Genomic DNA, 57,671 nt, shown 5'->3' with positions numbered 1-57,671 from the left:
TCTTACATTAAAAGACCGCAAAAAGATTGGTTTTTTGGTCGGCCATACCAAAGTACCACCCCCACGTTTCTCTGATTTATTAGCAACACTCCAGCAAAACTATGATTTATATTTCGATGCCCAGAATCCTGATTCTTGGGATAAAGGAGATCTCTTAATCATTCCAAAACCTGACTCACCTTTTAGCGAAGAAGAAAAATACAAATTGGATCAGTTTGTGATGCGAGGTGGTAAATTACTGATTTTTGCTGATGGTGCTCAGGTCGATAGCGTAAGTTTAGAGGGGACTTTTGCCCAGCCACTTTCACTCAACTTAGATGATTTACTTTTTAAGTATGGGTGCCGCATCAATCCAAATCTAATAAAAGACCTGAGTTGTGCGATGATTCCGCTCAATGTAGGGAATATGGGAGATAAACCACAAATCCAACCTATGCCTTGGCGATTCTTCCCGTTGATCAACAACTTTGGAGCAAATCCTATCGTACGAAACTTAGACGCAGTATATAGCCGTTTTCCTAGTACTATTGATACGGTTATGGCTCCCAATGTGGTTAAAACTCCTCTTTTACTTACATCGCAATATACCAAAACTTTGAAAGTACCCGCCTTAATTGCCTACAACGAAGCCCGTCAACAACCCGACCCTAGAGAATATAACAATGGCGTAAAAACCATCGGCTTATTGCTAGAAGGCACCTTTTCTTCTCTTTACAACAATCGTTTACTTCCTACCGACCCTCGTATGAGTTCGTTTGTGGGTCAAAGCAAACCTAGTAAAATTATCGTTGTGTCAGACGGCGACATGATTGTCAATGACATTGACTACACCCGCAACGCCCCTCTACCTATGGGCTATGATCGCCTCACTAGGTATACTTATGCCAACAAGGATTTTGTACTGTATGCCATAGACTATCTCGTAGATCCTAAAGGACTGATTACGGCTCGTAACAAACAAGTAATGCTGAGGCCATTAGACAAAATTAGACTAAAAGAAGAACGAACCCAGTGGCAATTAATCAATTTAATCGCCCCTCTGGCTTTGATTGGTCTACTAGGATTAGGATTTCAATGGTGGCGCAAAAGTCAATTTGCGAAATAAACAAAAAAGGGGGAAGCCCCCCTTTAGATTAAGATGCTATAGCAGCTTCCTCTTCCAACACATCTCTTTCTACCCGCAGATTTTCGATGATAAATCGCTGACGTTCAGGCGTATTTTTGCCCATGTAATAAGTCAACAACTTTTGAATGGTGACCTCTTTCTTCAAAATCACTGGCTCCAAGCGCATATTCTCGCCGATAAATTTACCAAACTCATCAGGAGAGATTTCACCTAGTCCTTTAAACCGCGTAATTTCTACTTTTTTGTTACCACCCAGTTTTTTAATTGCTTTTACTCTTTCTTCTTCACTATAGCAGTAAATCGTCTCTTTGTGATTACGTGGATTGCGCACCCTAAAAAGGGGCGTTTGGAGAATGTAAACGTGCCCATTTCGAACCAAATCTGGAAAAAACTGCAAGAAAAAAGTAAGCATCAGCAAACGAATGTGCATTCCATCCACGTCGGCATCGGTCGCAATTACGATGCGATTGAATCGCAAATTTTCTAATCCTTCTTCAATATCAAGGGCATGTTGCAAGAGATTAAATTCTTCGTTTTCGTATACTACTTTTTTGGTAAGTCCAAAACAGTTGAGAGGTTTGCCTCGCAAGCTAAATACGGCTTGGGTTTGTACATTACGGGCTTTTGTAATGGACCCACTTGCCGAATCTCCTTCTGTGATAAACAAAGTGGTTTCGTAACGATCCTCAGATTTTACATCTGGTAAATGATTCCGGCAATCTCTTAATTTTTTGTTGTGCAAACTAGCTTTTTTAGCTCTTTCGTTGGCCAGTTTTTTTATACCTGCCAGTTCTTTTCTTTCCCTTTCCGACTGCTCAATGCGTTTCTTTAGAGCTTCTTTTACCGCCGGATTCATATGGAGGTAATTGTCAAGTTTGGCTTTCAAAAAATCATTTATAAAAGTCCTTACCGTAGGGCTATTGGGATCGGGAGAAATATTGTTAGAACCTAATTTAGTCTTGGTTTGGGATTCAAAAACAGGCTCTTGTACCCGAATGCTAACCGCTGCAATGATAGAAGCACGCACATCTTCAAAGGCATAATCTTTACCATAATGCTCCCTCACTGTATCTACCAAAGATTGCCGAAATGCCATTAGGTGTGTTCCACCCTGCGTGGTATATTGTCCATTCACAAAAGAGTAATATTCTTCGCCGTATTGGTTGCCATGAGTAAGCGCAATCTCAATATCTTGTCCTTTGAGGTGTATAATAGGGTACCTAATGGCATCTTCGTCGGTTTTATTGCTCAACAAATCTAGAAGGCCATTTTGGGAAACAAACTTTTGTCCGTTGAAATTAATACTAAGCCCTGCATTGAGATAGCAGTAATTCCAAATCATATTGGTCAAAAACTGCGGGATATAATGGTAATTTTTGAAAATAGTATTATCTGGCTCAAAAATCATCATCGTACCATTGCGCTGATTTGTATCTTCTTCCCCAGATTCTGCTATGACTTCCCCTTTTTTGAATTCGACCCATTTTGTTTTTCCTTCCCTAAACGATTGAACTTTAAAGTAAGTAGAGAGAGCATTGACCGCCTTAGTACCTACCCCATTCAATCCTACTGATTTTTGGAAAGCTCCTGAATCATACTTTCCTCCTGTATTGATTTTAGACACACAATCTACCACTTTTCCAAGCGGAATCCCCCTCCCATAATCTCTTACTTCTACCCTATGCTCCGTAACTTTGATATCTACTGTTTTACCATATCCCATGGTATGTTCGTCGATAGAATTGTCAATGATTTCCTTAACCAACACATAGATACCGTCATCAGCAGCGGAACCATCTCCCAATTTACCAATGTACATTCCAGGACGCAATCGAATATGCTCTTTCCAATCTAACGAACGAATGCTGCTTTCGTCGTACTTTACTTCTTCTGCCATTTTTTATCTTAATAAGGGTTACCTTTTTACAAATTTCGTTTTAATCTACGCTAAATACAACGTTTTAAAAGCCAAAAAGAATTTTATAAAAATTTTTATCAACAAAAGTTTGGTTAGTTGATACAATTTAAAGTTACTTTGTAAAACAAAGTTCTTTTTGTAGATTCACATTGGCTTATTTATTTAACGGTATGCGATTTGTTTCACAAGTGCGTTTTTTTATAGAATATGGGAATATCGGAAAAATTATACAATAAGCCCCGAAAATGGCCGTAAAAAAGAAAAAAGTTTAAAAAAATGAAAAAGTTGCGTTACTTTGTCGGCCAATTTGATTCTATAAATAGATTGGCTTTGTTGATGTGTTAATTTATTGTTAATCAGAAACTAAGAATTTTGCTTTTGAACATTATTTCATGAAGAAGTTTTTTGGAAGTTTTTCTGCCATGCACGCCACACGTGCTTTTTTACATGTTTTTTCTGTCAGTCTATTTACTCTTACTGCTGTATACGCTCAAACTCCTACGGGTGGAGCGCCCAGCGGCAGCTCTGGAACAGCCACTCAAGGACAGCCCTCTGCTCCTAGTAGTACAGGGCAGCCAAGCACTACGGCGCCCTCTACCAATACCACTCCTTCTACCACAACAGCTACTGAAAAAGGCAGTGATCCTAAAGCCGATCCTAAAACGGCAATAGACCAAGTCGAGAAAGCTACTGATCAAAAAGATCAAGCAACAACCGCAGATGCAGACGAGGCCTTACGAGAAGCGGAATTGACAAAGCTGCGCCGTAAAATCTTTGGTTATCAACTATTTAACAATTCAAAAGTCAGTTTTGCACCCTCTGAAAACATGGCCACCCCCCGTGATTATACTATCGGCCCGGGCGATGAACTAAGCGCGTATATTTATGGATACTCACAGTCATTGATTGAATTGCCTGTCAACTCAGATGGTTTTGCCTTTGTAAAACCCATCGGGGCAGTACAATTAAGCGGACGCACAATTGAGCAAGCTCAAAAGGAATTAATCACTCGATTATCTCCTTACTACAATAACCTTGGAGCTCCAGGTAGCAATGCTAGTACTTTTCTTTTGTTGAGTTTAGGCAGAATACGCACCATTCGGGTTACGGTACTTGGGGAAGTAATTACGCCAGGCACTTACAGTGTTTCATCTCTTTCTACGGCTCTTAATGCTCTACAACTTACCGGAGGTCCTAACGAGTTAGGGTCGTTTCGCCAAATAAAAGTAGTAAGACGAAATAAAACCGTGGCAACCCTCGACTTGTATGAACTTCTCATGAGTGGTGCTTTGAATACCGATATTCGTTTGCAAGACAATGACGTAATCCAAGTAGGTGTTTATAATAAGAGAGTAGAAATAAAAGGAAACGTAAAGCGTCCAGGCCTTTATGAATTGCTACCTAATGAAACCATTACAAAGGTATTAGAGTATGCGGGTGGATTTACAGAAAATGCTTATACCGACCGCCTCAAAGTCCTAGGTCTTACTACCAAAGAGCGTAAAATCGTGGATATACGTTCGTCTGAGTATGACAAGTTTGTCCCTAGAAATGGTGATGAAATCTCCGCAGATATGCTACTTGACCGTTTCGAGAATATGGTAACGATTTCGGGTCCAGTATTCAGACCTGGTCAATATTCTTTAGACCAAAACAAAACCCTACTCGAACTCATCAAAAATGCCGAAGGACTTACGGGAGAGGCATTTACAGGACGTATCAACGTCATTCGTACTCGCGATGACCTATCGGTCGAAAATATTTCTATCAACCTAGCTGATATGATGAATGGCAAAGTTGATGACTTATTATTAAGACGAGAAGACCAAATCATCATTCCTTCAAAATTCCAACTCAGAGAAGGGGCTTATATTAGAATTACTGGCGAAGTAAACCTAGGTCCAGAGGTAAATCTTAACTATACTTCTAATCTGACGCTAGAAGATGCGATTATCCAATCAGGAGGTTTCAAAGAATCAGCCGCAACTTCTCAAATAGAAGTCGTACGCCGCAAACGTGACGTCAATGTTCAATCCATTTCGGCACAAGTGGCAGATATTTTCCTTTTTGATATCAATCGTGACCTTACCATGGACGCCAACGATAGCCGATTTGTATTGGAGCCTTATGATGAAGTATTGGTACGACCTTCTACCAATTACCAACCTCAAACTTTCGTTACGATGAAAGGGGAAATTGTAAGTCCTGGGCTATACGGTATCAAAGCTAAAGACGAAAAACTTTCGGACATGCTTAAAAGAGCCGGTGGACTCACGGCACAAGCCTATATCAACGGGGCTACGTTGTTGAGAAAAATAGCATTGACTGACGAAGAAATCGAACAAAGAAACAAAGCCGTAGCAGTGATTTCGGATGATGCAAAAAAAGGACAATTTGTGGGCGAAAATGTGTCAAAAGACAAGCAAGAAGCAATTGGGATTGATTTAGCGCGTATCTTACGTAATCCAGGAGGCCGCGAGGATATTATCCTTCAAGATGGCGATGTAATCGACATTCCTAAACGCCTCGAAACAGTACGTGTTCAGGGAGAATTGTTGTTTCCAACAACGGTCAAGTATCGCAGTGGTAGTTCTTTCATGGATTTTATCTCACAAGCAGGTGGCTTTACGAGAATGTCATTGAAACGTAAGTCGTACGTTATTTATCCTAATGGCTCAATCGACCGTACTCGTAAGTTTCTATTCTTCAACATATACCCTAAAGTAGAACCTGGTTCCGAAATCCGTGTACCTCAGCGTACTCAATCAGACTTGGCCGAAGCTCAACGCGCCCTCCAATCTGTTATTGGAATTTCATCAACAGTAATGACATTGATTACCACAGTACTTGCATTTAGAGTATTGGGAAGTCAATAGCCAAATTGCGATTAGTAGACAACATTTTCAAAGACTTTAGGTTAGTGATCATTATATCATGGAACAACAAGAACAAGCAACACTTACTCCCAAGCTGATATTCCAAAAAATAATTGAAACCAAAGATTTGGTTCTCAAAAATTGGTGGATTCTTCTAATCATGGTCGGCATTGGTACAGCCATAGGGTATTATGTTGACTCCGAAAACAACAAACGGATACAGTATATTTCTAGGATTGTTTTTAGTATTAGTGGCTCTAAATCAGGAAGTGAAATGGGCAACTTTGGAAGTCTACTAGGCATGGGGGCACCCCAAGGCGATGCTGGATTATTTTCAGGTGAAAATCTCTTTTATGTCATTAAGACCCGCCCTGTACTCGAACGCGCCCTGCTAACACCTATCAAATTAGCCAATGGCAAAACGGAGCTATTTGCAAACTACTATCTTGATTCTACTTACTTAAGAGAGGATGAATGGGCAAGTTTCCTTCCAGAATGGACCAAAGTTAGAATTACTCATACTAGTCGCGATAGCATGTCGAAACTTGAACGTCAAGTTTTTGATGGGGTTTTATATAAAGTTCGCGATAGAGAAATTAGCATCTCACAACCTAATATGAAAACAGCCTTTAATGAATTGGCTGTTTCGATGGAAAATGAAATAGTAGCCCGAACATTTTCTTATCTATTATTGGAAACAATAGAACGCGTTTATCAAGAAAATCAGACAAGAAAATCGCGTGAAATGATGGGAATCATGAAAAAGAGAGTTGATTCGTTAGGGGCGGTCTTAAATAGAACTGAGAGTCGTTTAGCCCAAACCACAGTCATCAATACCGAAGCAGTAGCACCTACTGCAAAAGTTGAGGAGGGTCGTCTCACTCGAAGTACAACTTTCGTTTCCTCGCTTTACTTAGAAGCCTCTCGCAGTCTCGAAAGTCTAAAGATGTCAATTGTGAAAGAAGCGCCTCTATTTACTATCATAGAGCCTCCAGTACTACCTCTTGAGACCAAACTTTTTACTCGTCAAAATATGAAGTTTGGGGCGATTATTGGCTTTTTTGTAGCAATTATTTTTATACTTGCGAAGCAGACTTATGTAGAAGCCCTTAGAGATTTAAAGAAAAAAACTGTAAAAAGTTAAACGATATACTCATAAAAGACGTCTAACTTTAGAGGGACGTCTTTTTGTTTTCTAATCTACTTGAACATTAATGAAATATTCGGAAGAAGTAGTTATTGAAGCCGGACACGGAGCCAAGAATTATTGGAAAGATTTATGGAAAAACAGAGAATTACTATGGATTCTTTCTAAACGCGACTTATCGGTTCGTTATAAACAAACTGCCATCGGAGCAGCTTGGGCCGTTTTACGGCCTTTTGCCACCACGGTGGTGATGGTATTCGTATTTAGCAAAATCGCTAGGCTCAAAGGAGATGTGGGTATCCCATATCCTTTGATGGTGTTGGCAGGTATTACTATCTGGAATTTATTTGCTAATACTTTTACCCAAATCAGCCATAGTATTCTTATTAACTCTAACTTAGTAACGAAGACCTATTTTCCACGGCTTATCATGCCTTTGAGCTCAGTTATAGTTGGCTTTATTGACTTCCTGATTTCGCTGTTTCTTTATGCAGTGATTGCGATTTGGTATCAACACCCTCCCAATTGGCAAATTATACTCTTACCTGTATTTGTTTTGTTGAGTTTGCTCGCGGCACTTTCCTTCGGCTTGATTTTTGCTGTAATGAATGTACGGTTTCGGGATATAGGGCAACTTATCCCTTTTTTAGTACAAATAGGCTTTTACGTTTGCCCTATTGCCTATAGTGGTAAATTGGTAGAAGCCAATCATGATGTTTGGTGGTATGATATTTATTATCTTAACCCTTTGGTGAGTATCATTGACGGCTTTAAGTGGTGTCTTTTGGGAGATGGCGCTTTCTTTAATATTGAGCATTTATACAGTGCAATGGGCATCATCGCACTTACGTTAGGGATTTCCATTTACTATTTTCGTAAAGAGGAAAATTCTTTTGTTGATTACATTTGATTACTTTTGGATTTAGATAAACTTTTAAGCGCTCGATGCAGGTTATTGTAGCAGAAGATATAAGCAAAAAATATATCATCGATCACCAAAAGGCGATGCGCAAAAGCTCTACTTTGCGCGATACTTTTTCCGAAAAATTTAAGCACTTTTTTGGGAAAGGCGAACAAGATGAAATTGAGAAAGAAGAGTTTTGGGCACTGCGTGATGTAAACTTTACAGTAGAACAGGGCGATAGAGTGGGGATTGTGGGGCATAATGGCGCTGGGAAATCTACTTTATTAAAAATCCTGAGCAAAATTACCGAACCCTCTGCTGGAAAAGTGACTATCAAAGGTCGGGTGGCGAGTTTGCTTGAAGTAGGAACTGGGTTTCACCCAGAGCTTACTGGCCGCGAAAATATCTACCTCAATGGAGCTATTTTGGGAATGAAGAAACACGAAATCAAAGCTGCTTTTGATAGCATCATTGATTTTGCTGGTGTAGAAAAATTCTTAGATACTCCCGTAAAACGATACTCTTCGGGAATGTACGTAAGGCTAGGGTTTGCGATTTCGGCGCATTTGAGTCCCGAAATTCTTATCATTGATGAAGTCTTGGCCGTAGGGGATGCCGATTTTCAGAAAAAATGCCTTGGCAAAATGAGAGACGTCTCCGAAAGTGGGCGTACTATTTTGTTTGTAAGTCATAATCTGGCGGCGGTTCAGTCTCTTTGTAATCGCGCTTTTTACTTCGAACATGGTCAGCTCAAAATGCAAGGTGATACGACTCATGTAGTCAACAATTACTTGAGCCACGTAGCTAAAACCAATTTGGAGCATTATTGGGAAACTCCCGAACAAGGTCCAGGCAACGACCAAGTGCGCTTCCGTACGGTACGAATTGATCCCGATTTTCAAGAAGGTAAAAACTATATCGATGTCCGTACATCTGTAAAAGTCCACATTGAGTTTTGGAACATGTTGGAGCGTGCTGATCTAAATCTCAGCCTTCATCTATATGCTTTTACGGGCGAATGTATTTTTAATGTAGGTACCACTTCCCAATCTTTCGAAAAAGGATTGGTGACCGCTACCCTCGAAATCCCGGGTAATTTCCTCAATGATGGCTCCTATGTGATCTCTATCATGGTAGTAAAAGACACTTCAACTGTTTTGTTCCAACTACCCGAAGCTCTCTCTTTTGAAGTAGAAGACCACCGTGAAGGAGTAACTTGGTATGGCAAATGGCCTGGCTATGTCCGCCCCCAATTAAATTTTCAAATTAATCAATCAGAAGTACTGGTCTAAAGGGAATGATTAACGTTACCAAAACCTACCTTCCCGATTTTGACCAATATGTCGACTATTTAAGAAAAATCTGGGAAAGTGCATATCTTACCAACAATGGGCCTCTTGCCCAACAACTCGAAGAGGGCCTCAAAGAATTTTTGGGTGTATCATACCTAAATTTTTGTGGAAATGGTACGATCGTTTTACAGATGGCGCTCAAGTTATTGAGCGAGCCAGGGGAAATTATCACAACTCCTTTCTCTTACGTAGCCACGACCAATGTCATTTTATGGGAAAACTATCAGCCCGTTTTTGTTGATATTGACCCAAAAACATACTGCATCAATCCCGCCCTCATTGAGACTGCAATTACCGAAAATACGCGGGCTATCATGGCAACACACGTCTATGGCAACGCCTGTGACGTAGAAGCAATTGAAAAAATTGCAAAAAAATACAATTTGGTAGTGATTTATGATGGTGCCCATGCTTTTGGGGCCAATTATCTTGGTAAATCATTACTCTCGTATGGCGATTTTGCCACGTGTAGTTTTCATGCTACCAAGTTATTTCACACCATCGAAGGAGGTGCTATCATTACAAACAAAAAAGAATGGCACGAAAAACTTCATCTCATGCGTGCTTTTGGACACCGTGGCGATGATTACTTTTTCATGGGGATCAATGGTAAAAATTCTGAGGTTCATGCAGCGATGGGGCTGTGTAATTTACCACTCGTATCAAAATTGATAGCTGCTCGTAAAGCCGTCTGTGATTTGTACACTGAACTTCTTGATTGGACTCATCTTTCAGCTCCCGAATGGGCCGGGGGACTAGAGCGAAATTATGCCTACTATCCTGTAGTATTCGAATCGGAAACAAAAATGTTGGCGATCAAAGAAGTACTAGGTCAACATGACATCGTCCCACGTAGATACTTTTATCCTTCCCTCAACAAACTGCCATTTCTTTCAAATCCTGAGCCATGTCCTGTCTCAGAAGATATATCATTGAAGGTACTTTGTTTACCTCTTCATGCTGAACTTGCTCACGAAGATGTAGAGCGTATAGCTACCCTGATTAATCAACATTTGTAGCTTATTGGGCAGTTGGCCTGCCGTATTTGGGCGCTTTATGCGCCATAGTCTTATTTGCTCCTTTTCTCTAAAGAGCAGATTATTGGATAATTTATTCGTATTTTCGCCCCTCCAATCAGTCATTTGTAGGTGACATAGCTTTTTAGCATTCATGATATTCATACAAAATTCTATTACACTGATTTGTTTTGCCCTGTTTATATACTATGTTGGACGTACAGCTGCAAAAATCTGCCGTCCATCATTGATTGAATGGCTCATTAGCTCTTTTATTCTATTTGCTAGTAGCATTATTGTGACAGGTTATTGTTTATCACCTCTCCATCTTACTGCGAATGTATGGGCATGGGCACTCTCCGTTTTTATACCGCCTACTATTATCCAGTTGATATTTGGTCTACTTTCTCCGCAAACCACTCCATTTTCGCCTCGACAGATGGCCATCAAGCGATGGCATGCTGCCCAACGATGGTATGCAAGTGCGGGGGTTTACTTGCAATTTTTGTTTGGAGTAATGATTGTATCGGTAGTAGTCATAGGGCTCATCAATTTAGTGTTAGTGCTTTTTACAGTACCCAATGAATGGGATAGCATGACTGGTCACCTCAATCGTGTTATTCAATATATACAGCGGGGTAGCATGGCCCATTTTGGTGGTACCAATTGGAATATAGACACTTATCCAAAGAGCGTGTGTACGATTCAAATTTATTCGTATTTAATAACCGGTAAATTTGAAAATGCTTTTAAACTCATTCATCACGCTTCCTACTGGATTACGTTGGTATGTATTTTTGGTATTACGCAGCGCATTACTAAAAATCGGCTCAATGCTAGCTTTTTTTGTGCGCTAGCCTTTGCGATGTTTCTGGATTTTTTGATGCAAGCCATCACTACCGAAACCGACATTGTACTTGCAGCATACCTAAGCTGCCTACTTTATTTTTTGTTTACTTACCGCTTAACCAAAGAAAACCGCTATTTATACTTAGCTGCTTTGAGTTTTGGAGTAGTGTATGGTCATAAAGTCACATTTACCTTATTGCTGCCTTCTGTTTTTATCGTAATGCTTTATACGGTATTTCTTAAAAGCAAAAATCAAGATAGCGCTTCGGTAAGTCTTAACATCAACTGGCCCGCCATCTTCAAATTAGGAACAGCCATCGTGATTTGTTTTTGTATATGGACTTTGCCCACTGGATATGTAAAAAATATCCAAGTATTTGGGCATCCTATCGGGCCACCCACTTCACTCAAGCACCAATCTATTGAAAGAGCTACTTCCAACGGAGGCTTCCGCAATTTGTTTGAGCAAGGCTCTCGCAATGCGGTAAGGTATGGGTATGATTTTGTCAATCTCGATGGCTTGAGAAATATCAAAATAGGTCAAGACATCAACCGTGGCATGCGCAAACCCCTAGTATGGCTGGAAGATAAGCTCAAAATGCGTTTAGACGAAACTACGGAGTTTTCGATTGTTCCTTTTTCTTTCGAGCGCCGTTTTGAGTTTTTCAACGGAAACCCTTATTGGGGGATTTTTGGATTTGCATTGGTATTTCCTCTGGTGTTTTTGGTATTATTCGGAATCGTGCGTTCGCCGGCACATTGGTTTTTAGCGATTGCTTTACTATTACATTTTGCAGCGCTATCATATTCAGCTCCCTACGACCCTTGGAAAGGACGCTATTTTCAAGAAACGGGAGTATTTGGGGTGTTGTTTCTATCTCTTTTGTTTACGCATAAATATAGCCTCGCCAAATCTGGTTATTCGGTAGCGCTCAAAACATACGTCGGTATTGTGACAGTGGTAGCTTGTATCTCAGCATTACTTTCGGTCTTCCTCAATGTTCGTTGTCTTCCATTTCCAGCATTGGGCAAGCCTTCTGCCTTCAAAACTGAACGCATTGCAATGATGACTTTTGCTCGTCCTGATATTACGAAAGCTTATCAAAAATTCGATCAAATAGTTCCTGACTCCGCAACCGTAGCCTTGGGAACAATCAACGACGACTTCGAATATCCACTTTATGGAAAGCATCTTTCAAGAAGATTGATTACTATCAATCCTTTTGAGAAAGGGGTTCAGCCGATTCCTAAAGAAGCAGATTACCTTTTCTTTTCAAAGAATGTAATCCCACCTTTGCCAACAGACTTACGCTTAGGGACAGATACTACCATGAAGGGGCTTATTGTACCAGGCGAAGATTATTACCTCCGCAAACTGAAATAATTCTTTCGTTGGGTTCTTTATAAAATAAATCAGTCTAAACCAAAACCTTTGTTTTCATGCATCTAGGAATCATGCAGCCTTATTTTATGCCTTACATTGGGTATTTACAACTCATGAATGCCGTAGATAAGTTTGTGGTATATGATGACGTTAACTATATCAATAAAGGGTGGATTAATCGTAACAGGATTTTAGTAAATGGTCAAGCTTATTTGTTTACGATTCCCCTACAAGATGCTAGTCAAAATAAGCTCATCAATGAAATCGTGTTGAGTAAAGACCCTAAATGGCGAGGAAAATTTCTAAAAACCCTCGAACAAGCCTATAAAAAAGCCCCCTTTTATTTTTCGGCTTTTGCAGTCACCGAAAAAATCATCAATTTAGACGCCGAAAAAGTAAGTGACTGGATATGTAGTAGTTTGTGGGTATTGAGAGACTATTTGGGCATGCAAGTAAAGATAGTACCAAGTTCGAGTATTTATCAAAACACTCACTTAAAAGCTCAAGAAAGAATTCTTGATATTTGTAAACAAGAAAACGCTAGCCACTATATTAACCCCATCGGAGGAACGGAGCTATATGACAAAAATATTTTTGAGCAAGCTGATATCCAATTGAGTTTTATAAAATCTAAATCTATTGAATATCCACAGTTTAAGAATGAATTTGTTCCTTGGCTTTCTATCATAGACATCATGATGTTTAATGATGTAACCACCATCCAAGGTTTTTTAAACGAATACGAATTGGTTTAATCATTTTGAGGATAGAGTATCGAGTTGGATACTTCACACTTTTTACACTTAACATACATGGCGAAGGTTGTAATTTTTGGAGTACTAGATACCGCAGAATTAGCGCACTTTTACTTAACTCACGATTCCGAACACGATGTAGTGGCCTTCACGGTCAATCAAGAATATTTAAAAGAAACTACTTTTTGGGGACTCCCAGTAGTAGCATTTGAAGACGTAGAAAAGTTTTTCCCTCCTACTGAATTTAAGTTTTTTGCTCCTATGACCGGACGCAAAATGAACAAAAATCGGGAGAAAGTTTACTTAGAAGCCAAAGCAAAAGGATATGAATTTATTTCTTATATCAGCTCAAAAGCAACTTGGTTTGGCAATGAAATCGGGGAAAACTGCTTTATCTTAGAAGATAATACGATTCAACCTTTTACAAAAATTGGTAATAATTGTGTACTCTGGAGTGGCAACCACATCGGTCATCATGGTCTTATCAAAGATCATGTATTTTTCACTTCTCATGTGGTACTGTCGGGGCACTGCTTAGTAGAATCTTATTGTTTTTTTGGGGTAAACTCTACCATTCGCGACTACACTACTATCGCCGAAGGAACGCTCGTAGCGATGGGAGCCTCTATCACCAAAAACACCGAAGCTTGGGGTGTATATATGGGTAACCCAGCCGAAAAAAGACCTACTCCGAGTTATAAGGTTTATTAATTCATTATCTTTCAACACTCACCTTTTGGCACTGACTCTACCAATTGTCTGTGTTTAGGGAGTGTTTTTTCGATATAACTTTTGAATGGACGTTTCAATTATTATCATTCATTATAAAACTCTTAAACTGACGACCGATTGTATTCGCTCTATCTATGCGCATACAAAAGGGGTAAGTTTTGAGATAATCGTGGTCGACAACGACTCACAAGACGGAGCCAAGGGTATTATTCAACAAGAGTTTAACGAAATCCAGTGGCTTGATATGGGCTACAATGCTGGTTTTTCGAGAGCCAACAATAAAGGCATGAGAGCCGCAAAAGGTCGCTACTATTTGCTGCTCAACTCTGACACCGAGCTCCTCGACGATATCATCAGCCGCTGTGTCCAACGATTAGATACCCAACCTGATACTGCTGCTTGCGGAGGCATTCAATTGTTTTCGGACAAAACCCCCCGTCCTTTTTTTAGAAGTTTAGCGGTTTTTAAACGCTCCCTGTATGTACATCCTCCAGGGCGTATTTTTGAGAAGTTGCTAGAAAAGTTTATCCCCGAAACCCACTACAACGACCCTGACCAAGTCGATTGGATTCCGGCTGCCTTTTTACTCGTCAAACGTGAAGTAGTCGAAAAGGCAGGATATATGGATGAAGACTTCTTTTTGTACGGAGAAGATGTCGAATGGAACTGTCGTTTAGGGCGTGTTGGCAAACTCAAGGTTTTTGAAGATTGTGGCTATATACATCACGAATGGGGAAGCAACCCCAAACGAAAAGATGTACTCATTACGATTGTCAATAAGTTTTATCCGCAAATTCAGCTATCTAACCTTGTGTGGGTACGCAAAGAATTCGGCATTGGCCGATACTTAGGTTTAATGCTCAATTATTATTTGATGATACCGGTGTATTTTGGCTGGAAAATAGCACTCAATATCTCTAAATTCCGCAATCCTTTTGGCCAACTTGAACAACAAAAAGACTTTACACGTAAAGTTTGGTTGTTTTCTACCTATTTTTGGAAAATCATTCGCAACAAGCCTTACTTTTATAAGCTCGACCCAAAGAGCCATGTCTAACGCATGAAAATTTTGTTTTTTACCCCTACCGGAGCGCGGACAGGCTCGGAGATGGTGCTTTGGTATTTGATAAAACACTTAGCAGGAAGTGAGATAAAGACCGCCGTTTATTCGCGCCAAGCAGGAGAATTGTTTGCAAAAAACTCCCCCGCCGACGCGACTTACATCCATAAGTTTCATCGTGGGCTACCATACTATGCCGTCGAAGCTGTTTATCATCGCACATTTGGCCTTACTCCCGAAGAGAGCTACATCAAAAAAATTCATCAAGAATTTAAGCCCGATTTGTGGTACTTCAACACGATTACGATGCCTCAGTTTGCCCGACTGGCCCGTAAGCTAAATATCCCCTATGTAGTACACGTTCATGAACTTTTGGAAACTTTCGAAACATTACGCGCCGATTCTTTTGCCGAAATGTTGACGCATGCCCAAACCACCATTGGATGTTCGCAAATAGTAGTACAACAACTCCAAAGAATGGGCGCTCCCAATGTCAAGCTCTTACATTCTTTCATTGATACGGGCAAAATCCCCCTCCAACAAAACCCTGCCACTCTTAAAGAACAACTTGGTATCCCAAAAGATGCTTTTGTTTGGCTCATGTCAGGTACCATGGGCATGAGGAAAGGATATGATATGGTCCCCGACTTGCTATCACATCTTCCCAAAAACGCCTACATTGTATGGTTAGGAAGCTATAGCGAATACGGGGTTTCGTACTATTTACAAGAAAGGGTAAAGCGCGAAAACCTGAATTTCATCGCACTAGGGCCTAAAGGTGGGCAAGATTATTATGATTATCTCAATATTTGCGATGGGTTTGTACTCACTTCACGCGAAGACCCTTTTCCTCTTGTGATGATTGAATCAGCCTATCTCCAAAAACCTATCGTCGGTTTCAACTCCGGCGGAATCAGCGAGTTTGTACTGCCTGGTATGGGAGAAGTTGCACCAGCTTTTGATATTCCTAAACTCGCCCAAATCATGCAAAACGTAATGAACGGTACTATCAAAATTGACAAAAACATACTGAAAAACAGAGGTTTGGAGTTTGATATACATCAGCAGCTAGGAAACTGGCAGAATTTATTAGCGAATTTTTAATGAAGAAAATCCTTTTCATAAGCCATGACGCTAACCGCGCTGGAGGTCAAATCGTATTGTTGCAATTGCTACAGCATCTGAAACAACGGGGCGTCTCCATGCATTTATTGTTGTGCAGTGATGGTCCCCTTGAGGATGATTTCAGGGCGCTACTTCCCACCACTCGATTACCTCGCTTGGGCGATGTTTATCTGAATGGGTTTTTATCTCAGTTTCTAAAAATATTAGGTTTCGAAAACTATCTGAAACAAAGGATATTAGAAAGGCGGTGGCAGAAGTTTCGTGATTATATGATGGCTCAAGATTTTGGGCTTATTTTTGTAAACACCATCGGTTCGGCAGCGACTTACCATCAACTCACCTTCCTAACTGCGCCCACGGTTTTATTTGCCCACGAGCTAGAGATGTCCATTAAAAAATTCAGTGATCCCTCTGATATGGATTATTTGATGAGCCGAACCAACCACCTCATTGTGGTCTCCAAAGCGGTGGCAAATTATTTCCATAAAAACTATCAATACCCACATCACCAAACTAGCACCTTCCAAATTATAGACGCTCCCCAAATTCTTAAAAATATCGAAGAAGGTAAAAAAGTAGATATCCGAAAAAAAATGGGGCTTCCTAACAACGCTATCTTGGTAGGTGGATGCGGACATGCCGAGTGGCGCAAAGGCAACGACGTCTTTATGATGGTAGCTCAGCAAGTAATCAAAAGATGCCAAACTAAGCCTATTTATTTTGTATGGGTAGGTATGAATCCTAATTCAGAACTTTATGAGGTGCAGCGATTTGATGCCGAAAAAATGGAAATCGCTGACCGTATCATTCACGTGGGACTTACTTCCGAAGTTTTTCAATATTTGAGTCAATTCGATGTCTTTGCTCTTACCTCTCGCGAAGACCCTTACCCTTTGGTAGTACTAGAAAGTGCTTTAGCAGCCAAGCCAATTGTATGTTTTGATAAAGCAGGCGGGACGCCTGAGCTAGTCGAAACGGATGCAGGTTTTGTGGTGAACTATCTGGATGAAACCCAAATGAGCGACCGAATCATTGAACTCATCGAAAATCCTTCTTTGAGAGATGAATTAGGCCAAAATGCTAAACGCAAAGTGCTGGAACGACATCCTACAATTGAAAGCGTAGACAATGTGATGAAAATCGTACACGAACTATGCCATTAAAGGGGCTGTCTTTTTTGTTGAATAAAAATCTCTCTGACAATGACATTAGCTTTTACGCTTTGCTCCATCAACTATCTGGCTCAGGCTCGCACTTTAGGCGACTCATTGAGGCGAACCAACCCTCACATTCGCTTTATCATTGGGCTTGTAGATCGGCTAGATGTAGCCCAAGTGCCGCCTGATATGCTTCCAGATTTCGAGCTGTTGGAGTTGCATAATATAGGCATCAGTAGCCTTCAAGAAATGTGTGAACACTACAACATCACCGAGCTAAATACGGCAGTAAAACCTTATTTCTTTAGGTATTTTTTTGAACGTGTTCCCCAAGTCAGTAATGTCATTTATTTTGACCCCGATATCATTGTCTATCAACCACTGACAGAGTTAGAGAATCTCCTCCAAAAGCACGATTTTGTACTTACTCCTCATCTAACTACGCCTATTGATGACCAACTTACACCCAATGAGCTTCATCACTTAAATACAGGCGTTTACAATCTTGGTTTTATTGCTTTAAGAAAAAGCCCCGAAGCACTTGATTTTGTGAAGTGGTGGGAAGAAAAACTTTTTGATGAATGTAAGATAGATTTATGTAATGGGCTTTTTGTAGATCAAAATTGGGTGAATTTTGCCCCAATTTTTTGGAACAACATCCACGTTGAAAAACATCCCGGCTGGAACGCCGCCTACTGGAATCTGCACGAGCGTCGCTTCTCTTTCAAAGAAGGCACGCATTCTGTCAATAACCTACCTGTGGTGTTTTTTCACTATAGTGGTTATGACCCCGCCAAACCCAACGTCATTTCTAAGTATCAAGATAGATTTACTTTTGAGCAAAGACCTGATTTGGTAGCTCTTTTTGATTTTTATCGCTCAGAGTTATTACAAAATCACAACGCTTACTATCGACAATTCTCATGCTTTTATATTAAACCTGAACCTCTCTATAAATACCTACGTGTAAGAGAATTTCTAAAAAAACCATTTGAAAAATGGCTAGCCAAACTTTGATATTTACCGTTTGTACTGTCGCACAGCTTCCTTTTACTAAGGTATTAGGCGAGAGTCTTCCTTCCCATATTTCTTTTAAAATAGGAATAGTAGATGCTAATCCTACGGTCTCCGATAGTAATATTATTTCTCTCAACGACCTACCACTAAGTGAGATACAGCTTTTACAACAACGCTACGATGAAGCTTCACTCATCGCAGCATCTAAGCCTTTTTTTGCCGAATATTTTTTGCAAAAAACACAATGCCAAACGCTCATGTATGTTGACCCTACTGTTTTTTTTGTGGGCGATGTAGCAGAAATACTTGAGGTTGTGGAACAACATGAAATTGTGTTAACCCCGCGTATCATACACAAATTTGGGAAAGCCACTTATGGCGATGAAAAATTGTTTTTAAATACGGGAATGTACGATAATGGTTTTTGGGCTATCCGCAATACCCACAACAACTCGCACTTTTTGAAGTGGTGGAAAGGAAGACTCACCGACCGCGCCCATTTTGAGGTTTGTCAGGGTATGAATCACGACCAACTTTGGCTCAATTACGTTCCTATATTTTTTAAAAACGTTTTTGTTTGCAAAAACACGGGTTGGAATGTAGCCCTTCATAATCTTCATGAACGCACATTAAATTTTGGGGGTGCTGAATGGACCGTAAATCAGACCGACAAATTAATTTTTATCAATTTTAGAGAGTGCTTCGTCAAAAACAAAACCCTCTCAAAGCTCATTCATACTTCAGGGGTTGAGCCACTTATTCAAGCCTATTTATTAAAACTTCAACAACACACGTCTCAGATTCCTGTTATTTTTTCTCTTCGTTCGGCGCTTTTTCCGGTGATGCCTGCATGGAAGCACTTGCTCAAAAAACAACTCCAAGGCATCATTGATACTATTTCTTATTTTCCGCTTTACCATAAAATAACTAAATAGCCCATAGCTGTTAGTTTTTTTGTACTTTTGCGGGAAATATCTGCCAAAAGCGGTCAGTTTTTTATCAATTTATAGTGTTGCATGAAAGTCCTTTATGATCACCAGACCTTTACTGGTACCCAATACGGCGGTATTTCTCGATACTTTTATGAGTTGATGAATGCTTTTAGTGGACGAAACGACATTGAATTTGAACTAGCGATTAAGTTTTCAAACAGCGAATATTTGAAAGAAGTAAGCTATTCACATCCCGTAGGCTATCAAAAACTCGCTAAAAACCGCCGAGCCAATCAAGTATTTTCACGCCTCAACAGGCTCTATAGCTCTACCAAGCTCTCTCAAGGGAATTTTGATATTTTTCACCCTACCTACTATCATTCTTATTTTTTGAATAAGATAGGTACTAAGCCCCTAGTTTTGACTTTTCATGACGTCATTAGCGAAAAATATGGGGAAACATATCCTGTATTCGGGAAAGGGCTTTCGGGTTTAAAACAAAAGCTACTCCAACGTGCCGATGTAGTCATATCGGTATCTCAAGCTACTAAAAGGGGAATTTTGGAGCACTTTGAAATAGATGAATCAAAAATCAGGGTTGTTCATTTGGGGAATTATTTAGCCAAGCAGGTACTCAAAACCAAAGGTTTAAACAACCTAACTCTTCCAGAACGCTACGTATTGTTTGTTGGGAATCGAGATCATTATAAAAATTTTGTAGGTTTTGTTGAAGCAATTAGACCTACATTGCTCAAAGACAAAGATTTGAAGTTGGTATGCGCTGGTGGCGGTGGTTTTAAGGCAGAAGAAAAAACCTTGTTTCAACGAAATCATCTGCAAGACCAAATTGTCTATCATCCTATTTTTAATGATAGTACTCTGGTAGAATTATACGAAAAAGCACAGGTCTTTGTTTTTCCTTCCCTGATGGAAGGCTTTGGATTACCTGTCCTAGAAGCTATGAGTTGCGGATGCCCCGTTGCTCTTACTGATGGTACCTCTTTTAACGAAATCGCGGAAGACGCAGGGGTATATTTTGAAGCCGACAAGCCCGAATCTATTCAAGCAACGGTAGAGAAGGTAATTTATGACACTGAGCTTCGGCAGCTCATGCGTATGCGTGGCTATCAGCGACTTCCTGATTTTAAAGCCGAAAATACGGCTCAGCAGACTTTGGCCGTTTATAAAGAATTAGTAAACAAATAATGCAACTACCCGAACGTACCCTCATCTACGACCGCGACATTAGCGGCCACCATTTGGATTATTTACAGTTTTTGGTAGAGTATCTCAAACAATCTCCTCCAACTACCAGAGAAAAGTTCGTATTTGTGTTGCATGAAGGTGCAAAGGTTCGTTTTCAAAAAGACGAATCAATGATTAATTTTTACTATATCAAGCCCGAAGATTTGGATTTTATCTTGAGCCACGCCGGTGTGATAGCAAGAGCCGCCGCTGAGATGAACTATCTAAAGTCTTTGGTGGAGCGGTACCATACCCAACGGCTGGTTTTTATGCACATAGATGCTTTCCAGTATGAACTAGGCAAGGCTTTTATTCCCAAACTAGGTATCAAAATCGCGGGTTTACTTTTTTTACCTTTTAGGAAGTATTATGAAGATGGTTCCACTCTTAAAGCCAAATTAAAACGCGAATGGCGAGGATGGCGCAAAGGCTTACAAATGAAGTGGATGCTACGTCATCCTCAAATTGACCAAATTTTTATTCTGAATGACAAACAAGGTGTGCAAGAGTACAACAGAAAATTTGGTTCAAGGTTTGAGTATTTACCCGACCCTATTGATGTTGGCTTGCCTATTACCACTGCCACCCAAGTCCTTAAAGATAAATACGGGATTCCTTCTGAGAAGATGATTTTTTTGATTTATGGACATCTTTCCGAAAGAAAGAATGTACCCAATATTTTGGAGGCACTCACCAGCCTCTCGACCACCCAACATCAGCAAATGTGCATCTTGATATGTGGTGAGCCCGAAATAGGTTATGAAACTGCCTTGTATTCGGCTATCGAAAAAGCTGAAAAAAAATTTCCTGATGTAAGTTTTGTGAAGCATATTCGTTTTTTTAACCCCAATGATACCAATGAGGCCATCAAACTTGCCGACGTTGTACTGGTACCTTACATCAATTTTTTTAGTTCAAGCAATATTCTGGGTCTCGCCGCCAAATACAGTAAACCAATGATAGCCTCTAAACTCGGAGTTATGGGGGCGCTAGTACATCAATATAAACTTGGCCTCACAGTAGCACCACAGAAGCCCGCCGCCATTGCCGAGGCTATTAAGTATTATCTAAATCATCCGTCGGCTACTATCGATGGCCAAAAATACCTAGAAGATCACACAGCAGAGGTATTCTGCAAAAAAATATTGTTGCTATGAAGTCATCAAAACGCTCTCTTATATTTGGATCTATCTCAATTTTGTTACTTTTTCTGTTTTTAGAGTTGATAGGAAGACTTGCTCTTTTTATCATGAAATACCCTTTTTGGCAACCTAGTAACAAATTTTATCCTGAACTTCAGACTATTATTCAAGCTGATATTGCAAAAAACAAAGATACTTATGACATTCTAATTTTGGGTGGCTCAGCTATGAGTTTAGAATTTGGTGGACAAATCAACAAAACCCTGGACTCACTTCTACATCTCAGCAATCCAAAAGTAAAAATATATAACGCCGCCACCCCTGCGCATACTTCTCTTGACAACCTTTATAAGTACAAAATGCTCCACGATAAGCATTTTGATTTGGTTATTTTTTATGAAGCTATCAACGAAAATCGTTTCAACAACATCCCTCCTAAAGATTTTTCGGACGACTATCAGCATATTTTGTGGTACTACGATATGGCTCTCATGAATCGTCACCCTGAAGTGAACTGGACGGTACTGCCCTTTATTGCTCACAAAAGTGTTAACTTGCTTATCGACAAACTGAAGGGTAAGAAATTTTTGAATTTTCAAGAGATCAATCCAGACTATATTCAATACGGAAGCGACATTAAAACTGCCAAAGCATACCGTCATAACGTAGAAGGAATTATCAAGGAAGCGCAAGCAAAAAAAGAGAAGGTTCTTCTAATGACCTATGCATTATATGTACCACAGAGCGTAATTGGCAATGGAGGCTATACTGATTATCGGGATTTTGCCACGTGCAAATACCCTTCTCCTCTGTGGCTTTGGGGCGACCCCATCAATGTACGACAAGGAGTCCAAGTCCACAATGATGTCATTCGTCAATTAGCCGCTCAATATCATACTTTCTTGTTTGACATGGATCAACAAATGCCCCGACAAAAAGATTATTATTGTGATTTGTGTCATTTGAGTGACAATGGTAGCCGTATATTTGCACAAAACCTTTATAAATACCTCAATGATAGCAATCTAACAAGAAAGAATTGAGAAGATTAAATAAAAGCCAAATTTCACTTTGAAATACAAAGTAAAAAAATCAACTTTGTAACGCAAAGTAAAATCAAGGACTATCTTTGCTAAACGAATTCACCAAAGACTATAAATAAAAATCTATTGTGAGCCCAATACTTAGTGTAATTATTCCTGCATATAACGAAGAAAAAACCATCCAAGTGGTCTTAAAAGCAGTTGCAGCGGTAAAGTTGATCGGGGGATTTGAAAAAGAAATTATTGTTGTAAACGACTGCTCAAAGGACAATACAGAAGCCAGGGTTTTAGAATTTAAAAATCAAAACCCAACAGTATCTATCAGTTATTACAAGCATGAGATAAACCAAGGAAAAGGGGCAGCTTTGCACACAGGAATACGTCAAGCAAAGGGGGATTATATTATCGTACAAGACGCTGATTTAGAATACGATCCTCAAGAATTTAACATTTTGCTTCAGCCTATTGTCGATGGCTATGCTGATGTGGTATTTGGGTCTCGTTTTATGGGAGGTAAAGCACACCGGATTCTGTTTTTTTGGCACTCTATCGGAAACAAAATCCTGACCTTTTTGAGCAACATGTTTAGCAATCTCAACCTTACCGACATGGAAACATGCTATAAGTTGTTTAGGGCTGACATGATTAAAGGGCTGGAGTTGAAAGAGAAGCGTTTTGGGTTTGAGCCTGAGGTCACTACTAAAATTGCCCGTATTCCTAATATTAGAATATACGAAGTAGGCGTTTCTTATTACGGACGTACCTATGCCGAAGGCAAAAAAATTAATTGGAAAGATGGCTTTCGAGCTATCTATTGTATTTTACGGTATGGATTATTTAGTTAATCAATCAGTGTAACATGTGGAATGATTTAAAATACTATCGCCAAGCCCTAGGAATTCATATGTTGTGGAATTCCTACCCAATTATATTCTTTTTTAGGGATGGGCTTCGGATTGGCCCTAGCGGTAGTGTATTTACAATGATATTTTGGGTAATTGGCTTCTTGCTTATTTTTCCTAAAAATATTTTCTCAACAATTTATTTCCCCAACCGGGTTTTATCTTTTTTCTGGCTAGGCTTTATTGCGGTTGCTTGGGTATATTGGCAATATTACCCTGGTATCAATGGTTCGCCTACAGGAAGTAAGGAGATGCTTACTTATGTACTTCCTATCGCTTTTTTCTTGTTGATGTGTTATTATCCCAATGACAAGACAGATATTCTTTTAAAATCCCTTATCTTGTATACCTTGTTTGCTAGTATTGGGCTACTGTACGTTATCTTAAATGACCCTACTTGGCATATTGGAGAGCGTGCAGGTATTCGCTATGCCGCCAATACCGCCCAAAGCAACCCACACACTTACGCCAATAATGCCCTGATGACCATTGTGGCTTCTATGATTATGGTACAGCGTACCAATAGCTTTTTGTATAAGCTTGTATATCTTTTTTTGGTAATTTTTTCGGTAGTAGTGATGATTCTTTGCCGTACCAATACTAGTATCATTACATTGGTAGTCATCACATTCGTAGCTTTTATGTTCAATTCTATCAAAGTAGTAAAAGCATTATTCTCCAAAAATACCTTAAAAATAGTGGGAGGCATTGCTATCATAATAAGCTTATCTCTATCTCAGCTGACTTTTGTTACGACAGCCGTCACGTCAAACTATCAAGCGTTTTCAAGTCGATTTGGAAGAGTGATATACACTATTACTGGGGTGCAAACGAGCGAGCCTACAGCAGGTGAAGGGGGAATTGACCACTCCTCCTTATATCGAGTACTTAGTTGGAAATATGCCACTGATTTCTTTTTCAACCAAGCTTCAATAGGCACTATTATATTTGGAGAAGGATACAAATCCCAGTTTTTTGACGTGCCTTCGCTTGAAGCCTGGGTCAATCTGGGTATCTTAGGATTTATATTTTATAATGGTTTTTGGTTTTTGTTGGGAATGACCAACCTCCTTCAATACAGCTACCCTACAAACCCTGCATCCACTTTTATTGCTTATTTTTCATTGTTATTGTTTGTAGCTTTAGCTTCTGGAGGCCAAACGATAGATATTAGTGCATGGCTTACTCAGGCATTCTTTATCCGTTTTTCTGGCTTAAAATCTTCCAAACCTGTTTTGGCTCTTTCTCAGACCTGAACCCTACTTCACAATCTTAAATGAAGACGCAGTTTATTGGGTGGTATGCCTACATTTTATTGGTATTTCTTATTCTCATTGTATCAAGTGTTTTTATTCCACAGGTAATTGGCGAAGATCCCGGAACTTCTTTCGCTGTCTGGACGGAAATGATAATGGGAGGGGACTTCAATAAAATGACCTTGCCCCATCCTTCTAATATCCAAAAAGACCTTTCTCTATTTTTGACTTGGTGGACTCCGGGACAATATTTATTTCCAGGAGCTATAAGCCAATTAACAAATATATCGCTTGGGGCGGCGAGTCTAATCACTACCGTTTTTTTTTCCATTATTGGGCTCATTGGTTGGAAAAAAGTCTACGAACAGTTTTCCGTAGAGCCCTCTATCATTGCTATTTGCTTAATGATGCTCGTTAGTTCTCGTTTGTTTACTACCAACTTTATCAATTATACAGGCGGTGAATTATTAATTTTTGGGGGACAGCCCTGGAGCATTTATTTCTTCCTAAAATATCGTCACCGTTATGGTTTGCTTTTTGTAAGCTTACTTCTTATTTCGCTTGTTTGTTTTGTACTCAAATCTTCCTATACTATTGGCCTAGGGGCAATCGCTACTTGTGCAGGATTTTTTTTTATAGAAGATTGGTATCGTTCACGAAGAATAAAGTCTTCTTTATATACGGTTTTAGTAGTAGGGATTTGTGCCATAGTTTACTTTTTAGTTACTCAAGTATTTTTTCTACGTCTAGGGACCAATCCTACTACAGGAAGCGCAATTAAATTTGTTCCGTTATCTAGTTCATTTGAGATTTTAGGCTATCCTCTTACTCAATGGTTCAATTTATCAGAGCTTTATCTTAAACTTAATACAGTCGCTTATAGCCCTGTAGCCGTTTTATATGGTATTATTTCAACGCTAAGTTTTGGTGTAGTACTGCTGATCACTGTAAAAATGCCAAATAGTATTCTTAAAACTGTATTCTTGGGTTTTTATATTTTTTATTGTGTAATTTTCCTTTTTTTCTACAATACAGGTGCCGAAATATCCATTGAATATCGCCATCTCAAGATAATGGCATATCTCTTTTTACCACTCTTATTGCAGTTTTTAAGCCAAAAACAACGATGGGGACAAATAGCTCTTACCCTTCTTTTTATTATAAACTTTGCCAATGGCGTTTTTATTTATGGCGCAAAAAAATGGGAAATTTACCAAAATAACATTGTAGGTAATTCGGGATATACCCTCAAACACCTCACCCAAGAAGATTTAGATTTTATTCACACTCATGATGATGCAAATGCCCTTGGTCGAATTTGGTTTTTTGTCCCCACCTCTCTCAATGTAGAGGTTAAATATGGACGTAAGCTTCTGAGTGGTTTTAACTTTAAGGCATCACAAGCAGGCGGATTTGTACAACATCAGTATTTGGGAAAAGCGGAAAAAATATACTGTGTATTACATAAATATTATTTAGATTCTCATGCAGGCCCTTCCCTAAAGGAAATGTTCCCTGAGTATAGTTTTAGCTTAAAAAAGGAAAGCCCCGAAATCTTAATTTATGAGGGTATTGCCAACCATTAGAATTTTATTTAGACTATGGATTTATCCACAAATCAGCCTTCTCTTGATCCAACTGATTCTCTGTTAGGCTTTTCGCTCCCTAAAAGATTATTGATTGACAAAATTGCCTTGGTTTTGTTTCTATCAGTTTGTATCGGTGGTTTTTGTCTAAATGTTTACTCCCTTCTAAAGTCACCCAAGTTGCTCTTAGATTGGTACGTATTCTTTACAGCAGTGGCTTTTTACTTAGTTGCACTAATTCTCTACTATGTAGCCCGCCTATACGACAGACTATCGTTAGTAGGTTTGTTCTTTATATTTTCTATATCACTTAGGGTACTGATTATTTTAGGGTCTCCTTTTACCAACCGATTTGTGGACCTTTCGATGGACCAAGATATGGGGCAATTGCTTGCCAACGGTATCAACCCTTATGATTTTAATGACAATGTAGCTTTGCGTGAGCAATTTCGTACCGACGAAAGAGCCTATACGCCATTCACTGCCTCGGAGCAACAAATGTGGAACTACCATGCAGGAAGCCAGCTACCACTTGTCGAACTCATGATGGGCTGGGCCGAATCTCTTTCGGCAGGTCCTTATTCATATCGACTGATTTTTGCATGGTTTGATAGCCTTCTTTGCGTTTATGTGTTATTAACACTACTTTATCTTTGGCAACCTACTTCTAAAAATCTCAAAATAAGTAGGTATGTTTCTTCTCCTATTTTACTGTATGCTTTGGGTATTTCTGTGATGGCGCCTATCTTTTTACGCTCTGGCACCTTGGTGGGTTCTTTTAAAGGTTCTATGACTTTATTTACATTGGCGGCTATTTTCTTTTCCTATTCTAAGGATAGGTTCAAGCAAATCTATTTGTCGGCATTCTTCTTAGGTTTTGCTACTTCATTTATGGCTATAAGTGTATTGGCTGTACCTCTTATTTTATGGAATATTTACCAACCCCAACGCTCCCTAATTGCCAATGTACCAATTCTAATTTCCTATGCCGCTATAGCTTTAGTTAGCTGCCTTTTTTGGTTTTTGCCCTTTTACGACACACTTCTACCCATGATTCAAAACCGCGTACAAGCAGGAGTGACGGTGCCTATACATGGCTCGATGTGGCGTTTTTTGTTTACACTCACACCAGAATATTGGAAAACCATACAAATTATTTTTTCGGCTGCATTTGTATTCATCAATATTATAGGGTTTATACGAAAAAGACTTTCAATAGAAGCTATTACAGCAAGTGCTTTTATATTTTTCCTCCATGTAGTCACTACAGATGGCAGTATGGATCGAATCAATATTTCACTGATGTTATCAATTTTATTGTGGGGGATTTTTCATCGAAGTGTTTATAATACGCTTACTCTGCTCTATATTTTTGGAGGAGCTTTGATAGTCGCTCTTAGTCTAGGGGTAGGTTTGTTAGAAAAATCTTTGAAGACTGAACTAATTGAATATAGCTTCTTCGATAGTATTTTTAATACTACCTTCTTTTTGATATATACCTTTCTTATTACTCGTCTTAGTTTTAGTCAACAGGCAATAAGTTAAACTATGCGTTTTAGAAAAAAATCTTTATTTATTTTATTAGCTCTTTTAGCAATCTTTGAGCTTTTATTACGCTTTGGATTTGGCTTTTGCAATGCTCCTTTGTACATTGAAGACCCTGACTTTGAGTATATTTTTGCTCCCAATCAATACCGTTTTCGTTTTCGGAATGTGGTCAAAACCAATGAGTTTTCTCTTAGAAGCGAACCTATTAATCCTGCCGATACTACTGTAGTACTGCTGGTAGGAGATTCGGTCATCAATGGTGGCAATCCTACTGACCATGATGATTTGGCAAGTACCATTCTTGAAAAAAAATTAACCCAACACTATAAGCAAACCATCAGAGTCCTAAACGTGTCGGCGGGGTCGTGGGGGCCAGACAATGCGTTTGCTTTTTTGAAGAAAAAAGGGCTTTTTGGGGCGGATGTAATGTGCTTAGTGACGAGTAGTCATGATGCTTACGACAACATGAGCCATCACAAGATTGTGGGAGTAAACCCCAATTACCCCGAAAAACAGTACAAAGTAGCTCTCTACGAGTTTTGGCATCGCTATATTTATAATCTTTTTATCTACCATTATGTAGAAGTGCCCCTCAAGGAATGGCTATCGCCAGCCACCCAATCAGCCCCCAATGATGTGATTCATAAGTTTGGCACTACTTTCAACGCAGGCTATCAACAATTAGCGGATACAACCAAGGCACTAGGCATTCCTTTTTTTATGTACTTACACCCTGAGCTGTCCGAAATTGACCAAAACCAATATGATTCCCAAGGAAAAGAGATTCTGGATTTTGCCCGTAAAAATCACATATTTGTGATTGATGAATTAAAAATCAACCAGAAAGACCACTCTTTGACTAGGGATTTGTTTCGGAGTCCAGAGTTTGACAGTATTCATTACAACGCCAAAGGTCAAGCTTATATGGCCAAACACTTGTATCCAGTCTTGAAACAATACCTCGACGCCTACTTCTCAAAACATGCGCGTACTCATCGTCCATAATCAACTTTGGGCTCACTACAAGTCTAAATTATTTAGTGAACTTCATAAAATAGCGCCACAATATGGCATCCAGATTCATGTGGTTCAAATTGCCCTTTCGGAAAGTAGCCGTGCCAATATGGGAGAAGCAGAAGCGTACAGGTATGATTATGACTACGAAGTATTATTCCAAAAATCCCTAGACGAAATTAGTGTGTGGGAGCGTACAAAAGCGCTGTTGACAAAAATCCGAGCCTACCGTCCCGATGCCTTGAACCTTACAGGTTGGTACGACCCTGCCCAATTAGTTTTGTTGGTTTATGCCAAACTAATGGGTATAAAGGTAATTATTTCTAATGAATCCAACGTCAGAGACCATACACGCCAAGGTTTGAAAGAACAAGTCAAAAAAAGGTTATTGAAAATGGCCCATGGATTTTTCTGTTTTGGAAGTTCGTCTGCGCAGTACCTACAATTGTTGGGCGTAAAACCTTCCCAGATTTTTACCCAAAAAGCCGCCATAGTTGATAACGATACGATTCTTAAACAATACGAAACTACTATACCCACGCGCGAAGAACGCAAAAAAGAAAAAAACTGGGCACGTTATAATTTTATTTTTGTAGGCCGGCTCATTCCTCCCAAAAACCTCCCTTTTCTCTTAGAAGCTTTTGCCAAAATCAGCGCCGAGGCTCCCGATTGGGGATTAGTACTTTTGGGCGAAGGACAGCAAAAAGCTGATTTACAGCAAATGTCTCAGTCTATCAAAAACATTCGTTTCGAAAAAGGAGTCGCATGGTATAAAGTAGCACAATACCTCGCTTTGGCCGACGTACTGGTGTTGCCAAGCCAATCCGAACCTTGGGGGCTAGTGGTCAATGAGGCTATGATATGTGGTTTGCCCGTGTTGGTGTCGGAGCCTTCGGGTTGTGTGGATGATTTAGTAAAAAACGGAGTCAATGGATATACTTTTAATCCTTATCAGAAGGAGGATTTAATAGAAAAAATGCGCTCTTTTGTTAACAATCCCCAACGCTTACCCCAAATGGGAGAAGCTTCTCGACAGTTAGTGGCCCCTTTTGAACCCAAAAAAGTAGCCCACGAAATGCTGACTGGCATAGCTCATTTACGTTGATTCCAATAAATAAGCACGTTGAGCGTAGCTCTTCCTGCGGCTACAATGTCCAAATCCCCATCACCGTCCAAATCTACCGCTTGCAGGTCCTCGCAAGCCATCCTGACGCTTTCGTCTAATACAAATTCGTCCCAACTTTCCCCGGCTTTATCCTTTGGTACAAACAATCTTACGCCTACTTTTTTTTCGGCATTAGGATTTCGCCAGCCCACGGCTATTTGAGAATACCCCAAGCCCAAAAAATCACCACAGGCCAATGCATGACCTTGACTTAGTTGGTCGGTTAGTATCTTTTTTGTATTTGTTTGGGAATTAAAGACAACGAGTTGATTCCCGTGCCACGGAGCAATACCCGCTACAAAGGTGCCTTTATTGGGCAAATCGCCTCTTCTCACCTCCCCTACTCCTACACCTTCGCCAATCCACTTGCCAGTAGGCTTCCATTCATTTTTTTGATAGGCTATCACTTTTCCTCCTTCTTTGCTACCAATCAGGATTTTAGTAGCGTCTTTATCTTCCCAAATCTCAAAGTTGTGAGTGATATGGAGCGTCGAATCTACCAAATGATACGGCCAAGTTTGTTTTGGGTTTTTGGGCACATCATATGCCAATACTTTCACGCCATTGCCTTCTCCATTAACGTTTCCGAGCCCATGCAAAGGCACCACAATAAGCTGAAATTTATCTTTATTGACTTTGGCCCACCTCATACGATGAGTGGTGATTTCGTGATGTAATCGTACCGGCTCCCAAAGCTGCGTAGGGTCAGCAGGGCGAATCAAATAAAACACCGCTCCCGACTGCGTGATGTCTTTGGTTTCGGCAGGGTTCCACATAGCTCCTACTGCTACCTCTACTTTGCCGTCACCATCAATATCCCTCGCGGCAATACAGACATTATCTTTGGAAGTAAGATTGGAAGCCATTACATACCGTTTCCATGAGTTGGTATCTTTGGTACCGTCATTGCGATACCACACGATTTCTTTTTGATCTGCCAACAATATATCTATTCGCTTATCACCATCCACATCGCCCAAGGCCAATCCATACCCAATATCAATTTGATTGTCAACGATTTGTATTTTAAAATCAGGAGCCACTCCTTGAGCAAACGCTGTATATGACAGCACTATAGTAAGTCCAATAAATAGCTTTTTCATATATGTAAAAAGATTGATAGGGTGACAGTTGTGTACCTTCTTCGTCTAATGCTTTAAAAAGCAATTAAAAAGCACAATCTTTTCTTTATATTCTGAAAATTTGCAATACTTTTGAAATATCTCATTCACCAATAACCAAATTGATTACTCACATGAAAAAGTTGTTTGCCCTATTAGTAGTGTTTTGCTGCTTGGGCGTAGCGGTAGATACTATCGCACAAGATGACAAAAAACCTGCAAAGGAAAAGAAAGCCAAAGCCCCGAAAGAAGAAAAAGCTGAAAAAAAAGAAAAAGCGCCTAAGCAAGAAAAAGTAGCGAAAGCCCCGAAAGAGGAAAAAACGCCAAAGGAGGAGAAAACAGCTAAAACTGAAAAGAAAGAAAAAAAACCAAAGGAAGAAAAAGTAGCTAAAGCGCCAAAAGAGGAAAAAGCCCCGAAAGAGGAAAAAACAGCTAAAGCTGAAAAAAAGGAAAAAACCCCTAAGGAAGAAAAAGTAGCCAAAGCCCCGAAAGAGGAAAAAACAGCTAAAGCTGAAAAACCCAAGAAAGAAGAAACAACCAAACCCAAGCTTGTAGCCAAAAATGACGACGGCAAAGAAGCTGATATGGGCACTCGTAAAAAAGTAGCTGGTGCCGACAAAACCATCGGAAAAGATGACAAAGGTCGCACGATTTATCAAGGACCTAAGGGAGGTCAGTATTACATCAACTCCAACGGTAACAAAACATACCTGAAAGCTGACAATAAGCTATAAAACAAAACCCCCGCTGGGATTCAGCGGGGGTTTTGTTTTATTTTAAACCTCTACTTTCAGGTCTGTTACATTCTCAAAGATTACTTCTTCATTTTCTCCGAGCTCCATCATGATTACTGAATCTTTGGTAATCTTTCCACTCAAAATCTGCTTAGAAAGCTCATTCAAGATACGTTTTTGGAGTACTCTTTTCAAAGGTCTTGCACCAAAAGCAGGGTCATATCCCTCTTCTGCGAGCTTAACGAGGGCTTCGTCGGAGGCATCGAGTGTTACGCCCTGTTCGGACAATAAGGCTTTGATATGATTGAACTGAATTCTAACGATTTGTTTGAGATTATCACGACCTAGCGGGTCAAAAAGAACGATTTCGTCAATACGATTTAGAAACTCTGGCCGAACCGTTTGTTTCAAAAGCCCCAACACATCGTTTTTGGCCTCTTCTTTAAAGTAAAGTTTCCAGCCTTTCTCAAGCTTATTACCTGCTTCTTTAAACTTCTCCATGATGATCTCGCTACCAATATTGGAGGTCATGATGATGATAGTATTTTTGAAGTTGGCCAAACGGCCTTTGTTATCTGTCAAACGGCCATCATCTAATACCTGCAACATAATGTTCCAAACATCAGGGTGCGCTTTTTCTATTTCGTCTAACAAAATAACGCTGTAGGGTTTCCGACGCACGGCCTCCGTCAATTGCCCTCCTTCATCATAACCTACATAGCCCGGAGGCGCCCCTACCAATCGGCTCACGGTATGGCGCTCTTGGTATTCGCTCATGTCGATACGCACCATGGCATTGTCGTCATTGAAGAGGTAATTGGCTAAGGTTTTGGCCAATTCTGTTTTACCAACACCGGTTGGCCCCAAAAACAAGAAACTTCCAATGGGGCGTTTGGGGTCTTGTAAACCTGCTCGCGAACGACGCACAGCATCGGCCACGGCCTGAATCGCCTCCTCTTGCCCTGCCACTCTTTTTTGAAGCTCAGCTTCGAGTCCTAGCAACTTTTCTCTTTCACTTTGGAGCATTTTACTTACCGGAATTCCGGTCCATTTAGCTACTACTTCTGCTATATGCTCCGCAGTGATTTCCTCTTGGATAAGCGTATGGTTTTCGTTACGTTTTTGAGAGCTATTTTCTCCCAACTTTTTCTCAATTTCTGGAATTTTACCATAGCGCAATTCGGCTACTTTACCATAATCACCACTACGCTCGGCTTGATCGGCTTCAAGACGCAACTGCTCCAATTGCTCCTTTAATGTTCGAATTTCGGTAATTTTCCCTTTCTCAAGCTCCCATTGAGCTTTCAAAGCGGTACGGTCTTCGTTCAAATCAGCGATTTCTTTGTTCAAACGCGCTTCTTTGTCTTTATCGTTTTCGCGTCTGATAGCAGCTCTTTCAATCTCTAGCTGCATAATACGGCGGTTGAGGTCGTCGAGTTCTTCGGGGACGGAGTCCATTTCTAGGCGTAATTTTGCCGCGGCCTCGTCCATAAGGTCGATGGCTTTATCGGGCAAAAATCGGTCTGAAATATAACGACTCGACAACTCCACAGCGGCAATAACAGCATCGTCTTTGATACGGACCCCGTGGTGAAGTTCATATTTATCTTTGATACCTCTCAAGATACTGATAGCATCTGATTCGGAAGGTTCATCTACCGTTACTACCTGAAAACGCCGCTCAAGTGCTTTGTCTTTTTCGATATACTTTTGATATTCCTTGGTAGTAGTAGCGCCTATGGTATGAAGTTCGCCCCGCGCAAGGGTTGGTTTGAGTAAGTTGGCGGCATCCATAGCGCCCTCACCACCAGCCCCTGCCCCGATGAGCGTGTGGATTTCGTCAATAAACAAAATAACTTGGCCATCCGAATCGGTTACTTCTTTGATAACAGCCTTCAAACGTTCTTCAAACTCACCTTTGTATTTGGCACCTGCAATGAGTAGCCCCATATCAAGCGACACTATTTCCTTATCTTTCAACTGCTCAGGTACGTCGCCTTGGACTATACGCTGAGCGAGTCCTTCTACAATAGCGGTTTTACCAACTCCCGGCTCACCTAGCAGCATGGGGTTGTTTTTGGTACGACGCGCCAAAATCTGTAGTACGCGGCGGATTTCGTCATCTCGCCCAATGACGGGGTCAATCTTGCCCGCCCGAGCCAATTCATTCAAATTTTTGCTGTACCGCTCTAATGAACGGTACTTAGCTTCGGCATTCTGGTCTTTCACTGGATTATTTTTTCCTCTTAATTCTTTAATCGCGGCCAATAAGTCTTTTTCTTTCAACCCTACTTCTTGCATCAGTTTAGCAGTGGCGTCTTTGCCAGCGGCAATCCCCAAGTAAAGTAGTTCGACACTCACAAATTCATCCCCAAATTCTTTAAGATAGCTTTGTGCCTTCTGAAAAGCGGCATTGAGGTCATTGCTTAGGTATTCGGTATTGGCACTGCCTGCCACTCTTGGGTAGGCCCCTACAATACTTTCTAGTTTTGTATTGAGAGTAGTCAAAGGAACATTCAACTTCTTAGCCAAAAACTGCGATGTATTGGGGTCTTCTTCCAGCATGGCTTTTAAGATATGTCCCGTCTCCACCACTTGTTGTTGGTTGCTTTGCGCCATTTGTACTGCTCTCTGTACAACCTCCTGCGCTTTGATGGTATATTGATTAAAATTCATGGCTAATCTTTATGTTTGTTTTCAATAGAATGTTTAGCGGTTTATTAACTCTTATTTATCAATAGTTGTGCCGCTCCATAAAAGCGGAAATTTTGACACGTTTTTATAGTTTTATTTAAAAACAATAGACAAAATGGCGCTGTTTTTGCTATTTTTGGCGCTATGTCAACCCCTATTTTTATTCAAAATCAAAAAGAGTTTGAAAGCCTCTCTCATCATCTGAGTGGCCTAACTACCATAGCACTTGATACTGAATTTGATAACAATCATTTTGCCTATGGTTTTACCCTTTGTCTTATTCAGATTGCTACCCCTTCGGGAGAGTGTTTTTTGATTGACCCTTTTACCGTCTCAGATTTAAACTCACTTTGGAGGCTATTAGAAAACCCTAACATTGAGAAAGTACTCCATGATAGCGGAGAAGATATGCGGCTCTTCTATTTACATGGCTGCCGCCCCAAAAATATTTTTGACACCAGCGTAGCTTGTAAACTGCTTAACTTCGAGAAAATCGGCTTAGGAAGTGTATTGAATGAGGTATTTGGGATTGAATCCAATAAGAAAAAACAACAGAGTAATTGGCTAAAACGCCCTTTGATTGACCTTCAGCTTGAATACGCAGCCAACGATGTCATTCATTTGTTATCGCTTAGAGATACCCTTGCCCAACAGCTCCAAAACCAGCAACGCTGGCAATGGTTTGGAGAAAGTATGAAGTTTTTAGAAACAAAAACCTATGCCTCTAAACCCAAAACTACCTTTTTAAGCCATAAGGAACTAAAAGAACTAAGTCCTTTCCATCAGCATATTTTAAATGAGCTGTATCGTTTTAGAGATGAGCAGGCCCAAATTATCAAAAAGCCAGTATATCAAGTTATTTCTGAAAAAATCCTTTATGATATACTATATCAGCCTGATACATTGCTAGAGTGGATGAACTTAAAAGGAATTCATTACCGAATCCAAAACCCTTCTATCGCTCATAAAATAACTGAAGTATATCAGCAGGCATTTAAGGCAGCCCAACAAGCGAATATGCCTGCCACAAAATTGAGCCTAACGGGGCCGCAAGTCATGGTGATTCAACAGCGAACTAGTCGCCACAATTCACTGAAAGAAAGTATTTTTTTGCCTATCAAACGCTGGATTGAACAACAACACGGGAGCTTATTAACACCTTATATTTTAAGTAATGAAATGATAAACATGCTCATCAGTGGAGAATCAAAATTATCTGAGATCGGGCCACTTTATCAACAATCCATTATCAAACAAGCAGCTGATGCATTGGCGATTGACCTTTCTGACTTCGAATAAACCATTTGGGTGTAAAATTACGATTCAATGAATCGATTTCCTCGTCATCTTATCTTTTACTCAATAGGAGGGCTAATGGCAGTTGTCATTAGCTATTTTGTATTGTTTCCGCATGTATGGCGATGTCAATGGATTGAATTTTCAGATTTCAAAAAGATTACTTCCACCTTTTATATCAGTCCTGATACTCCACCCAAAAACCTTCAAAAAGCCCAATCCGCAATGGCCGATGCCCATAAACGTATCAGTCGTTTGTGGGGCACTCCACAACAGCGAGCTACCTTTATCCTTTGTGAAAATACCGAACAATACCGCCACTATTGCAATAGCACCGAAGGGGCAGGCTGTAGCCTTGGAACTCCCTGGGGTCAATCTTTCATCGTGTTGAATGTCGAAGGGCTCAACACGGATGTCATTGCGCATGAAATGTGCCATGCCGAGCTTTTTACGCGGTTGGGCTGGTGGAAAACCACCCGTCAAATACCTCAATGGTTTAATGAAGGCCTAGCACTGATGGTCGACTACCGCTTTGTACCTCAAACCGATAGTATCCAACGACACCGCAGTTACAAAGAAGAATGTCTCTATCTATCACGTGGAGGGCAAATAGCGCTGGATTTAAAAGATATTTCATCGATGCGGGGCTTTTTCAATGGCAATGAAAGCCATGTAATGCTCGCTTATATGACGGGGGCGACCGAAGTGTCAAGATGGCTCGCCGCCGTAGGAGAAGCCAAAGTACAAATACTCATCCAACAAGTAGCAGCTGGAAAACCATTTGAAGTAGTATATAAGGATTTGGAACAGACTTCCAGAATCCGTCCCTAATTTGCCTCTTTTGCCTTTTTCCCAAATTATGCATGTTTGAGCTTTTGTTTAAGAGAAGTTTTCTCTGTAATATTGGTATAAATACTCTACAACATTCCATTCACTCAACTGTTATTTTTTATGAAAGAATTTTTTCAACACATCTTTGACAACAACGAACAATGGGTCGCTCAAAAACTACACAACGACCCTGAGTATTTTCAGAAACTCTCCAAAGGCCAACATCCCGAATACCTTTACATTGGTTGCGCTGATAGCCGCGTTACGGCCGAAGATCTCATGGGACTTCAGCCTGGAGAAGTATTTATTCACCGCAATATCGCCAACCTCGTAGTAGCTACCGACAACAACGTCAACGCGGTGGTGCAGTATGCAGTAGAGCATCTCAAAGTAAAACACATCATCGTATGTGGGCATTATGAGTGTGGAGGTGTAAAAGCCGCCCTCAATCCTAGCGATATGGGGCAGCTCAATAGCTGGCTACAAACCCTCAGAGATGTGTATCGTTTTCATCAAAAAGAGTTGGATTCTATCACCGACCAACAAAAACGATTTGATAGACTGGTAGAACTAAACGTAAAAGAGCAGTGTATCAACATCGTTAAGATAGATCACGTACAAAGGGCTTGGTACAAAACAGGCTATCCTTACATCCACGGTTGGGTTTTTGATGTACGAACAGGAGAGCTACGCGATTTAGAAATCAACATTATTGAAGAATTTGCAAGTATCCGTTCGATTTATGATTTGAAACCGCTAGATACTACCTCTTAAAATCTAAAAAATAGGGCACATCAAGCTTAAAGTCTTGATTTGCCCTATTCAACCTATATTTAGGAGTACAACAAACCAACTACTAAGCCATCCACTTCTATAAAAAAAGGGCTTTAAGAAAATAGGAGAATTTGAAAGAAATGGCTTCAACGATGACATGATTTTGGTGCTTTAGGTGCATAATATATAATATTTTTTCTTGTTTTTAAGTACATTTACAAAAGCACCAACTTTTCATAATAAGTGGTTTTGCCACTCTTACTTGTGTCATCAAAATGAAGAAGCGTGTTTTAATCAATTGGAGCTTACTAGCCACCTCTATTGCCTTTTTGGGCGCTTGTGGCAATAGCTTAGATTTACCACAAGATGTGGTACAAGCAAGCGCAACCTTGCCCGAAAAATTAGACTACAACCTCCACGTCAAACCTATTTTATCCGACCGCTGTTTTGCTTGCCACGGCCCCGATAAAAACAAACAAAAGGCCGATTTGAGGCTAGACGTTGCCGACGCCGCTTATGACAAAGAATGTGAAAGCGGGATGAATGCCATCGTAGCAGGCAATCCAGCCAAAAGTGATGTAGTACATCGAATTTTGTCGGAAGACCCTGACTACATGATGCCCGAACCCTCCACCCACCTTACGCTCTCAGCCCAAGAAAAGGCGACCATTATCAAGTGGATTGAGCAAGGAGCTGAATATAAGCCGCATTGGTCGTTTGTAAAGCCTACTAACCCCGTGCCTCCTAAGGTTAAAAACGACAGTTGGGTCAAAAATGACATTGATCGATTTGTGCTTGCCAAACTAGAATCGCAGCAACCTTCTCCTCTTCAGCCCCAATCTGAAGCTTCCAAGACTACTTTGCTTAGAAGGGTGTATCTTGACTTGATTGGCCTTCCTCCCACTCCCGAACAAGTCGAAGCATTTTTGAAAGATAATAGCCCTAATGCCTACGAAAAAGTAGTAAACCAACTCCTACGTAACCCTCATTTTGGCGAGCACCAAGCGGCAGATTGGCTTGACGTAGCCCGCTATGCCGATACCCACGGCTACCAAGACGACGGCCTTCGTACGATGTGGCCTTATCGAGATTGGGTGATTAAGTCATTCAATCGAAATCTAGCTTTTGACCGTTTTGTGACTTGGCAACTTGCGGGCGATATGCTCCCCAATCCCCAAAAAGAACACCTCATTGCTACGGCTTTTAATCGCAATCATCAGCAAAGCCAAGAAGGGGGTATTGTACCACAAGAGTATTTTGTAGAATACGTAGCCGACCGTACCAATACTTTTGGGAAAGCTTTTTTAGGACTTACAGTCGAATGTGCTCGCTGTCATGACCATAAATATGACCCTATAAGTCAAAAAGACTATTATTCGTTGTTCGCTTTTTTCAATAACAACAACGAATATGGTCAAATCCCCTATAATGGTGAGCCTAGCCCTTCTATCACTTTACCCAAACCCGAAGCCCAACGGCAACTAAAATTTATCAAAGAAAAGCTTTCTCAGATTGAAAACAATAAACTGAAAGACGCGGCGACTGTACGCCAACGCTTTGAACAATGGCTTGCCAAAGCTGATAAAGCACCGCGTATTTCACCTCATTCTGAGTTGATTATTGATGTTCCGTTTGACTCTATGAACATCAGAATGGCGGGCGAAAAGAAAGATAAAAGGCGCCCTATCTTCAAAAATTTTGCCAACGATACTTTACACTTTGAAACCAACGGCGACTTAGACTTTCTACCAGTACGTATCAACAGCCCCAAAGGTAAAGGCATACGATTGATTGGCGAAAGTTATCTACAAATGCGGGGTATCAATGGTTGGGGCAAATACAAAGAGGTCCCTTCTGTTTCTGGATTTTTTGAACGCAATCAACCTTTTTCGGTGAGTCTGTGGGTAGGAGTCATTGATCCCAAATTCAAAGGACCTTTATTTAATCGCAATTTAGGCCCCTTCAACGGTTTTAGGGGCTATGAATGCGAAAGACTCGAAGACGGGCGACTTGCTTTTAGAATAAGCAATGTTTGGCCCGACAATGCCATTGATTTTGAAACGGATTATGTACTCAAAGCCAATCGGTGGGCACATATCACCATGACTTACGACGGCTCTAGTCAAGCAAATGGCCTCAAAGTGTATATCAATGGTCAAAGGGCATCGGGCAAAGTGATGTCAGATGGTCTTAGAGAGAGTATCCTTTGGGGTAAAAATCACACCAATTGGGGGGCAGGTGCTCCCAACTTCTCCATTGGTCAGCGCCACGATTATAACTTTAAAGGCTACGCCGTAGACGAATTAAAAGTATTTCGTAGACAGCTTACCCCCCTCGAAGTACATAGTGTGATTGGAGAAAAAGATTTTGTTAAAATTGCTCTCAATACGCCGCCCGACAAACGTACCTCTTTCCAAATAGAAAGTTTGTTTGATTATTATATCACCCATATCGACCCACCGACTCAAAAACTACTCGCCGAACGCAAGCAACTATTGGGCGAAGAAACTGATATTTTGAACAAAGAAATCGATTTGATGGTGATGCGGGAACGCAAATATCCTCGCAAAGCCCATATCCTTAAACGGGGTGCTTACGATGCCCCCGACGAAGAAGTATCAGCTGATACTCCTGAGCAGTTTTTCAAGATTCCGAAAGAATTCCCCAAAAATCGTTTGGGGCTTGCTCAATGGCTCATTCACGAAGACAATCCACTTTTTGCCAGAGTGATGGTAAATCGAATGTGGCAAAGGTATTTTGGGAAAGGGCTAGTAGTGTCGGCAGAAGACTTTGGAAATCAAGGAGATTTGCCCACGCACCTCGAACTCCTCGATCATTTAGCCGTAAAGTTTAGAGAATCGGGCTGGAATTATAAACTTCTACAACAATACATCGTTTTGTCGGCCACCTACCGTCAGTCGTCCTCGGCCAATTCGCGTTTATTAGAAGTTGATCCCAACAACCTACTCTATGCCCGTGGGCCAAGCTATCGGATTTCGGCCGAACAAGTACGCGATGCCGCATTAGCTTCAAGTGGCCTTTTGAGCAATCACATCGGCGGACCAAGTGTTCACCCTTATCAGCCTGATGGTATTTGGGAAGCCCTCGCCACCCGCAATGCGGTTCAATACGTACAAAATCACGGAGATTCGCTCTATCGTCGAAGTATGTACACGATCTGGAAGCGTAGTTCTCCGCCACCAATGATGCTGAACTTTGATGCATCCGAACGACACTTTTGCAGCGTAAGGCGCCAAAAAACCAGCACACCCCTGCAAGCTTTGGTAACCCTCAATGACCCACAATTTGTGGAAGCGGCTCGGGTTTTGGCCCAAAAGTCCATTTCCAAACAAAAAACAACGGGAAACGCTGCGTTCTCGGTGCCTGTTGCCATTAATTATATTTTTACGGCTCTTACGTCGCGCCCTCCCAAAGCCGCCGAAACACAGCTAATGACTCAACTGTATCAAGAAGAAATGAAAGATTTTATAAAAAATCCTACCCGTTCTGACGAACTTTTGAAAGTAGGCGAATATCCCCTAGATGCCACAGCCAACAAAGCCGAATTGGCGGCTCTTACGATTGTGGCAAGTACCATAATGAATTTTGACGAGTTTGTGATAAAGAGATGAAAAACGCATTTGAAGAAATCGAACAACATACCCACGACCAGCTCAGTCGTCGGAGCTTTTTGTCGCGTACTAGTCTAGGATTAGGAGCGGCGGCCTTGTCGTCTTTGCTAGACAACACGACCGCGCAAGCAGCTACTACGAGCGAAGGGGCTTTGGGCAAACCTCACTTTGCGCCTAAAGTAAAGCGGGTGATTTATTTGCTACAAAGTGGTGCACCCTCCCAACTTGAGCTTTTTGACTATAAGCCCAAATTAGAGCAAATGTGGGGACAAAATCTGCCCGAGTCGGTTCGAAAAGGACAGCGTTTGACTGGAATGACCGCCGGCCAGAGTAGTTTTCCTTTGGCAGCCTCAGTTTACAAATTTGCCCAATACGGTCAAAGTCGGATGTGGATAAGTGAGCTATTGCCTCATATCTCCAAAATCACCGATGAAGCGACCTTCATTAGGTCGATGCATACCGAAGCCATCAACCATGACCCTGCCGTTACCTTTTTCCAAACAGGCAGTCAGCAAGGCGGACGTCCGTCGTTTGGCTCTTGGGTAAGCTATGGGCTAGGTTCCGACAATCAAAATCTGCCTTCTTTTGTGGTACTGCTGTCTAAAGGTCGCGGAGGAGACCAACCGCTGTATGCCAAGCTTTGGTCAAATGGATTTTTGCCTTCGGTACACCAAGGCGTAGTTTTTCGCTCTGGTCCCGACCCTGTCTTCTATCTCAACAACCCACCGGGTATCGACCGCACAAGCCGACGCCGTATGCTCGACTACCTCGCCAAAATGCACCAAGATCAGTACAAACAGGTGCTTGACCCCGAAATCAACAGTCGGATGGCACAGTATGAAATGGCCTATCGGATGCAAACCGCCGTACCCGAAACCTTAGATATTTCAAAAGAACCCGATTATATTTTTGATATGTATGGGCCAGAAGCGCGTAAGGCAGGTACTTTTGCGGCCAATTGCCTTTTGGCCAGAAAACTAGCCGAGAAGGGAGTTAAATTTATCCAGCTCTATCATCAGGGCTGGGACCAGCACGGCAACCTTCCTAATGACATCAAAATCATGACCAAATCCGTGGACCAAGCATCGGCAGCATTGGTATTGGATTTGAAACAAAGAGGATTACTAGACGATACGCTCATTATTTGGGGTGGCGAATTTGGCCGAGGTTCTTATTCACAAGGAAAGCTCACCAAAGAAAGCTACGGGCGCGACCATCATCCTCGTGCATTTACGATATGGATGGCAGGAGCAGGCGTAAAAAAAGGATATATTCATGGCGAAACCGACGATTTTAGTTACAATATCGTTCGTGACCCTGTACATGTACATGATTTTCAGGCTACTGTGATGCACTTATTGGGTATTGATCATGAGCAACTTACCTTCAAATTTCAAGGAAGAAGATACCGACTTACGGATGTTCATGGAAAAGTGGTAAAGCCTATCCTGACATAACTAATTCATTAGTAATCACTTAAAAAGCAAAGCGTAGCGCTTTGCTTTTTTTTATTCTTTAAAGTCAATTTTTAAATGGCTACAGCGTTATTGAAATACATTTTTCCATTCCAAAATTCACTTCTACCAATGAAACACACCTTTACGTTCCTCGCCTTTGTGCTTACCTTTCATGCCTTCGCCCAGACCGAAAAAGGTAGCTCGTTTATCTCTGGAAATCTATCTACGAATTTTAATGTGGTGGATTACCCCAAGGACATTTCTATGAAGTCAAACTCATTCTCATTTTCTTATGGGGTTGTGTACGGGAAATTTGTCAAAGACAATATCCTATGGCGCAGTAGCATTTCTCAATCTTTCAGTCGTTCAAAATATGACATTGATCAAAGTAATTTTCTAGGCAAGTTTCGCAACCCTTCTACCAATGTTTCTATCAGTTCAGGAGGGTTTTATTATTTTGGGCAAGAACGTTGGAGAGGCTTTTTAGGAGGCGGACTTCGCCTTTCCAGTTCCTTTTCGCGCACCACTCAAACCGACAATAATGGCATGGTATCAGAAAAGAAAGACAATAGTATTTCGATAAACCCATTTTTTGAAGCAGGAGCTACCTATTTTTTCAGCAAACGCCTTGCGGTGCAGTTGTCGGCAACATCAAACTCTTTTCCATTAACTATTGGAGGATTTTCAACGGGTCTGCTTTATTGGATAAAGCCCACTTCTTATGGGATTGAAACAAAAGACTTTTCTACCCTTCAAAAAGGCAGATGGCTGCTAGGCACAACCTTTGGATTCAGTAATCGAACTACCGATCCAGCCCCTCTTCCGACCAATGCCAGAGCTAATGAAAGTAGTGCCAATATCTCTTTTAAAATTTCGAAGTTTGTACAAGACAAAACTCTTATGGGTATCCGTGTAGGATATAGTCGAGATTTTAACAAGAATGCCTCCCAACAAGATGTTAAAAATACCTTGAATACTTACAATGCAGGCGTTTTTGTTAGGAAGTATTTTTTACCTAGTCGCCTTACTCCTTATGGCGAAATCGCCGCCAATTATATTAGGTTAGATTCCAAACAAGAAAGAACCTCAAATATCCTATCCGAATCCCACGGCAACACCTACGAACTATACCCGAGTGTGGGCTTGGCTTATTTGATTAGTAATCGCTTTTTGATTGAAACAGAACTGGCCTCTTTCCGGGTAAATTACGACACTATTGCCAATTCTGATTATAAGATATGGCGCACCAACCTTAATGCAGGCCTTAGTCCTAACTTTAGTGTATCGTACGTATTTTAAAAAAAGCGAAGCCGTGGGCATGTATCATACCTACGGCTTCGCTTATATACGAAACAGTCCTCAGCTATTTTTTAAAGAGGGAGTCAACAAACTCAGCCCTATCAAATACCTGCAAATCGTCCATTTTTTCTCCTACTCCAATGTATTTGACCGGAATTTTAAATTCATCCGAAATTCCAATTACGACGCCCCCTTTTGCTGTTCCGTCGAGTTTTGTGATAGCCAATGCACTCACTTCCGTAGCTTTTGTAAATTCGCGGGCTTGAATCACCGCATTTTGACCAGTACTACCATCCAGTACCAACAGTACCTCATGAGGCGCTTCTGGCAAAACTTTCTGCATCACCCGTTTGATTTTCGAAAGCTCGTTCATCAAGTTTACTTTGGTATGTAAGCGACCCGCCGTATCCACAATTACTACATCAGCGTTCATTTCAAGTCCCTTCTTCACGGCATCATGCGCTACTGCTGCGGGGTCGGTATTCATGCCATGTTCAATCACTGGCACTCCTGCTCGTTGTCCCCAAGTTTTGAGTTGATCTACAGCTGCCGCCCTAAAAGTATCTCCCGCACCCAAAACCACTTTTTTACCCCGTTTGTTAAATTGATGAGCCAATTTACCGATAGTTGTTGTTTTGCCAGCGCCATTCACCCCTACCACCATGATGACATAAGGTTTGGGTAAATTTTCGGTTTCAAAACTATCTTTTATGTCCAGGGATTTATTTTCCGTAAGCAACGTGGCAATTTCCTCGCGCAAGATACGATCTAGTTCAGAAGTGGTAGTGTATTTATCTTTGGCAACTCGCTCTTCGATGCGCTTTATAATCTTGACAGTAGTCCCTACACCTACATCTGAACTAATGAGGATTTCTTCCAGTTCGTCAAGTACTTCCTCATCGACCTCTGATTTTCCTACAATAGCCCGGGTAAGTTTTCCAAAAAAACTCTCTTTCGTTTTTTCAAGTCCTTTGTCAAGTGATTCTTTTTTTTCTTTAGAGAAAAAATCAAATAAACCCATAGTGAGAAGGTAGTTTTACGGTTTATAGTAGTCCCAAAAACAAGAGTTTTAGAATTCTTTGTTTTTTGCTACTAGTTACGAACAAAAGTACAACAAAAAAAGTCCCTTGAAGGGGACTTTCTTAAATATCGTTACGGTAACAGAATCGTGCGGATTAGTTTTTCAACGCAGCCTGTACCTCATCAGTAGGAACGATGACCTCCTTGAAAGTGTAAGCGCCAGTTTTAGGAGATTTCACAGCTTGAATCACCTTAGCGTAAGTTTTACCACCTTCTTTTTTTAGGGTTGCAACTACTTTCTTTGCCATGTTAGTATCAGTTAAAAATGTTAAGAGTTAATGGTTAATCGTTTAACAGTACAATTAACTATTAACGAGCAACAAATAACAAATTATTTGATTTCTTTATGAACCGTTACTTTTTTCAAATACGGGTTGTATTTTTTCATTTCCATACGCCCTGGCGTATTTTTACGGTTCTTAGTCGTGATATAGCGCGACATTCCTGGAACGCCTGACTCTTTTTGTACAGTACACTCCAAAATTACCTGAATTCTGTTACCTTTCTTTGCCATTGCTTTACTTCAATTTTCAAAACGGAGTGCAAAGTTACAGATAATCAACTATAAGACAAAACATTTTCTTAAAATTTAAGCAAAAATTATTTAATTACCTTTGCAGCATCATTCAAGATTGGCCTTCATTACAGCTTATGGAGACCCTTTTAAGGTACAAAACATTATTAATACAGGACTTCTATGCGACTTACCCCGCGCATTATTGCTTTTTTGCTCGCATTATTTATCTCGGCTATTACAGTCGCTTTCTTATCTTTTGTCAATGCTACGACTACAAGTATGCTTTTTGTGGCGGGTCTCGCCAGTTTTGCAGCTTCGTTTTTCCTTATTATGTACGCTATCGAAATCTTGGTCTACCGAGAAGTCACCAAAATGCACAAAACCATTCAGCGTCTCAAACTTAAAGACTTTAATTTTCCACGCAAAACGATCGTCAGCAACCCCAATCCCCTTAAGAAGTTAAACCAAGAGATTTTTGTTTATGTAGCCAAAAAGCAGCAGGAAATTGATGAGCTAAAAAAACTCGAAGTATTTAGAAGGGAGTTTTTGGCCGATGTATCGCATGAACTCAAGACCCCGATTTTTGCGGCTCAGGGCTTTATACACACGCTTTTGGATGGCGCTATGGACGACGAAAAAGTGCGTGATAAGTTTTTGCAAAAAGCCGCAAAAAGTCTGGATGGGCTTGATGCTCTGGTGAAAGATTTAGTAGCACTTTCACAAATGGAAACTGGTGATATTAGAATGCATAAAGAGCGAGTGGATTTGCGGCTTATTACCCTTGAAGTATGCGAACAACTCGAAAATAAAGCCAATCAGCGCAATACCATTCTCAAAATTAAGCCCGACCAAATGCAACATGTATGGGTCAAAGCTGACCCACAACGAATCAATCAAGTGATGACAAATTTGATTGAAAATGCTATCAAATACGGCAATGACAATGGCAAAGTAATTGTGCATTTTGAAGAAGAAAAAAAACATTATGTAGTGTCGGTACGTGACAATGGCCCCGGAATTCCGTCAGAACATTTGTCACGTATTTTTGAAAGGTTTTATCGAGTCGACAAAAGTCGCTCACGCGAAAAAGGAGGAACGGGACTTGGATTGGCGATTGTCAAACATATTATCAACGCCCACGGCTCCAAAATTACGGTCACTAGCAAGATAGACAAAGGCACCACTTTTGCCTTTAAATTGGACAAAGCAGAGATGTAAGTAAAGCGAGCTTTTGCGTTTTATTTGTTCTAACATTATTAAAATCAATCATCATCAAACTAGCTGTAGAGTTAATTAACTTATTTTACGGATTAGGCTGATTGAACTTTTTTGACTTATTTTACGCCCTAAAACTGAGAAAAATAGAAATTTTCCAATATTAACAACACTTCAAAAAGACGCTTTTTGTATGAACATTGCACTTGTCACTGGTTCGGCTGGGTTGATTGGAAGCGAGTCGGTCGCTTTTTTTGCTGATAAATTTGACCTCGTTATTGGGGTAGATAATAACTTACGCCAATATTTCTTTGGTCAAGATGGAAACACCGAATGGAACCGAAATCGTATCCAAGAGTCTTTTCCCAATTACAGACATTATAGTGCTGATATTCGAGAAGTAAGCCAATTAGAGCCTATTTTCAAAGAATATGGTGCTGATATTAAGCTTATTGTACATACGGCTGCACAGCCTAGCCACGATTGGGCAGCACGTGAGCCTTTCACTGATTTTGGGGTAAATGCCGTAGGTACGCTCAATATGCTCGAAATGACTCGCCTAAACTGCCCTGAAGCGGTCTTTATTTTTACTTCTACCAACAAAGTATATGGCGACAATCCTAATTACTTACCACTTGTGGAGTTAGAAACTCGCTGGGAAATTTCGGAAGACCACGCCTATTTCAAAAACGGAATCGACGAACACCATAGCCTTGATCATACTAAGCACTCTATCTTTGGAGCTTCTAAGGTAGCTGCCGATATTATGTGTCAAGAATATGGCCGCTATTTTGGGATGAAAGTAGGGGTATTCCGCGGTGGTTGTTTGACGGGTCCCAATCACTCAGGTGCACAACTTCATGGTTTCTTAGCTTATCTCATGAAATGTACAATCACGGGCAATCCTTATACCATTTTTGGTTATAAAGGAAAGCAAGTACGTGACAATATCCACAGCTATGACCTCGTAAATATGTTTTGGCACTACTACCAAAACCCACGCCCCGGAGAAGCTTACAATGCCGGTGGTGGTCGTTTTGCCAACTGCTCGATGTTAGAAGCAATTGCGATTTGTGAGAAAATAGCTGGTAAAAAACTAACCTACCATTATTCGGATACAAACCGTATCGGTGATCATATTTGGTATGTAAGTGATTTAACTAAATTTAAGAGCCACTATCCTGATTGGAATTGGACTTACAACCTCGAACAAACACTCGTTCAAATCCATGATGGAATTGCCGCTCGTCTGGCATCTCATGTTTAGGAGCTGTTTCGTGGGAACTTCTTTTTTTTAAGATTATCCAATTCATTGAGTTTTAGTCGGATAATCAATGCTCCTACTTTTGATAGCCGATAACGACACACATGACTTCAAAATACGTCATACTTATACCACAATACAACGACTGGGATGCTTTGAGTTTGCTTATTCAACGCATCAATGAAGACGTAGCGACCGACATACTGGCCGCTACGTCTTTGGTTATTGTGGACGACTGTTCAAACAAGGATTTTGAAACTTTAACTCCCTTTAGGGGAATTAAGACCCAAATTGTACGCCTCTACCGCAACTTAGGGCATCAGCGCGCTATCGCGATTGGGTTGTCGTACATTGCCAAAGAGGTAGTTTGTGAAAGAGTAATAGTGATGGATGCCGACGGTGAGGATGCTCCTAAAGACATCAATGCTTTGGTAGCCGCAGCACAAAAATTTCCTGACCGTATCATTTTTGCTCAACGTACCAAGCGCCAAGAAAGCCTTACGTTTAGGGTTTTTTATGCTATTTATAAGTTTGTGTTTAAACAACTTACGGGCAAAATCATAACATTCGGTAACTTTTCTCTTATTCCTCAAAGACGTTTACAAAATCTAGTACGCGTTTCGGAAATCTGGAACAACTTTCCGGGGGGAATTATTCGTTCCAAAATTCCTTATGAAGCAGTGCCTACTGAACGAGGCAAACGTTTAGCGGGAGAAAGCAAAATGAATTTTGTTTCTCTGGTTTTACATGGGCTCAGTACGGTATCTGTGTTGATTGATATTACAGCCGTCCGAATTCTTATTTTTTCGATTGGCATGTCGGTAACGGCCTTGTTAGTAATATGTATAGTACTTTTTTTGAAATGGATTAACGATGCTTCCCCTGGCTGGGCTTCTACGCTAAGTTCTGCTTTATTGATTGTGGTACTACAGTCATTCCTTATTTCGTTGTTTTTAGTTTTTATGGTACTCCAATACCGTACCCAACAGCAGTTTATTCCGGTACTTCAATACCGCGACTTCATTGAGCAGGTTGAAGAAATATAAAGCTTAGGAGAAGAAAAGATTTCTACAGATAAAGATTAACGTGCAAGGTGATAAGTTTTGATGATTTTCCGATAGTATACTTCGCTCTAGGCTATGTGTTAGCTATCGGGATTGTTTTGATTTTACTTTTGCAGGCCAATCTTCCTTCTTTTTCTCGCATTTTTATCGGGTTATCGCTTTTGCTGGTCGCTTTTATGCGATTGCCTATCTTGGTATTCAATCAAGAAATCAATCCAGACGAAAGTCAGATGATTGCCCACGCGATTACGCTCAAAAAATTTCCTCTTTATTGGCAGTCGGTGGATGGCACCACGATTGGCCCTTTAGATAATTATGCCCTTATTTTACCTTCGTTTTTTGGGTTTCCTTTCGATTATACTTCAGCAAGAATCATCGGTCTGCTGTGTGTATTAGGAAGTCTATGGTTTTTCTATCAAAGCCTCATTCATTTTTTTGATAAGACTACTGCCCAACTTTCACTATTGCCTGTTGTATTTTTTGTAGCCTTTACTCAAGAAGCTGATTTTGTGCATTATTCTAGCGAGCAGTTGCCTGTTTTATTACTCAACATCGGACTATGGTTGTTGAGCAAAATAGCATCGGCCTCTCGTCTCAAGCCACCTTCTCTAAACACCATTTTCTTTTTAGGAATAGTACTTAGTATGGGGCCTTTTGCCAAAATCCAAGTAGTGCCCCAAGCGGCGGTGATTGGTGCTTTTGCGATGGTAAGCTTATGGAACAATCGGCAGTTTTGGCAATATTTTTTATACTTAATAGCTGGAAGTTTGTCTTTTTTTAGCATTGTTCTTTTAGTTACAACCTCTTTCGGCGTACTCGACGACTTTTGGGATTATTATATTTTAGGCAATCTTATTTATGCCGGTGGGAGTTCTCTCATTGACGCCATTGCACGTTTACCTTTTTTCATTGCAAAAAGCACTTCATTTTTACTCTTTCTCGCCAGTATCTTACTTTGTGTCATTTTAGTAGGACTACAACATAAGAAAAAGTCTTTTAAAATGACTTGGCTCGAAGCATTCGTATTTGCTTGGTTACTAGCTGCTCTTTTTGCGGCTACAAAATCTGGCAATGATTTTGTTCATTATCTCAACTTTTGCATTTATCCTTTTGCACTTTTAGGGGCTATTTTAATAGCACACTATACCCTCAAGACTCCTCTCAAACTGGTGATGGCGGCGGCCTTATCCCTTTTACCTTTTTTGGGGGCTTTTGCATATCCGGCCATTAGGCATTTACCGCTCAATGCTTATGTATCAGGGGATAGCCACCAAGTCCCGAAAAGCGAGGTATCGAATTTGATTTTAAAATATGCCCATCCAGAAGAAAGACTAGTAATATGGGGCTGGATGTGTCGCTATCATGTAGAAACTCAAATGCCCCAAGGCACTGCCGAAAATCATTCCGAAAGGTGTATTTATCCTCATCCTCTGCGCCAAAAATATTATGAGCGCTTTTTGAGTGATTTGCAAAAAAATCAACCCAAGGTATTTGTAGATGCTGTAGGTCCGAATAGCCTCTGGCTCAACGATCCCACTACTCAAGCCCACGAAAAGTTTCCTGAACTGAAAGCTTTCATTTCAGAGCATTATCATTTTGTAGGTGAAGTAGAACATACCCGAGTGTATATCCGAAATACCAAAAAATAAGTTTTAGACGCGGAAACACCTCTCAAAACTGTCAACTTTAATGAAGTTAATTTAATTTTGAATCTTTAGAATATCATCATAATGACACGTCAGCAATTCCTTGACTCTTTGGTATGCCCCAAAACGGGACAAAATTTAGAAGTTGCCGAAAATGGCCTTTCGCTTACTGCTCCCGACGGCACGGTATATCCGGTATTGGATTCGGGTATTGTAGATATGGTATATCCACGCGAATTGTTTGAAGACGACGCTCGCGAGCAATATCTATACGACCAAGCATATCAGCGCTACGACCGAGGAGTATCGTGGGTATTTGAGACCTTAAATCACTCGGACGAAGCAGCCACTCGTCAGTTCATGATTGGGCTAATGGAGCTTAAACCAGGTCAAACGGTATTGGAAGTAGGTGCTGGTACGGGCAAAGATTCTGCTTTGATTATTGACCAAATTAGTCCTGGGGGTACCGCTGTTTTGTCGGATTTATCTCATAATATGCTCAAACTAGCCACCCAAAAGCTACAGCCTAAGGAAGTGAATACACATTTCTTTTTAGGAAATGGCTCTTATCTCCCTTTTGCAGATGGCACCTTCGATGCCGTGTTTCATTTTGGCGGTATCAACACTTTTTCTGAGCGTAAAAAAGCTTTTGCAGAACTTACTCGCGTTGTGAAAGTGGGAGGCAAAGTAGTAATTGGCGACGAAAGTATGGCACCTTGGCTACGCAACAACCCCACCTATGAGATTTTATGGAAAGCCAATCCGCTATTCAGAGCCGAGGTACCTTTTGAAGACCTACCCAACACTGTCGAGAATTTTAAACTTCACTATATTTTTGGGAACTGCTTTTATGTAATGGAATATACCGTGGCGGCCAAAGCTCCCGAAATCGACGTAGAGTTGCCTATTCCAGGAAAAGACTTTGTCGACAATTGGCGCATTCGTGCCGAAAAAAGTAACTAAACTGCTTTGGTAAATCAAGCAGCAAAAGCTTATCTGAAATTTTGATTTTATATGTGGCAGAAAAAAGGAGTAATATATAAACCTGACGGTACCATGGCTCATAGCCGTACTCACGCGCAGGTGCCGTTTGCGTACAAACACGAAAATTTTTTACGAATATACTTTTCTTCGCGCGATGACAATGGACAATCTCGCCCTACCTTCATTGACGTAGATTACGACGATCCTACCAAAATCATTTACATTCATGACCGCCCTATTTTGGAACTAGGTGGCCCCGGTGAATATGACGAAACAGGCGCGATGCCCGCGTGGTTTGTAGATATGCCCAATGGCGATATTTGGCTTTACTATACAGGTTGGAATCGTACGCATAATTCATACCGCTTGTCGATGGGCCTATCGGTAAGTCATGATGGAGGTATTACTTTCAAAAAGATGTTTACGGGTCCAATCATGGATCGCAGTATTCAGAATCCCATTTGGGCAGCACAGCCCTCTGTGATACGCGAAGATGACGGCACTTGGCGTATGTGGTATATCTCTGGCCACAAATGTGAATATATTCATGGCTATCCAGAGCCTTATTACCGTGCACAATCTGCTACTTCACAAGACGGAATTCACTGGAACATCAGCGACATCCCGACTTTAGATTTTGATGATTTTTTGCACGCTGTGGGGCGTCCTAGCGTTTTTAAAGAAGACGGTATTTATAAAATGTATTACTCATATCGCCACACGCGTGACTATCGTACAGACCGCAATCAAAGCTATCGATTGGGATACGCCGAATCATTAGATGGCGAAACTTGGGAACGAAAAGACCATTTGGTAGGTATTGAGAAATCAGAAAACCCAGAAGACTTTGATTATCAAATGATTGATTATGCCAATTATTATACCCACAATGGCAAAAAGTACTTACTTTACAATGGCAATGGTTTTGGAGCGGCAGGATTTGGGTATGCTATCTGGGAAGATTAAAGATTTGGAGCATTTATTGCAGATTTGATTATTGAATTTTGACTAATGTCATTCTTTCAAAGGAGTTTGTGAGATAAAATTGGGGGTTGTTAAACCAAAAAATCCAAGTAAGATGTCAACATTAAAAGAACAATTCCGCAGAGAGGGATTTCTCCTCCTTCGTAATTTTTTAGATAAAAGTGTGGTAGAAAATATCTACCGCGAGGCACGGGAGATATTTGCCATCCAGATCAAAAGGGTCACAGGGCGCACGGTAGATATCAACAACCGGGATGAGTTTGAAAATGCAATGTTCGAGTTTTTTGAAAAAGACTTCATAGCATTTCGCAACACCGGTATCACCGTACAGCATAGTCTTTCGCTTCATCGTTTTGCTACCGATGAGAAAATCGTCAATTTACTAAAAGAAATAGGAATTGAGCTCCCCGTCATTGGGGCGCGCCCTGCCATGCAGTTCAATAGCCGTTTTCTTTCAAAAGATGGCAGTAAACACTGGAAATTGGATGCGCACCAAGATTGGCGTACCGGACAAGGCTCTTTGGATAGCACTGTCATTTGGTTTCCAATGGTAAACGCAGGCGCTGATTTGGGGGCTTTACAGGTGATTCCGCAAAGTCATAAATCTGGACTTTTGGCGGCAAGTACCTCAGGCTATCAAGGGGGTATCACGGCTTCTTTAAAAGACGAAGATTTTGTTCAAACTGAGTTTGAAGTAGGTGATTTACTTATTTTTTCGGCCTTCTTGGTACATCAGTCTGGCAACAACATCACCCGTAACATCCGCTGGTCGGTGCAACTTAGATACAACAACCTCTCTGAACCTACTTTTATTGAAAGAGGGTATCCGATGGCTTATATTTATAAACCAGAGGCAGAGCTTGTTACTCCCAATTTTCCCACAGTAGAGCAATTAGAAACCGTTTTTGCGGCTCCAACGCCAATAGTATAATGAAAGTAAGCGTCGTCATTCTTACGTACAATCAAAAAAACTTTATTGGCAAGGCCATCGAAAGCGCCCTTGCCCAAGAAACTAATTTCGATTTCGAAATATTAGTGGGTGATGATTGCTCCACAGATGGCGCGCAAGAAGTGATTCAAAGCTATCAAAATCAGTACCCGGATAAAGTAAAGGCTATTTTGCATTCCAAAAATCTGGGGCAAAATGGCCTTTTCAATACCATCGAGACCCTCAAATTGGCCAAAGGAGCCTACATTGCTCCAATGGACGGAGACGATTACTGGACTTCGCCCCACAAATTACAAATCCAAGTAGATTTCATGGAAGCTAATCCGAGCTTCTCGGCCTGCTTTCACAATGCACTCATTACTTATGAAGATGGTACGCCATCTCATGAGCTCAATAGCCCAGACCAAAAAACGATCATTAGTGTTGAAGATTTGGTAGGCGAAGACGAAATTTGGTTCATGGCTACCTCAGCCGTTATGTTCAAAAACGGCCTAATGTATTATCCTGAATGGTTTTTACAATCTACTAGCGGTGACATACCCCGATACGTCATCCTAGCCAAACAAGGGCCTATTGGGTATGTTTCGGGAGTAATGTCGGTATATCGAAAAAATCGTGGTGGAGCGAGCTTTAGAGATCATTATAGAGATGCTCGTTTTCTTTACAATCGTATCAAAATGTACGAGGGTATCAACAAAGAACTAGGTCAGCAATATGATGATTTATTAAAAAGAAACATTGCCAGATATTATAAAATGCTGCTCGAAGCTCGTCAATATCAAAAAAGTTATTTTAGACGCGCTCGCTTAGCCATAAAATACCTTGAATTGGGGAAACCTGACCGCGAAACCACCAGAGAAGTAGTGAGAGATTATATCCTACCCAAATGGATGATGCAAGTTTATAGTTTCTTTGCCCTTCTTCCTCACCGTCTGAAAGAATCATCCCGATGAAAGTAAGCGTCTGTGTCCCGACTTTCAATCATGAAAAATATATTCGAGAGATGATTGAAGGCGCCCTCAAGCAAAAAACCGATTTCCCGTTTGAAATTGTAATTGGCGACGATGGTTCTACTGATACGGCTCCCGCTATCATACAAGACTATACACAACGATTCTCTGACCTCATCAGAGCCTATTTACATCCTCACAACTTAGGGCCGTCCTTTCCCAAAGAGTTTGCAGGACGTAACAATGTCCTTTTTTTGTTAAAGGCTTGCAAAGGAGAGTATGTAGCTCTGTGTGAAGGAGATGATTACTGGACTGACCCTTATAAACTCCAAAAGCAGGTTGATTTTTTAGAATCAAATCCTGATTTTGCGATTTGCCATCACAACTTGAGCGTTGTTTATGAAGATGGCTCACCAAGTCATTTTTTCAATCAGCCAGACCAAAAATCAATATCGACTATTGAAGATTTGTTGGAAGACCGTTGGTTTGTAGGAACGGCCAGTTTAATGTATCGCAATTTTTTCAAAACGCAAGATTTTGCCCAATGGCATCACCGAGCTGCCGCCGGTGATTGGGCTTTGGTAATCCAACTCGCCGCCCAAGGTAAAATCGGATATCTCAACGAAGCGATGGGAATCTATCGAAAACATCGCGCTGGATTGAGCAATATTCACGCGACTTCCAATTTGGATTTTCTTCGTAATCGCCGCCAAATGTTTGCAGATGTGAATGAGTGGCTAGATTTTAAATACAACGACGTTGCTCAAAAAACCATTGAGAAATACGACCATTTGATTCAAGAAATTGGAAATTAGGGCAAAATAAAAGAGTTTTGCACCCACAAGAGTCGTCAACATACCAAGGCTCCCAGTTGCCTCTCACTCATTCATGATGTAGATAAATGAAATTAAGTGTTGTTATTCCTGCCTACAACGAACAAGATTCTCTGCCCCAAACCTTGCAGACGCTCTATGCTTCTTTGTCCAAACATAATATTCCCCACGAAATTTGGGTTACAAACGACAACTCCAAAGACAATACCCTCGACGTTTTAAATAATCTATCAAAAGAAATACCCACCTTGGTTTATGAAACCAACCTTGGCCCCAATGGATTTGGCTATGCGGTACGTTATGGATTGGAGCGTTTTTCGGGTGATTGCGTAGCCGTCTTCATGGCCGACCTTTCCGATGATCCCGAAGACTTAGTAAAGTTTTATAAAAAAATGGTGGAGGGAAATTATGATGCCGTATTTGGAAGCCGATGGGGTAAAGGAGGCAAAGTGTATGACTATCCTACCGTAAAAAAGGTAGTGAACCGTCTCGCTAACTTTATCATTCGGATGGTAATGGGAATCAAATACAACGACACCACCAACGCCTTTAAGCTCTATAAACGTGAGACAATGGAAGGACTCAAACCTTTTCTTTCACCCCATTTCAACCTTACCGTAGAGCTTCCCCTCAAAACCATCGTGAGAGGATATTCATACGCGGTGGTCCCAAACAGCTGGACCAACCGTAAATTCGGCGAATCTAAATTAAAAATCAAAGAAATGGGTAGCCGCTATTTCTTTATTTTGATGTATTGCTTTATTGAGAAATTCTTCTCGCGCGGCGATTATCGTAAAAAAAACTAGTTGGTCTCAACTCTTATTGTTGCACCTCCATTTTCTGACACTATACCCGTACCACAAGTATTGTTTACGGAAGTCACTTTGTATTCAGTAGTTGTACGGGGATTGACAGTAAGCTGATAAGGATTAATAAAAGTCCCAGTCACTGCTGAGCCATCAGATAACGTAAAAGACCAAGGAGGAAGGCCGTTTTTGAAAGAAACTTTTATACGCGCAGCACCTCCCGGACGAATCACCGCCCCTCCAGTCACAATTGCTTGCGCCGCATTTGGCATCATTACGTTGATAGTAGTAGGCGTTCCTTCCACAAAGGGGTCGGTAGATATTACCCGTATTTGTTGGGTAGTAAGGGTATCTTTCAAAAAAGGAGGAAGAATTTTTGCTCTCAACGAACTTGTGCCACCTATGGTTTGCATATTGATCCATTTACCACTTGTATCGGTCATTTGGACAATAAATTTATTGGCGTTGTTGAAACGTCCTGTGGTCGTAAAAGGCACCGAAATCTCCGTTCCTGAGCAAATGGTTTTATCTGCGAGACTACCAGTAGTAACCGTAGACGGGGGAATCTTCACTTTTACAAGCGCACTTCCTGAAAAATTGCCTACGCCACAAAAACCACCCGCCGAAGAAATACTATAAGAGGTAGGATTATAGGGTGATACTTTAATCGGATAAGGAGTAGAACGAATGTCATTTTGGTAAGTACCATCCGAAAGCAATACAAACCACGGCCCTCCTCCTTCAAAATCAAGGGTAAGTTCGGTAGATTCGCCTTCTCCCACCTGTAGCGTATCCCTGCGTAGTCGCGCTGTAGCAGGTGCTGAAATAGCCACATCGACGGTATCGCTCGAAATAGTAGGAAACGTAGAAACTACCCTAAGTTTATAAAGGCCGGGAGTGAGAGTAGCAGGCACTTGCGTCATAATGGGGCTTTGGGAAGCCAAGGCTGATAAGTTTGAGAAGTTTTCGCCAGTCGAATCACTCAACTGTACCACAAAACCATTGCCTGCATTAAACTTACCGGTAGCATTGAAATTAATTTGAAACGGCGTACTCGTACACACCCGAAATCCCGCCCGAGGTACGGCTTTAAGCGCAATCACGGGTAACGTATCCTGACTTACCTGTACCACAACTTCTCCTGAGGTAGTACCACTTCCACAAGCATTAGAGACAGAGGTAACTTTAAAGGTACTTGTCTGACTGGGCGCTAATTGAGAAATATAAGGATTGATGAACGAATTGGCAACCGTTGTTCCATCTGAAAGCGTAAAAGACCAAGGGGCGGCT

At 40.8% G+C, this 57,671-nt stretch carries 47 protein-coding genes (2 of these 47 cut by a window edge); 40 read left to right on the top strand and 7 right to left on the bottom strand.

The genetic code is table 11. The features are described 5' to 3' along the window. Positions 1-1,105, top strand: partial view of a gliding motility-associated ABC transporter substrate-binding protein GldG gene (gene gldG, locus G563_RS0100825; RefSeq protein ID WP_028663616.1) — the 3' portion only. 527 nt of this gene lie to the left of the window's left edge; the window shows 1,105 of its 1,632 coding nt (coding positions 528-1,632); the start codon falls outside the window, past its left edge; its stop codon occupies positions 1,103-1,105. Between the two features lie 28 nt (positions 1,106-1,133). On the opposite strand, the gene G563_RS0100820 is transcribed toward gldG, so the two are convergent. Then, a complete protein-coding gene (locus tag G563_RS0100820; protein WP_028663615.1) occupies positions 1,134-3,023 on the bottom strand; it encodes a DNA topoisomerase IV subunit B in 1,890 nt (629 codons plus the stop codon). A gap of 413 nt (positions 3,024-3,436) precedes the next feature. Between G563_RS0100820 and G563_RS33390 the strand changes: the two genes are divergently transcribed. The 22 genes from G563_RS33390 to G563_RS0100710 all read left to right on the top strand — a co-directional run bounded on the left by G563_RS33390 (position 3,437) and on the right by G563_RS0100710 (position 30,191). Beyond that, entirely contained in the window at positions 3,437-5,920 is a 2,484-nt protein-coding gene (locus G563_RS33390) for a polysaccharide biosynthesis/export family protein (protein ID WP_037325734.1), read from the top strand. Positions 5,921-5,978: 58 nt separating this feature from the next. Next, on the top strand, positions 5,979-7,064 hold the full coding sequence (locus tag G563_RS0100810) for a hypothetical protein (protein WP_028663614.1): 1,086 nt from the start codon (positions 5,979-5,981) through the stop codon (positions 7,062-7,064). A gap of 70 nt (positions 7,065-7,134) precedes the next feature. Then, positions 7,135-7,977 (top strand): ABC transporter permease, encoded by an 843-nt coding sequence (locus G563_RS0100805; protein ID WP_028663613.1) that lies wholly within the window; start codon positions 7,135-7,137, stop codon positions 7,975-7,977. Positions 7,978-8,012: 35 nt separating this feature from the next. After that, entirely contained in the window at positions 8,013-9,263 is a 1,251-nt protein-coding gene (locus G563_RS0100800; RefSeq protein WP_028663612.1) for an ABC transporter ATP-binding protein, read from the top strand. Between the two features lie 5 nt (positions 9,264-9,268). Further along, positions 9,269-10,342 (top strand): DegT/DnrJ/EryC1/StrS family aminotransferase, encoded by a 1,074-nt coding sequence (locus tag G563_RS0100795; RefSeq protein WP_028663611.1) that lies wholly within the window; start codon positions 9,269-9,271, stop codon positions 10,340-10,342. 151 nt (positions 10,343-10,493) lie between these two features. Further along, positions 10,494-12,572, top strand: coding sequence for a glycosyltransferase family 39 protein (locus G563_RS0100790; RefSeq protein WP_037325732.1), 2,079 nt, complete (start codon positions 10,494-10,496; stop codon positions 12,570-12,572). Positions 12,573-12,628: 56 nt separating this feature from the next. After that, a complete protein-coding gene (locus G563_RS0100785) occupies positions 12,629-13,327 on the top strand; it encodes a WbqC family protein (protein ID WP_028663609.1) in 699 nt (232 codons plus the stop codon). A 57-nt stretch (positions 13,328-13,384) separates the two neighbouring features. Continuing rightward, a complete protein-coding gene (locus G563_RS0100780; protein ID WP_028663608.1) occupies positions 13,385-14,038 on the top strand; it encodes an acetyltransferase in 654 nt (217 codons plus the stop codon). A gap of 85 nt (positions 14,039-14,123) precedes the next feature. Then, positions 14,124-15,116, top strand: a complete 993-nt coding sequence (locus G563_RS0100775; RefSeq protein WP_028663607.1) for a glycosyltransferase family 2 protein — start codon at positions 14,124-14,126, stop codon at positions 15,114-15,116. Positions 15,117-15,119: 3 nt separating this feature from the next. Then, positions 15,120-16,223, top strand: coding sequence for a glycosyltransferase family 4 protein (locus G563_RS0100770; protein WP_028663606.1), 1,104 nt, complete (start codon positions 15,120-15,122; stop codon positions 16,221-16,223). Next, positions 16,223-17,407: a glycosyltransferase family 4 protein gene (locus tag G563_RS0100765; protein ID WP_028663605.1), complete on the top strand. Its 1,185-nt coding sequence runs from the start codon at positions 16,223-16,225 to the stop codon at positions 17,405-17,407. Before G563_RS0100770 ends, G563_RS0100765 begins: the two co-directional genes overlap by 1 nt. A gap of 39 nt (positions 17,408-17,446) precedes the next feature. After that, on the top strand, positions 17,447-18,418 hold the full coding sequence (locus G563_RS0100760; protein WP_028663604.1) for a glycosyltransferase family protein: 972 nt from the start codon (positions 17,447-17,449) through the stop codon (positions 18,416-18,418). Further along, the gene (locus G563_RS36625) at positions 18,400-19,353 is read left to right on the top strand and encodes a hypothetical protein (RefSeq protein ID WP_028663603.1); all 954 of its coding nucleotides are present in this window, start codon (positions 18,400-18,402) and stop codon (positions 19,351-19,353) included. Before G563_RS0100760 ends, G563_RS36625 begins: the two co-directional genes overlap by 19 nt. Before the next feature lie 81 nt (positions 19,354-19,434). Then, entirely contained in the window at positions 19,435-20,556 is a 1,122-nt protein-coding gene (locus G563_RS0100750; protein WP_028663602.1) for a glycosyltransferase family 4 protein, read from the top strand. Then, a complete protein-coding gene (locus G563_RS0100745; protein WP_028663601.1) occupies positions 20,556-21,752 on the top strand; it encodes a glycosyltransferase in 1,197 nt (398 codons plus the stop codon). The genes G563_RS0100750 and G563_RS0100745 overlap by 1 nt, the downstream gene beginning before the upstream one ends. Positions 21,753-21,844: 92 nt before the next feature. Then, positions 21,845-22,780: an SGNH/GDSL hydrolase family protein gene (locus G563_RS0100740; RefSeq protein ID WP_051210672.1), complete on the top strand. Its 936-nt coding sequence runs from the start codon at positions 21,845-21,847 to the stop codon at positions 22,778-22,780. Between the two features lie 128 nt (positions 22,781-22,908). Continuing rightward, a complete protein-coding gene (locus G563_RS0100735) occupies positions 22,909-23,625 on the top strand; it encodes a glycosyltransferase family 2 protein (RefSeq protein WP_028663599.1) in 717 nt (238 codons plus the stop codon). A gap of 14 nt (positions 23,626-23,639) precedes the next feature. Beyond that, a complete protein-coding gene (locus tag G563_RS0100730; RefSeq protein ID WP_028663598.1) occupies positions 23,640-24,938 on the top strand; it encodes a hypothetical protein in 1,299 nt (432 codons plus the stop codon). 425 nt (positions 24,939-25,363) lie between these two features. Beyond that, positions 25,364-26,524 carry a hypothetical protein gene (locus G563_RS0100725; RefSeq protein ID WP_157584993.1) on the top strand — a complete coding sequence of 387 codons (1,161 nt, stop codon included), beginning with the start codon at positions 25,364-25,366 and terminating at the stop codon, positions 26,522-26,524. A 354-nt stretch (positions 26,525-26,878) separates the two neighbouring features. After that, the gene (locus G563_RS0100720; RefSeq protein ID WP_157584991.1) at positions 26,879-28,069 is read left to right on the top strand and encodes a hypothetical protein; all 1,191 of its coding nucleotides are present in this window, start codon (positions 26,879-26,881) and stop codon (positions 28,067-28,069) included. A 3-nt stretch (positions 28,070-28,072) separates the two neighbouring features. Further along, positions 28,073-29,077: an SGNH/GDSL hydrolase family protein gene (locus G563_RS33380; RefSeq protein WP_051210671.1), complete on the top strand. Its 1,005-nt coding sequence runs from the start codon at positions 28,073-28,075 to the stop codon at positions 29,075-29,077. Beyond that, complete coding sequence (locus tag G563_RS0100710) at positions 29,055-30,191, top strand: glycosyltransferase family 4 protein (protein ID WP_028663595.1); 1,137 nt, start codon at positions 29,055-29,057, stop codon at positions 30,189-30,191. Before G563_RS33380 ends, G563_RS0100710 begins: the two co-directional genes overlap by 23 nt. Here the strand turns inward: G563_RS0100710 and G563_RS0100705 are convergent. Next, positions 30,179-31,354, bottom strand: coding sequence for an FG-GAP repeat domain-containing protein (locus G563_RS0100705; RefSeq protein ID WP_028663594.1), 1,176 nt, complete (start codon positions 31,352-31,354; stop codon positions 30,179-30,181). The two genes, G563_RS0100710 and G563_RS0100705, sit on opposite strands and share 13 nt — an antisense overlap. Before the next feature lie 152 nt (positions 31,355-31,506). On the opposite strand from G563_RS0100705, the gene G563_RS0100700 reads away from it, so the two are divergent. Further along, positions 31,507-32,106: a hypothetical protein gene (locus tag G563_RS0100700; RefSeq protein WP_028663593.1), complete on the top strand. Its 600-nt coding sequence runs from the start codon at positions 31,507-31,509 to the stop codon at positions 32,104-32,106. 42 nt (positions 32,107-32,148) lie between these two features. Here G563_RS0100700 and clpB read toward each other — a convergent pair whose 3' ends face one another. Further along, positions 32,149-34,782 (bottom strand): ATP-dependent chaperone ClpB, encoded by a 2,634-nt coding sequence (clpB, locus tag G563_RS0100695; RefSeq protein ID WP_028663592.1) that lies wholly within the window; start codon positions 34,780-34,782, stop codon positions 32,149-32,151. Positions 34,783-34,944: 162 nt separating this feature from the next. On the opposite strand from clpB, the gene G563_RS36620 reads away from it, so the two are divergent. The 6 genes from G563_RS36620 (at position 34,945) to G563_RS0100665 (ending at position 44,089) form a co-directional block, all read left to right on the top strand. After that, positions 34,945-36,099 carry a ribonuclease D gene (locus tag G563_RS36620; RefSeq protein WP_051210670.1) on the top strand — a complete coding sequence of 385 codons (1,155 nt, stop codon included), beginning with the start codon at positions 34,945-34,947 and terminating at the stop codon, positions 36,097-36,099. Positions 36,100-36,126: 27 nt separating this feature from the next. Next, positions 36,127-36,927 carry a hypothetical protein gene (locus G563_RS0100685; protein ID WP_028663591.1) on the top strand — a complete coding sequence of 267 codons (801 nt, stop codon included), beginning with the start codon at positions 36,127-36,129 and terminating at the stop codon, positions 36,925-36,927. Between the two features lie 120 nt (positions 36,928-37,047). After that, on the top strand, positions 37,048-37,701 hold the full coding sequence (locus G563_RS0100680) for a carbonic anhydrase (protein ID WP_028663590.1): 654 nt from the start codon (positions 37,048-37,050) through the stop codon (positions 37,699-37,701). A gap of 275 nt (positions 37,702-37,976) precedes the next feature. Beyond that, positions 37,977-41,333, top strand: coding sequence for a DUF1553 domain-containing protein (locus G563_RS0100675; protein WP_028663589.1), 3,357 nt, complete (start codon positions 37,977-37,979; stop codon positions 41,331-41,333). Continuing rightward, entirely contained in the window at positions 41,330-42,790 is a 1,461-nt protein-coding gene (locus G563_RS0100670) for a DUF1501 domain-containing protein (protein WP_028663588.1), read from the top strand. The genes G563_RS0100675 and G563_RS0100670 overlap by 4 nt, the downstream gene beginning before the upstream one ends. 129 nt (positions 42,791-42,919) lie before the next feature. Continuing rightward, entirely contained in the window at positions 42,920-44,089 is a 1,170-nt protein-coding gene (locus G563_RS0100665) for a hypothetical protein (RefSeq protein ID WP_028663587.1), read from the top strand. 64 nt (positions 44,090-44,153) lie between these two features. Here the strand turns inward: G563_RS0100665 and ftsY are convergent, their stop codons facing one another. From ftsY to rpmG, 3 genes are all read right to left on the bottom strand, one after another. Next, entirely contained in the window at positions 44,154-45,110 is a 957-nt protein-coding gene (gene ftsY, locus G563_RS0100660) for a signal recognition particle-docking protein FtsY (RefSeq protein ID WP_028663586.1), read from the bottom strand. 154 nt (positions 45,111-45,264) lie between these two features. After that, the gene (locus G563_RS37520; RefSeq protein WP_084332196.1) at positions 45,265-45,417 is read right to left on the bottom strand and encodes a DUF4295 domain-containing protein; all 153 of its coding nucleotides are present in this window, start codon (positions 45,415-45,417) and stop codon (positions 45,265-45,267) included. Between the two features lie 83 nt (positions 45,418-45,500). Continuing rightward, positions 45,501-45,683 (bottom strand): 50S ribosomal protein L33, encoded by a 183-nt coding sequence (rpmG, locus tag G563_RS0100650; protein WP_028663585.1) that lies wholly within the window; start codon positions 45,681-45,683, stop codon positions 45,501-45,503. Positions 45,684-45,866: 183 nt separating this feature from the next. Between rpmG and G563_RS0100645 the strand changes: the two genes are divergently transcribed. The 10 genes from G563_RS0100645 (at position 45,867) to G563_RS0100600 (ending at position 56,381) form a co-directional block, all read left to right on the top strand. Then, entirely contained in the window at positions 45,867-46,904 is a 1,038-nt protein-coding gene (locus G563_RS0100645) for a sensor histidine kinase (protein ID WP_028663584.1), read from the top strand. A gap of 190 nt (positions 46,905-47,094) precedes the next feature. Beyond that, entirely contained in the window at positions 47,095-48,168 is a 1,074-nt protein-coding gene (locus G563_RS0100640; RefSeq protein WP_028663583.1) for an NAD-dependent epimerase/dehydratase family protein, read from the top strand. A 101-nt stretch (positions 48,169-48,269) separates the two neighbouring features. After that, positions 48,270-49,211 carry a glycosyltransferase gene (locus G563_RS0100635; RefSeq protein ID WP_028663582.1) on the top strand — a complete coding sequence of 314 codons (942 nt, stop codon included), beginning with the start codon at positions 48,270-48,272 and terminating at the stop codon, positions 49,209-49,211. Between the two features lie 47 nt (positions 49,212-49,258). Further along, entirely contained in the window at positions 49,259-50,878 is a 1,620-nt protein-coding gene (locus G563_RS0100630; protein ID WP_028663581.1) for a hypothetical protein, read from the top strand. Positions 50,879-50,959: 81 nt separating this feature from the next. Beyond that, on the top strand, positions 50,960-51,838 hold the full coding sequence (locus G563_RS0100625; protein WP_028663580.1) for a class I SAM-dependent methyltransferase: 879 nt from the start codon (positions 50,960-50,962) through the stop codon (positions 51,836-51,838). A 51-nt stretch (positions 51,839-51,889) separates the two neighbouring features. Continuing rightward, the gene (locus tag G563_RS0100620; protein WP_028663579.1) at positions 51,890-52,825 is read left to right on the top strand and encodes a hypothetical protein; all 936 of its coding nucleotides are present in this window, start codon (positions 51,890-51,892) and stop codon (positions 52,823-52,825) included. 112 nt (positions 52,826-52,937) lie between these two features. After that, positions 52,938-53,774: a phytanoyl-CoA dioxygenase family protein gene (locus G563_RS0100615; RefSeq protein WP_028663578.1), complete on the top strand. Its 837-nt coding sequence runs from the start codon at positions 52,938-52,940 to the stop codon at positions 53,772-53,774. Then, a complete protein-coding gene (locus G563_RS0100610) occupies positions 53,774-54,745 on the top strand; it encodes a glycosyltransferase family 2 protein (RefSeq protein ID WP_211235250.1) in 972 nt (323 codons plus the stop codon). The genes G563_RS0100615 and G563_RS0100610 overlap by 1 nt, the downstream gene beginning before the upstream one ends. Further along, positions 54,742-55,557: a glycosyltransferase gene (locus tag G563_RS0100605; protein ID WP_028663576.1), complete on the top strand. Its 816-nt coding sequence runs from the start codon at positions 54,742-54,744 to the stop codon at positions 55,555-55,557. Before G563_RS0100610 ends, G563_RS0100605 begins: the two co-directional genes overlap by 4 nt. Before the next feature lie 86 nt (positions 55,558-55,643). Then, positions 55,644-56,381 (top strand): glycosyltransferase family 2 protein, encoded by a 738-nt coding sequence (locus G563_RS0100600; RefSeq protein WP_028663575.1) that lies wholly within the window; start codon positions 55,644-55,646, stop codon positions 56,379-56,381. Here the strand turns inward: G563_RS0100600 and G563_RS33370 are convergent. After that, a protein-coding gene (locus G563_RS33370) for a hypothetical protein (protein WP_051210667.1) crosses the window boundary here: on the bottom strand, positions 56,378-57,671 show its 3' portion. Its footprint extends 614 nt past the window's final position; 1,294 of the gene's 1,908 nt are visible here — the last part of the coding sequence; its start codon lies off the right edge, out of view — the gene reads right to left on this strand; its stop codon occupies positions 56,378-56,380. The genes G563_RS0100600 and G563_RS33370 overlap by 4 nt on opposite strands.

This window comes from Runella zeae DSM 19591 (assembly GCF_000423565.1).
GTDB classification, from domain to species: Bacteria; Bacteroidota; Bacteroidia; order Cytophagales; family Spirosomataceae; genus Runella; species Runella zeae.
Note: the sequence above shows the minus strand (reverse complement) of the source record. Positions and strands in the feature narration are given on the sequence as shown.

Excerpts from the sequence above, each read along its gene's own strand:
- ftsY (WP_028663586.1), bottom strand. The coding sequence starts at position 45,110 with ATGGGTTTATTTGATTTTTTCTCTAAAGAAAAAAAAGAATCACTTGAC.
- G563_RS0100765 (WP_028663605.1), top strand. The coding sequence starts at position 16,223 with ATGAAGAAAATCCTTTTCATAAGCCATGACGCTAACCGCGCTGGAGGT.
- G563_RS0100750 (WP_028663602.1), top strand. The coding sequence starts at position 19,435 with ATGAAAGTCCTTTATGATCACCAGACCTTTACTGGTACCCAATACGGC.
- G563_RS0100640 (WP_028663583.1), top strand. The coding sequence starts at position 47,095 with ATGAACATTGCACTTGTCACTGGTTCGGCTGGGTTGATTGGAAGCGAG.
- G563_RS0100645 (WP_028663584.1), top strand. The coding sequence starts at position 45,867 with ATGCGACTTACCCCGCGCATTATTGCTTTTTTGCTCGCATTATTTATC.
- rpmG (WP_028663585.1), bottom strand. The coding sequence starts at position 45,683 with ATGGCAAAGAAAGGTAACAGAATTCAGGTAATTTTGGAGTGTACTGTA.
- G563_RS0100665 (WP_028663587.1), top strand. The coding sequence starts at position 42,920 with ATGAAACACACCTTTACGTTCCTCGCCTTTGTGCTTACCTTTCATGCC.
- G563_RS0100685 (WP_028663591.1), top strand. The coding sequence starts at position 36,127 with ATGAATCGATTTCCTCGTCATCTTATCTTTTACTCAATAGGAGGGCTA.
- G563_RS36620 (WP_051210670.1), top strand. The coding sequence starts at position 34,945 with ATGTCAACCCCTATTTTTATTCAAAATCAAAAAGAGTTTGAAAGCCTC.
- G563_RS0100775 (WP_028663607.1), top strand. The coding sequence starts at position 14,124 with ATGGACGTTTCAATTATTATCATTCATTATAAAACTCTTAAACTGACG.
- G563_RS0100670 (WP_028663588.1), top strand. The coding sequence starts at position 41,330 with ATGAAAAACGCATTTGAAGAAATCGAACAACATACCCACGACCAGCTC.
- G563_RS0100740 (WP_051210672.1), top strand. The coding sequence starts at position 21,845 with ATGAAATACCCTTTTTGGCAACCTAGTAACAAATTTTATCCTGAACTT.
- G563_RS0100795 (WP_028663611.1), top strand. The coding sequence starts at position 9,269 with ATGATTAACGTTACCAAAACCTACCTTCCCGATTTTGACCAATATGTC.
- G563_RS0100615 (WP_028663578.1), top strand. The coding sequence starts at position 52,938 with ATGTCAACATTAAAAGAACAATTCCGCAGAGAGGGATTTCTCCTCCTT.
- G563_RS0100675 (WP_028663589.1), top strand. The coding sequence starts at position 37,977 with ATGAAGAAGCGTGTTTTAATCAATTGGAGCTTACTAGCCACCTCTATT.
- clpB (WP_028663592.1), bottom strand. The coding sequence starts at position 34,782 with ATGAATTTTAATCAATATACCATCAAAGCGCAGGAGGTTGTACAGAGA.
- G563_RS0100770 (WP_028663606.1), top strand. The coding sequence starts at position 15,120 with ATGAAAATTTTGTTTTTTACCCCTACCGGAGCGCGGACAGGCTCGGAG.
- G563_RS33380 (WP_051210671.1), top strand. The coding sequence starts at position 28,073 with ATGCGTTTTAGAAAAAAATCTTTATTTATTTTATTAGCTCTTTTAGCA.
- G563_RS0100760 (WP_028663604.1), top strand. The coding sequence starts at position 17,447 with ATGACATTAGCTTTTACGCTTTGCTCCATCAACTATCTGGCTCAGGCT.
- G563_RS0100635 (WP_028663582.1), top strand. The coding sequence starts at position 48,270 with ATGACTTCAAAATACGTCATACTTATACCACAATACAACGACTGGGAT.
- G563_RS0100745 (WP_028663601.1), top strand. The coding sequence starts at position 20,556 with ATGCAACTACCCGAACGTACCCTCATCTACGACCGCGACATTAGCGGC.
- G563_RS0100785 (WP_028663609.1), top strand. The coding sequence starts at position 12,629 with ATGCATCTAGGAATCATGCAGCCTTATTTTATGCCTTACATTGGGTAT.
- G563_RS0100700 (WP_028663593.1), top strand. The coding sequence starts at position 31,507 with ATGAAAAAGTTGTTTGCCCTATTAGTAGTGTTTTGCTGCTTGGGCGTA.
- G563_RS0100810 (WP_028663614.1), top strand. The coding sequence starts at position 5,979 with ATGGAACAACAAGAACAAGCAACACTTACTCCCAAGCTGATATTCCAA.
- G563_RS0100730 (WP_028663598.1), top strand. The coding sequence starts at position 23,640 with ATGTGGAATGATTTAAAATACTATCGCCAAGCCCTAGGAATTCATATG.
- G563_RS0100625 (WP_028663580.1), top strand. The coding sequence starts at position 50,960 with ATGACACGTCAGCAATTCCTTGACTCTTTGGTATGCCCCAAAACGGGA.
- G563_RS0100600 (WP_028663575.1), top strand. The coding sequence starts at position 55,644 with ATGAAATTAAGTGTTGTTATTCCTGCCTACAACGAACAAGATTCTCTG.
- G563_RS0100680 (WP_028663590.1), top strand. The coding sequence starts at position 37,048 with ATGAAAGAATTTTTTCAACACATCTTTGACAACAACGAACAATGGGTC.
- G563_RS0100710 (WP_028663595.1), top strand. The coding sequence starts at position 29,055 with ATGCGCGTACTCATCGTCCATAATCAACTTTGGGCTCACTACAAGTCT.
- G563_RS0100790 (WP_037325732.1), top strand. The coding sequence starts at position 10,494 with ATGATATTCATACAAAATTCTATTACACTGATTTGTTTTGCCCTGTTT.
- G563_RS0100805 (WP_028663613.1), top strand. The coding sequence starts at position 7,135 with ATGAAATATTCGGAAGAAGTAGTTATTGAAGCCGGACACGGAGCCAAG.
- G563_RS0100800 (WP_028663612.1), top strand. The coding sequence starts at position 8,013 with ATGCAGGTTATTGTAGCAGAAGATATAAGCAAAAAATATATCATCGAT.
- G563_RS0100780 (WP_028663608.1), top strand. The coding sequence starts at position 13,385 with ATGGCGAAGGTTGTAATTTTTGGAGTACTAGATACCGCAGAATTAGCG.
- G563_RS33390 (WP_037325734.1), top strand. The coding sequence starts at position 3,437 with ATGAAGAAGTTTTTTGGAAGTTTTTCTGCCATGCACGCCACACGTGCT.
- G563_RS0100820 (WP_028663615.1), bottom strand. The coding sequence starts at position 3,023 with ATGGCAGAAGAAGTAAAGTACGACGAAAGCAGCATTCGTTCGTTAGAT.
- G563_RS0100605 (WP_028663576.1), top strand. The coding sequence starts at position 54,742 with ATGAAAGTAAGCGTCTGTGTCCCGACTTTCAATCATGAAAAATATATT.
- G563_RS37520 (WP_084332196.1), bottom strand. The coding sequence starts at position 45,417 with ATGGCAAAGAAAGTAGTTGCAACCCTAAAAAAAGAAGGTGGTAAAACT.
- G563_RS0100705 (WP_028663594.1), bottom strand. The coding sequence starts at position 31,354 with ATGAAAAAGCTATTTATTGGACTTACTATAGTGCTGTCATATACAGCG.
- G563_RS0100620 (WP_028663579.1), top strand. The coding sequence starts at position 51,890 with ATGTGGCAGAAAAAAGGAGTAATATATAAACCTGACGGTACCATGGCT.
- G563_RS36625 (WP_028663603.1), top strand. The coding sequence starts at position 18,400 with ATGGCTAGCCAAACTTTGATATTTACCGTTTGTACTGTCGCACAGCTT.
- G563_RS0100610 (WP_211235250.1), top strand. The coding sequence starts at position 53,774 with ATGAAAGTAAGCGTCGTCATTCTTACGTACAATCAAAAAAACTTTATT.